This window comes from Proteus sp. HMSC14B05 (assembly GCF_001808035.1).
In the GTDB taxonomy this organism is placed as follows: domain Bacteria; phylum Pseudomonadota; class Gammaproteobacteria; order Enterobacterales; family Enterobacteriaceae; genus Proteus; species Proteus mirabilis.
This window is the reverse complement of record NZ_KV792000.1, coordinates 375,768-433,438: the sequence shown is the minus strand read 5'-3', so window position 1 is coordinate 433,438 and position 57,671 is coordinate 375,768. Positions and strand designations below refer to the sequence as shown.

Here is a 57,671-nt window from a genome sequence, read left to right as displayed (position 1 = left end):
AATTTTATGCGGCTTACTCTAGTAGTAATTCTGATAGTAATAATACCATTAACCAGAAATACCAATCTGCTAACGTGGGTTTTTATGTCAGTATGCCTTTATTTAATGGGGGTAAAACAACGGCATCAATGCGTCAGTCGACAGCAAAATATCAGATGAGTGCATTTGAAAGGGATGCTATTATTCAAAATATTATTCAGGAATTAAGATATCAATATCAAATTTGCTCAACGAGTCATATTAAATTAATGGCTTTTGAGCAAGCCGTTAGTTCCGCTAAGTTACAATTAAATGCAACACGAAAAAGCTATGTTGGTGGTCAGCGAACGATGGTTGATGTGCTTAATGCGGAAGAGCTTTTATATAGAGCGCAGCAAGATTTAATCAAAGCCAAATATGATTATATTCAAGCTTGGGCATTATTACATCAATATACCAATACACTAGACATTGAAAAAATAAAAATTATTGAAAACTATTTTCAGTAGCTGAAAATATATATTTAATTTAACTCAATACTATAATAAAAGCCCTATAATTAATCAGGTTATAGGGCTTTGCGTCTATGATAGTTAGTCTAATAGATTACTTAGCTTATTAGCATATCGTATTTTCATCACTTCTTTTTATTACCGTACAACATTAATACACGGTGAGTAAGAGCAATTGATGCCAGACCGATAATACATTCAGTTAAAAAAATCAGCATAAATTCCCCCTATTCATGAGTACATTTTGTCTGGGTGGGGGTTCTGATAAAGTTAAGTGACTTGTCATATAGTGCTTAGCTAACTCCGTTCTAATGGACACATTTTAAACCTACCATTAAAACGACAAAGAGCAAAATATATTTACCGACAAATTCTGTTTTTTAATCTAGATCACATATAAATCACACGAAAAGCAAAATCGTAATACATGATCAATACTCACTGAGAAAAAACATCACAGCAAAATAAATATTAAAGCAATTCAGCTAATTAAAGAACACCAGCGTTAAATCGCCCTCTTTTTCTACTATCGGCTTTTCCTTTAATGTAGTCAATTTAGTCAAAATCTGCTTTCTATCAGGTCTGACTAAAACAATCGCTACCCCTTTATATTGGTTTGCTTCAATTAATGCTAATAGCTGTTCAAGGCTATAGTATTTATTTTTTACATCTGGGTAATTTAAACCATAAGCCAACTCACCTTTCGTCTCTGTTAAACGAATATCAGTACGTTTTAGTCCCCAAGCAAGTGATGTACCAATACCAACTTCGTCCGTTAAAAGATACGATTTATTACTCAAAGGCTCATAATAACGTTGGATAATATTTTCTGGTGTACTCCTACTTTCTATCTTTTCTGGGATTGCATAGCCAATAACTAAACTTAGTCCGATAGAGCAAAACATCGTTAAAAACTGTGTTTGTCTAAACAGCGCCCCCGCACCAATCACACTCCAAAATAAAAACCCACTTATTGCTAACACTATTTTTAACGTTTCATTCGTATCATAAAGCGCAAATTTGGCACTGTATAAAGAATAGATAACGGCTGATATACCCATTAGCCCAAAAGCAATATTAATAGATGCATTCACTTTGCTAATTTTCTCATCAGGTCTATCTTTTAACTCTTCGATATAGTGTGCAATTAAAATAGATAATGGCACAAAGCACGGTAGCATATAGGTTAATAGTTTTCCTTTTGAGGCTGAGAAAAAAGCAAAAAAGAGAGCAAACCACAGCAGAAAATAGAGTGTACCTTTTTTTAAAGAGAAAGCTGATTTTAATGCACCAAATAAAAAACCTAGCCAAGGCAATACACCCAATATAACTATCGGGATATAGAACCACGTTGGTTGTGAGCGAGCAGACTCTTTAGCAATAAAACGCTGTACATGTTCAACCCAGAAAAAATAATTCCAATAATCCGGTGCTTGTAATGCAACAGTAATCACCCAAGGTCCAGCTGTAATAGCGAGAGCTAACAATGCAATAGAGGAATAGCAAACCACTTCTTTAAAGCGAGCTTGACTAATTGCCATGACTAAAAAAACTAATGCAGGTAAAACAACCGCAATAAAGCCTTTTGTTAAAAAACCAAGTGCGCAAAAAAAGCCAATACCCATATAAGCAATTATTTTGCCCTTTTTATTCGGGGTCGATAACGCAACTAAAAATGAGTACATTGCAGCGGTCACAAACAGCGTCACAATAGGATCTAATATATTATAAGTACCTATTGCTAATACCAGAAAAGAAGATAAAAAAACGGTCATAGCATTAAAAGCAAGAGCGCTATTGCGCCAAACTACCATTGCCGCTTTATAAATAAGCCATCCTGTTAATAAGGTTGATGTTACTACAACAATACGCACCGCAAAATGGCTTTCACCAAATAGCCACTGAGCAATACAATTGATCCAATATCCTAAAACAGGTTTTTCAAAATACCGAATATCAAGAAGATAAGGCACTGACCAATTGCCAGAAACTAACATTTCACGGCTAATTTCAGCATAACGAATTTCATCTGGTTGCCATAACAGGCGCGTTTCTAAAGGAATAAAATAAGTTAATAAGATAAATAGGAAAAACAATAACCATTTATATCTTTCTGTCATCGCTATATTCATAATTCCTCAAATAAACGCACTACATTATTTATCAACATCAATTAGTCATAATATTTTATAAAAAATTCAAATATATTTATTAAAGCTTTATTAATAAAAATAGAGAAATAAAAAAATATTATTAAAAATCAAATTGTTATCTTTTATTTTTTTACGTAAAAATACTCACAATTCCTTTATGTTTTTATAAAAAAAGGTTATCAATAATAATTTCCTTTTGGCATTTCACGAATATAACTAATACCATTAGTAATCATTAAGAAAAACTAAAATATAAGTGAGCCACTATAAGCTTTAAAACCCAAAAAGCCAGCAATATGCTGGCTATAATGATAACTAAATTTTATTAAATACTATTGACTAAATTCTTTAAAAGCACCCATGGTATTGGACGCATACATCACAGAAGGGCCCCCTCCCATATAAATCGCGACGCCCAATGCTTCTGCAAGCTCCTGCTCTGTCGTCCCTAATTCAACTAGGGTTTTAGTATGAAAACCTATACAACCATCGCAACGATTAGCAACAGCAATGGCAATAGCAATCAGCTCTTTGGTTTTAGCATCGAGCACACCATCTTTAGAGCTTGCTTTGGTGGTACTCATAAATGACTTCATAACTTCAGGAATATTTTTAGATAATGTCCCCATATTTCCCGAGATGTCTGTTACTATTTCTTGGTACTTGCTCATTTTACTCTCCCTACAACAATATATATTTTTATATAATATAAAAATATAATATCATTTTATGTGATTTGATCAAGTGAAATTAAGTTTGTTATTTTATTGATTACATTAGTCATTAATGTTGAGGCTGAATAATGTCAATTCTTGATGAATGGGCGGAGCGCCACATTGAAAAGGCGTTGAAAAATGGTGAACTCTCTTCTTTGCCAGGAGAAGGTAAACCCTTGGTATTAGATGATAACAGTCATGTTCCTGAGTCTTTGCGGGCTAGTTATCATTTGCTTAAGAATGCCGGCTTTTTGCCCCCAGAAATGCAAGATAGAAAAGATGCATTATCTTTAGCCGAAATATTAAGTTCACTTTCAGAAACTGGCATCAAAGATGAACAGTTACAAAAAAAACTCACTTTACTCGAATTAAAATTACAACAGGCAGGAATGGACACACAGTTTCTACATACGGACTATGCAACCCAATTAACAGAAAAGTTAGCAACACATAAACACAAATAAGCCTATACATCCTTGTATAAGCTTATCTAAAGAATAATATTATCCCGCATGCGGTGAATAATAAATTGGCGATCCAGGCCCTACAGGTAAGTGGAAAACAAATACCCAAAGGTAGAATAACAGTGACCAACCAATTAAGAAGATAATAGAATATGGCAACATCATCGAGATCATAGTTCCAATACCCGTATCTTTCTTATATTTTGTGGCAACCGCTAAGATTAAACCAAAGTAACTCATCATTGGCGTAATAATATTCGTCACCGAATCACCTATACGATAAGCTGCTTGAATAGTTTCTGGCGCATAACCTGCCAGCATTAACATAGGAACAAAAATAGGCGCCGTTACTGCCCATTGCGCGGAAGCTGAACCAATCATTAAATTGATAAAGGCGCAAATTAAAATAAAGCCCAAAAATAGCAACCCACTTGGCATATCAATACTATTAAGTAAAGCCGCACCTTTAACAGCGATCACTTGCCCTATATTTGTCCAGCCAAAAAAAGCCACAAATTGAGCAGCAAAGAAAATAATTACTAAATAAAGACCTAATGTGCTCATAGAGTTTGCCATGGCATCGACAATATCTTTATCTGAACGCATAGTCTTAGCTATCCAACCATAAACAATACCGGGGATAGCAAAAAATAAGAAAATGAATACAACAATGGATTTTAAGAATGGTGAGTTACCAATTAAACCTGTTTCTTGGTTTCTTAATATGCCATTTTCAGGTACGACAGTGAATGCCAGAATGATGGCCATCACAATAAATGTTCCTGTTGCTGCCCATAGTGCTTTTTTCTCAAGAGGGGTAACTTGCGCAGCATTTTTTAGATCAGTTTCTTCATCATCTAATTCATTACCATTATAAGGCCCTAACTGAGGCTCAACGATTTTTTCTGTGATGATGTAGCCTAAAAATGTAATTAAAAAGGTGCTGACAAACATAAAGTACCAGTTTGCTTCCGCACCAACAATATAGCTTGGGTCAATAATGCGTGCTGCTTGTTGTGTAATACCTGATAATAATGGATCGATAGTCCCTAACAGTAAGTTAGCTGAATATCCGCCAGATACTCCCGCAAACGCAGCAGCAATCCCCGCTAATGGATGACGACCTAGCGAATGGAAAATAATTGCCGATAGCGGGATCAAGACAACATATCCTAATTCAGCTGCAGTATTTGACATAATACCTGCAAATACAATGGCTAATGTAGTCATTTTGCGTGGGGCTTTCATAACCACTAAACGCATAACGGCTGATAATAATCCCGCTCGTTCAGCTATTCCGACACCGAGTAAAGCCACCAGTACGGTTCCTAAAGGAGCAAACCCTGTAAAATTGGTAACAATATTAGCAAGAATACGTCGTATACCATCAGCATCAAGTAAACTGATAATATGAATATAACCATCTTCAGCGCGCCCTTTAGCGCCTTCTGGTCGTGGATCTTGTACTGTAACGCCGAAGTATTCACCAACCGCTGAAGATACAAGTAAAATAGCAATTAAAATAATAAATAAAATAACGGGATGGGGGAGTGCATTTCCAAGCCATTCCACTGTGCGTAGAAAACGACTTCCTCCCTGTTTTTTTGTTTGCATGATTTATCCTTTTTATAAAAAAACAGAAAATGCACAGTACACAACCAAATTTGTTTTTACTATCCGTAAATACCTATCATATAAATGATATTATCTAAAATTAACACTCAAACAATGAAAAAAAATATAATTTAATTAATATTAAACAATAAGTTAAAAAACATACCATCAATTATAGATAACAAACATTAAAATCAATTTATAATATCTAAAATTAAAAAATGCGCGCAAGTTAACACTTTTTAACATTTTAAAGTCTATTTATTAACCTTTACAGAACTAAAAACTCCTTAAAAAGTACATAAAAAGCTTCGAATACTCTAATAAACCTGATAATAACGGCTGAAATTACTATTTATAGTCACATCATTACAAGAATTAACTAAGAGATGTTAAAAAAGAAGTCTATTTGTGACTAAGCGGTATGATAATAAAATAGGAGAAAAGCCTAATAATAACGCAGTAAATAATAGAAAAATAAAATCGAGCATATTACTAGACGTTTTAGAAAAGGGGATAAAATCAGTCTGCATGAAACATAAAAAAACGGCAAGGTTGCCCTTGCCCTACCAATAAGGTAATCAATCAAAGAAATGTAATATCTAGCAAAACATCAATATGTCATATCGACTTAATATCAATAATGAAAAGCATCAGGTGTTGCTTGAGCAATAACATAATTGCGCTTATCTATTCCTTTATTATTTAATGAAGGCTTTTTTACGTAGCAATCCTCAAAAAACCAATAAATGGGTGTATTTAAATAGAGAGCTAACAACACTAAATGTCTGAGATCTATTTTGTTCATACCTCGTTCATAGCGAGAAAACTGTTGCTGGCTGACACCAATTTTTTTAGCCAGCTGCATACCGGTATAACCCAGCTCTTTACGTTTTTTTTGGATCTTTTTACCTACAGAAGCATTTACATCTATATTCGCAAAATCAAAATTCATCATCATAATATTCACCCATTATCATGATTAAGGCATGGTTAAAATAATTGAACCGGAACCGGAGAAACGACCTGGAGCTACCCGTCCATTCGTGCGTAGCGTTGAACTCACAGAGACTGGCGCTGAACCGCCTGCTGGAACATTTACCGTAACGCCTTTTTCACCAGGATAATTGTTTAGATATAAATCAGCATATAAACTCTTATCTGCACGCAGAGGTACCCGCCCACTATCAGAGCCAGATGCGATAACCAACACTTTCATTGCTAAATTACAGGTTACATTGATTGTTTCAGAGCGCTTAGCACCACTTAAACTAGCTTCATCAATATCACCATAGTTAAGGTTCACCGCACCTTCAGATATTTTACAAGCACCCACTGGTGGTGGTGCGATACCGCATAGTGAACCTGGTAAGAGTTTTCCTCGTGGTGATATACCACTTGAATTCGGTTGATAAAATAATCCCACACACTCTTGATTAGAGTTTAATGAAGGCCCTCTGTGGGTGGTTTGCCCTTCAATAGGGAATGATCTATTTTTAAGTACTACATCACGAACTTCAGCTAAAGTACGTAGTTTTTCAATTCGAGCAATCTGAAATGCAGGATTTCCCCCAGTACCATTTACTGTATGTTTATGGTTCACTGTGACATAACACACAGGCCAACCATAACAAGGATTTAATATTCCTGAGGTTTCTGGATCCCAACGCTCAATAACATAAGTGTAAGTGGCGTTAGAAGGTGTCCCTGTTGATTCTGTTATATAAGAAAAAATAGAGGCCATCGCAGGTGCTGAGAAAAGCCCCGCTATTAAGATAAATATCGCCGGAAATCGTTTAAATATAAACATGTAAAACCTCAATCTTCATTATCAGTCATAATTCAAATAGAAGGTGGCTATTGCACTAAAAGGACCACGTTTAATCGACTTATTCGCAATCGCATCCGGCTCACCTTGAATAAAGGCATAAAAATTCAAAATAGTGTCACCCGCAGTTAATGACATCTTGTCTGTTTCTTTATTTATAGGTAGAGCATTACCATTTTCAGACTCTAATCCCACCGCAATACCAGAAGCTTGGCTGCCCGGACTTATTGCCAAAAATCCTTCTCCTGCCATTGCTTGATTTTCCTCTCCTTTAAAGGTTATTTTGACGCTTTTACCGATTGAGAGATCGCATTCTGACAGACGTAATTGAAATAACTTGCTTGGCGTTCTTTTATAGGCATAAAGGTTTTTATCAGGAATATTGCCAAAATCGAGTACCACGGTTTCATCACCCGGTTTTATGGTACAAGGCTCATCAACTAATATGCCGTGAAAATAGAGGTTGTCCGGTATTGCAAAAGCCGCTGAAGTTAACCCTATGGATACAGATAGACCCAATATGAACCGGATCGATAATGTTTTTATTTTCATCAAAACGCTCCTATTGGTATTCTGCTAATAAGGTGGCTGAGACTTCAAATGCCCCTTCAGGCAATGTACTTCCCGGTCTTTTTACTGGAACAGCTTGAATAACCGGAGGCGAATCTGGTGAAATCGCAATACGCTCATTTAGCTTAAAAGGCTTACCATCTTGAGTTAAATGAATACCTAAATCGGGAATATTGGTTTGCAATGCCGCCTCATCAAACTGGGTTTTAGGTCCGATAATTGATAATCCCAAATCCCAGCCTTTTAAATTAGCGTCGCATACCAAGGTATAATTCACCGATTCGGTATAGTTAATACCATCAACTTTATTAATACCGACGTTCTTACCAAAAAAAACCTCAATTCGTTCGTCATTGCTGATAACACAAGGAGGTGGCACTAATAATGTTCCGAATAATTTTAAATTAGGCGAGTCGGCCGCCATTACTGCTGTAGAATTTAGTAATATAATCAGACAAATAGATTGCAATTTATTCATCGTGTTGCCCCTTTACTGATAATCTACATGAAGTGTGGCATTGGCAACAAAATCTCCACCAACTAGTGTTTCTCTATTATCACGCACAGGGATCGCTTCTAGTTTAGGCAAATTGGGATAGGTAAATTTAACCGCTGAGCCTAATCCTAATAATTTACCTTGATAAAGAATGCGTACCCCTAATCCCGTAATATTAGTTTGTAGGGCATTACTATCGAACCCTGTTGCATTACCTGTTATATAGACTTTCATGGCGTTAGTCGGTCTTTTTTGGCAAGTCGCGGTATATTCGATAGGTTGCTTATAATTGCTATCATTAATACGCGTACTCATTACTTCGCCAAAATTCACCTCGATCATCTTGCCGTCATTGATTAAGCAAGGAGGTGGAGCGATGACGTTTCCAGTAATATTGATATAAACAATCCCGGGGGTCGCTCTTATTACTGCTCCTGCAGGTAAGTTAGCAACAGCAGTAGAACTCAGGCCTCCAGTAAATGTTGCCAGAATAAAAACCAACACTGCCTTGCTTGGGCTAAACCACTGTTCCATAACCATAAATCAGACCTATTTAGTTTCCAGCTGCCGTTTCTGTTACTTTGCATTGATTGCCACTACAGGTGAATTTCATCTGAGGGCGACCGCCATAATCATTGATGTAGCTCAATACCGGTGAAGCACCAAACATGGAAGCACTCAGATTTATCGTGCCGCTACTTTTAGGTGCGATCATTAATGGTTCAAAGCCATCCAAGCTTTTTCCTTTCAAACTGGTTAATCCATCGACTAATGTCACATAGTAAGGCGTTGGATTATTCACTTCGAAGCGATCACCTTTTTTAGTTAAAGTGATCTGCTCTTGCCAAGGATTGGTTAAATCCGTTTGCGAGGCATAGATTGATGCAGGACGATAAAATAATTTGATCCGCGTTTGTAATGCAATTTGCAGTACATTAGGCTTATTACTACGTGGTGGAATTTCACGTAGGTTAAAATAGAAAACACTTTCTCTATCTTGTGGTAATTTGGCTATATCAGGTAATGATTGCACCTTAATCTGACTTTTATCACCCGGTTCAATACGTTGGATCGGGGGTAAAACAATCAGTGGGCTTTCAATACGTTCGCCGTTTTCATTTTCCATCCAGCCTTGAGCAAGATAAGGCAAGTCCTTATTTTGATTGCTGACATTTAAACTAATCGATTTTTCGGCACCATTAAAAATGACACGAGTTCGATCTAGCGCAATGGCAGCAACAGCTTGATGAGTAAATGCCATTCCCATTAACAAAGTGGTTGCAACAATGCATGAGCGTTTTAATAACATCATCTTTAATTACTCTTTGTCTGAAGTTGTTTTTATCTTTATTTCCTGTTCCTTAACCTTAACGAGATAGAAACTTCGTTTTAGGTAAGGAGACTTCTCTTTGATTGAAAGTAGAGGTTGCTGTGCCATCATCACTACAGGTCAATAACAGTGATGAAATTTGCACATTCTCCACCAATGTTGGAATAAGTACTTTGCACTGCTCTTTACCACTCCAACGAACACTCAATACATCCCCGGTATTAATACCGGTTAGATAAACATTTCCACCATCATTAATGATGCCTAACTCACGCCCTTTTTCTGTTGTGACACTGGCGCCAAATGGTGGGAAGGTTCCATCTTTTAACCGAATAACCGCCATGGCTTTTTGCCCTTCGATAACATCAAATCGACGGTAACCAATCGCCCCTTCGGTTAGGGTTAATTGCTGAATTGAGCGTAATGCTTCGACATTTTCAGGTAATCGATTAAGATCGATACTCGCGCTACTACGGTAGTAATCATTAATATCTGGCAATACCGCTTTACCAAACATATTGGTATGGGAAATCGCACCAAAATTCTTCACGGGAATATTAGCGATACCGTCTGTATCAATAAGTAAGCGAGTACTACCTGTACGACTAACGCGGTGTAATGCTCCACCTTTCGGCGTAAGTGTGGCACCACCTTGTAGCGATAAAGTGGCAGAGGTATATTCACCATTGATATGACTTGCACTGGCGGTGACTAAGGCCGCATCAGCATAATGCATAAAATAAGCATCGGCTGAAGGTTTACCATTGCTACTTACCCCAGCGCCAACACGATAACTGCTATTGTCATCAATTCGATCGTAATAGCTGACATTATGAGAGTTACCGCTCTTATTAATGACAGTGTTGTAACTGATGGTCGCACGATCACCCCAAGGCATACTGACATTCATATAAACGCCATTATCATTGGTGCCATTAAATTTATTACGGAAAGCGGAGAGACTAAAATTGATATTTTTAAAACGACCAATATCCGCGCTTTTCGCTAACGATAAGTTGTAATTATCATTAGTTGGCTTATTCCAATATGTTTGGTGACTATAGTTTAAGTAAGTACTCAATCCCCAGTCAGGAAATTGCTTACTAAACATAATGGTATAAAGTTCTTTGTTATTATCAGCATTACCATCGCGATAGCGACGCTCTAAATACTGATCCATGGTCATAAAGTCGCGTTCTGAGAAGCGATAACCAGCAAAGGTGACTTGGCTATTAATAGCTTCAAAACGTTTTGAATAACTTAATCGATAAGAGCCACCGTTATAACGCTTATCATCACGAGGAATTTTTGCCCAAGAGTGAGTAGCATCAAAAGAGAGAGCACCAAAAGCCATTAAGTCACGGCCGATACCCGCAGACAAGGCGTTATAATCACCCGCAACAATTGATCCCCCATAAAGTGACCAACCGTTACTCACCCCCCATGAAAATTCCCCCATACCAAAAACGGGGCCTTCGGTATTATGGTCAATATTAGAAGGTTTACCTGCCGAGAATTTATATTGCACTCGTCCTGGTCGAGTTAAATAAGGAATACTTGCCGTATCCATTTGAAACTCTTGTACAGAGCCATCTTGCTCTTCGACACGTACATCTAATTTGCCACTAACCGCATCATTAATATCTTGAATACGAAATGGTCCTGGAGCAACTTGCGTTTCGTAGATCACTCGACCCTGTTGGCTAATTGTCACTTTGGCATTGGTTTTTGCTACACCTGTGACTTCTGGCGCATATCCACGTAAATTAGGTGGCAACATATTGTCGTCAGTTGCGAGATGAACCCCGGTAAAACGGAAACTATCAAAAATATCGGAGCGCGAGTAAGTCTCTCCCATGACAAAGCGCGCTTCCCATTGAGGGATAGCTCTATAGAGATAGTATTGATTCCATTTCCAGCTGTTTTCTGTACTTTGAGGGATCCCTGTCGTATGTTGGTAGCTCGCTTGCCAATCAGCGCGAAAACGCCAAGCACCTAAGTTCGCCCCTAACGTACCTAACCCCGTCACTTGCTGACGTTGTTTTCCTTTAGCAGGATCAGTCACATTTGCATTAACGTTATAATCAAAAAGTATCCCTGAAATACCGTCATCCCAACGAGAAGGCGGATCCCAGTTTGGTGCTGAATACTCCAAATAAGCTTGAGGTATCGTTAATAATAAATTACCACTACCTAAACTGGCATTTATTGTCATTCCGGGAATAGATGATGTATCAAGGCAAGTTTGATTATCGTTAAAACGAATTTTATCAAGCCACTCCGGTTTTAGCCCTAATTGACGAACTAATTCAGGAGGTAAGCAAGGTTCACTTCCTTTGGGATCATCTGCAGGTACAACGTAATTAATGTTGTAGATATCGGGAAGTTCATTATTATTTATACGAACAACAAATTCGTAGCGCCCTGGCATAATGTAGCCAGCTCGAGAGAAATCAGATAAATCGATATTTTGTTTATCTTTAAGATCTAAAATATCAGCATTAAACTCAATATCGCTATTCGCTAAAGCTGAATTTGAAAGACTGGATGCCCCAGTAACAATTAAATAGATCAATATAGCAACAGGCCGAATAGCATGCTTTTTTCTCTTTTCTCGCTTCTCTAAACAAACGGTTTTGAATGATCTAACCATAAATTATCCAACCCTGATCCATTTAATAGTATTCCAGCTTAAAGCGCAGCGTCGTACGGTAATTCCCCGCTTTTGGCGTATCGTTGTTTTTGACTATTCGAGCTTGGTACAGCAATGCCATTGACTGCGAATCAATGCCAACGGGCGGTAGGGGTTGTCCTGGAATAGCTTGTCGACCATAACGATCCGCTATCGCTAATGAAGCACCTTTGGCCTCACCGGATAACTCAAAGTTGCCATTTCCATTAGAAGGACCATCGAACGTTGCGATAAAACGTGGATTATCCGCTTCTTGCCCTTTCTGGCTAATTAGCGTACAGTCCGTTAATCTGATAGAAAAATATTCAATCGGTCCTTGACCTTCAGTGACTAACGTTGGGATAGATACCGTCGTTAGCGGGATCACTTGATCACTACTTCCCGCTGATATTGCACATGACGGCTCTAATATGGTTCCTTGTAGATTGAGCCACCCAAATCGCTGATGCATGTTTTTATCTTGTTTTACATCACTGGCTATCGTTGGCGCAGTCACTAAACTGGCAACAAGGCATAGCAATAGTGGTGCCATCTTGCGATTCATATTTTTCTCCGTTAGTAAGAAAAATCATTAAAAGTAAAGACAGGAATAAAGCTCTGTACTTCCTTGTACAGAACTTATTTTTTCTTACTGATAAGTCAGTGCGAAAGTTGCGATTGCAGTAAAGTCACCTGGAACAGCAGCTTCAGATGCAGAACCTTGTAAATAAGCAGCAAAGTTCAGATCATTGTTACCATCACGCAGGTTTTGAGCAGCACTTGGGGTGCCTAATTTGATTTGTTTACCACCCGCATCGGTGATAACAACAGCTGCATTTTTAGCGATACCTTCAATGCCTAAAGAACCTTCTAAAACTTCAGTTGCTTCAGAGCCAGTGAAAGTTGTTTGAACAGTTTTGTAAGTCTCTGTAGTACAATTTTCTAAAGAGATTTTAAAGTCACGAGAATTACTACGGCCACCATCTTTTAATGCAGCAGTAGAAATTTGACCTAGTGGAACTGTTTGATTTTCAGTATCAGGAGTAATTGAGCAAGGAGCATCAATGATTGAACCAACAAATTTAACAGTACCATGACCTTGATCTGCAGCTAAAGCAGAACCCGCAACAACAGATAAACCTAAACCAAGAACTAAAGCTAATTTATTTAATTTCATCTTTTTGTTTCCTGAAATATAAAGGATGAAGACATCTAAAATAATTAATTCATTTAGGATTGGATTATTCCTAATTGAATGGCTCATTTATTGAGCTCGGGAATTTTGGTATATTTAAGTCCACTTCAAACGCCACGAAATATCGTTAGAAACGAAACAAAATACACCAAATTGTTTAGTTAAAGATTTTCATCTTGCAAGTATGACTATTTAGATTTTTTCATCTTAAAATTTAGGAAAAATATGATATAATTCTAAGTGCAAATACTATAGTTTGTTAAAAAAGTAAAAAAATTTATTTCAGTGTTTTGCACAAAGTAATAAATTATTTTGATTTTTTAAAAAAATGTTTAATATCAATATGTTAAATAATTAAGAATATATACCCAATAATATATTTGACTTAAGTTAGAAGCCGGAGAATAATAGTAAACAATTTGGTGTATTTTGATTGTTTCTCTAAATAGGTGTAAATATCACCTGCTATTCTCCTTTCTCTTACCTATCAATGGTTTTCGTTTTCTAAAAATTGGCAAACTTTCAATAAACTTGTTTAAAATTAACGAGTAAAAAAGAAAGTATAAAAAAAACACAACCCTTTATTGATGCATATTACTTGCTATAGTGATGCTGCAACTGACTTTTGTTGTTTATTATCTAATTGAAAAGGTTACGAAAATGAAGCAACGTAAATTTCTTACACGTTTTGAAGTGAATGCTATTTTAAAGCAAGCTAAGGAAGGTAGGTATCCCGAAAGAGATTACTGTATGTTTTTAATGTGTTTTTTACATGGTTTTCGTGTTAGCGAACTATGTAATTTAACATTAAGCGATATTGATCTAGAAAGTAGAATACTCTATGTCAGGCGTTTAAAAGGTGGGCTTTCAACAACACAACCTATTATTGATGAGGAATATGAAGCCTTATGCAACTGGTTGAAAAGTAGAGAAAACTGGAGAGAATCAGATTCTGAATGGGTATTTTTATCACAAAAAACGGGACCAATTTCCCGTCAACAAGTTTATGGGTTATTACGCCGTTTAGGTAAAAAAGCCAATGTTTCTATTAGTCCACACCCTCATATGTTACGCCACGCCTGTGGCTACGCACTGGCGGATTTAGGCAGAGATACACGTTTAATTCAAGACTATTTAGGCCATCGCAATATTTCCCATACGGTTATTTATACAGCAAGTAACTCAAAACGATTTATCAATATGTGGGAAACGCGAAACTCACAATAGTTCTTTATTAATAGATTACTTAAAAAGTTAATATCAATAATTGAGTACGTTTTATTTTACAATAAGAATATAGATATTTTTTTCTTTTTAATTCAAATTAGGATTTATATTAAAAATTATATCATTTAATATAAATAATCACGATAGTAATCTTAATAAAGAATTAATTAATGATACTTGATTTTAATAAACCCGGTCATATTTGGTGTACTAATTTTTTTTGAAATATAATCATTTTTATTCCAATAGACTCTATCTTAGAAGGTATCCATTTACCCACAGAAAAACATTAAAAAGATTTATCATTAATAATTTAACTTAGTATAAGAGATATATTCAAAATACAATTAATTCTGATTTTTTCGTCTCTTTCTACACATTTATAATGCTCATAAAGCAATCACTACCCATCTAAGCTCGCTTAGGGATAGTGATTGCAAGCCTAATGAGTGCAACATAACTCGACAGTCAATATCGCTATAGCGATCATTAAGGGAAAACATCCCCTTAGCCTGACCTAAATAGGTTGCTTATTTAAGGACTTTTTCTTGTAAGAGGTAAAGGTTAATACAGAAATGCGTCTAGTGCTTTTTTGGCTAAAAGATTGCTTCGTCGACTTAGCGGTTTGCCACTTTTGACCGACGTTGAAGTAATACAGTCCTCAAAAAACCAGTAAATGGGTGTGTTTAAGAACTTAGCTAATAGCACTAGATAAGTAAGATCTATTTTGTTTAACCCTCGCTCATAGCGTGAGAATTGTTGTTGGCTAACCCCTAGTTTTGCCGCCAATTGGCTACCTGTGTAACCTAACTCTTTACGTCTTTTTTGTATGCGCTTACCTACCAGTGCATTGACATCAATATTTGCACGACGATATTTCACCATGATATTTCAACCTTTTATTATTATGGTAACGTTAGAATCAACGCGCCAGAGCCAGAAAAGTACCCTGGAGCAACATGTCCATTGGTTCTCAATTTAGAACTCACTTGTATAGAAACCATTTTGCCTTTTGCGACAAAGATAGCCTCTCCCTCTTCGCCAGATTTATCATTAATATATAAATCAGCATATAAGCTATTGTCATTACGTAGTGGGACTTGACGATTATTCATTCCTGTTGCAACAACCTGTAAAGAGACATCACGATTACACGTCACATTCACAGTTTGAGAACGAACCGCATTGTCTAACTCATTTTCCCCCACATTGCCGTAATCCAACTCAACAGAATGGGCTAACACATCACAATGTCCAACAGGTGGGGGAGCAATTGCACAAATAGAACCCGGTAATAAATAGCCATCTTCAGCAAAACCATAAGCATTTGGCTGATAAAATATACCAACGCACTCTTGTATGGTTGATGTATCAACATATCGATGAATGGCAACTCCTGGGCCATAAGGGAATCCTCCTAATTCTTTCATAACAGCAATACGTAGATCTTCCATTCTTCGATATTTATGCCCATCACTTAAAATAGTTCTGGTCGCTGAACCTCCAGACTGGTTAGGCTGATGACGATGATTTATGGTTATATAACAAGGTTTTTTTTTATAACAAGGATTTAAAGCCGTTGGTGGCTCGGGATCCCAACGCTGGATAATAAAAGTGTAATCAGCCCCTGTCCCCTCATTACCCACAGGTTTTGATTCTGTAATATAAGAAAAAATAGCGGCTATAGAGGAAGCTGGATATATCAACATGCTAGTAAATAAGTAAAAGATTAATTGGCGCTTAGGTATAAGCATATAAACCTCAAGTCAACATTAGTCATAATTTAAATGGAATGTAGCAATGGCGCTAAAGGGTCCCCGTTTTATTGATTGATTAGCAATTGCGGTAGGTTCTGCTTGTATAAAAGCACTAAACCTCAATGTGTTATTAGTTGAAAGTAAAGCCATATTTTTCGATGGCTGATTAATGGGTAAGAGGACTCCATCGCTATCTTCTAGACCAATAGCAATACCAGAGGCTCGACTTATTGGACTCAATGCTAGAAAACCTTTCCCTGCCATCGCCTTATTTTCATCACCTTTAAATGTGATGGAAACTTTGTTATTCATAGAGAGATCGCACTCCGATAGATGGATCTCAAATTGCTGGCTTTTGGTCCTTTCTACTCCATTATAAAAAGCACTATCAGTCACTTTATCCAGCGTGATGACAATAATTTCATCACCGGGTTTTATTACACATGGCTCATCAATTAACTCACCATGAAAACGCATATTAGGATCAGCATTAGCCATAGCTATCACAGCGGCAAAGATTGCAGTACTCAGAGATAATCTTTGTAATATCATCCCGATACTCCTATTGATATTCAGCAAGTAGCGTTGCTGTTGCCTCAAATGCACCTTTTGTTAAGGTACTTCCTGATTTTTTTACAGGCACAGCTAAAATAATCGGCGGTTTATCAGAGGTAATAACAAACCGTTTATTTAAAATAAATGGCTCACTATCTATCGTGAGATGTACGGCTAAATCCGTTATATTGGTTTGTAAAGCAGCCGCATCAAATTGGCTTGCAGAGCCGATAATGGATAAACCTAATGCCCAACCTTTTGCATTTTCTTCACACTGCAACGTGTAATTGACGGTCTTTGTATAATTAATGCCATCGATGCGACTCGTTCCCAGTTGGTGACCAAAATTAACATCAATCATGTCATTGTTTTGGATCACACAAGGAGGGGGAATAAATAGTGTGCCAAATAATCTCAAATTATTTTCGCTGTTAGTGATTGTCGCCTTATTTGCCGTCTCATCAGCCATTAATGAAAATGATGAAAGTAACGTTATGAAAAAGAATATCCTCTGTTTATTAAACATTCCCGTTATCTCCTCACTGATATTCCATGCGCAATGTCGCTGTGGTAGAAAAGTCTCCTCCCACAAGAAGAGTAGAAAAATCACGCACAGGCACCGCTTCCAATACAGGGAAATCGGGATAAGTAAAATTAATTGCCTGCCCTAACTTAAGTGGTTTATTTTGATACAAAATACGTATACCTAATCCGGTAATATTGGTCATTAATGCATTGGCATCAAAAAAAGTACCATTCCCCTCGACAGAAAGTTTTAGTGTATTAATGGGCATTTGTTCACAACTTGGATGATAATCAACTAGACGTTTGTAATTTAAGCCATCAACTCGTGTACTTAGCACATCACCGAAATTCACTTCTACCGTTTTGCCCTCATTGATCATGCAAGGAGGGTGAGCGATAACGTACCCTTTTATATTGATAGGGATCGGATAAATAGGTGTAATAGGCGAATTTTGTGATAGTCCCGTACTTGACAAAACTGGTGTCACAGCAGTTACATTTGTTGTGATAAAAAAGCTCAATAGTACCAATATTGATACAAGACTATTTTTATTAATCTGCTGTTTCATAAATATACCTATTAATTTCCTTGGTCTGTTTCTATCACCTTACATTCACGACTATCGCAGCTAAATTTCAATCTTGGACGACCACCGTAATCATTGATGTAACTTAATACCGGAGAAGCCCCCAGCGTAGAAACCGTTAAATTGAGTTTTTCCTGCCCTCGAGGCGCTACCATGATAGGGGTAAATCCTTCTAAGCTTTTCCCTTTCAGATCCGTTAGACCATCAACAATAGTGATATAATAGGGTGTGGGATTATGCACAACATAACTCTCCCCCTGCTTTGTTAAGGTAATTTTTTCCTGCCATGGATTACTTAAATCAGTTTGGGTGGCATAAATAGATTTTGGTCGATAGAACAATTTTATCCGCGTTTGTAGTGCAATTTGTAATACGTTGGGTTTATCACTACGTGGAGGGATCTCACGTAAATTAAAATAAAAAACACTCTCTCTATCTTGAGGTAGTTGTGCAATATCAGGTAATGATTGCACTTTCACTTGGCTCTTATTCCCAGGTTCAATACGCTGAATAGGAGGTAATACAATAAGAGGTGTTTCTATTTTTTCTCCTTGCTCGTTCTCTAGCCAACCTTGAGCTAAATAAGGTAATTCTTTGTTTTGATTACTTATACTCAGACTTACTGATTTATCAGCACCATTAAAAATAATACGTGTACGATCTAAAGCGATTGTCGCACCAACTTGCGACGTAAACACCATTCCAGTTAATAAGGTGGTAGTTACCATAAATAAATGTTTAGATGCCATCATCTTTAATTACTCTTCTCTCTATCAATCAATTATTGTTATTACTTAGCGTTATTTACTAAGGAATGAATGTTGAGGTAATGCTTGCGTTTTATCTGTTTCCAGGAATGATGTTGAAATAGTCGGCTGTCTTTGAAAGCAAGTTAAAAGCAGTGATGTGATCAGTTGTGTATCCGCCAATTTAGGAATGGATAATTGGCATTGGTTTTTACCATCCCAATGTACATACAAGACATCGCCTGAATTAATACCGCTTAAATAAACCTTTCCACCGTCGTTAAAAACACCTAATTCTCGACCATTAAGCGTTGTTACTGTCGCTGCAAATGGCGGAACGCCTCCTTCAGCCAACTGTACTGTTGCCATCGCTTTGTGTCCGGCAATCACATCAAATTGACGATAGCCAATAGCGCCTTCAGTCAAAGTTAATTGATGAATAGAACGTAGTGCTTCAACATTGTCTGGTAGCTGCTTAAGATCGATAGAAGCACTGCCTCGATAATAGTGATTAATATCGGGGATCACCGCCTTGCCAAAAATATTGGTATGAGATATGGCACTAAGACTTTTTACCGGGACATCGGAAACACCTTGAGTATCAATTAACAAACGGGTTGCCCCCGGCATATTGCTACGGTGAAAATCCCCGCCTTTAGTGGTTAATGTTGCCCCACCTTGGAAAGATAAAGATGCCGAAGTATAGTCGCCGTTAATATGACTGGCTGAAGCCGTTACTAAAGCAACATCACCATAATGTGTAAAGAAACCATCCGCCGATGGTTTACCTCGACTACTAACTCCTGCACTTAGACGATAATTATTGTTATCATCAATGCGATCGAAATAGCTGACATTATGTGAGTTACCTTCTTTATTTATGACCGAGTTATAACTTATCGTTGCTCTATCACGCCAAGGCAAATTAATGTTGAAATACACGCCGTTGTCATGATTGCCATTAAAACGATTACGATAAGCGGATAAGCTAATGTTAATGTTTTTAAACTTCCCGATAGCGAGATACTTTGATAAAGAGAAGTTGTAATAGTCGTTATTCGGTCTATCCCAATACCTTTGATGGTTATAATTTATATAGGTACTAAGTCCCCATTGAGGAAATTGTTTACTCAGTGTAAGGGTATAAAGCTCTTTATTATTTTCTTGTGCGCCATAGCGATAACGCCTATCTAAATATTGATCCATACTCATAAAATGACGATCAGAGAATCGATAGCCTGCAAAAGTGATTTGCCCATCAATAGATTCAAAACGCTTTGAATAGCTAATTCGATATGAACTGCCATGATAGTGTTTATTCTCATTAGCGAAGGTTGCCCATGAATGAGTCGTATCAAAAGAGATAGCACCTAACATCATTAGATCTCGTCCAAAACCTAGCGAGGCCGAGTTATAATCCTTAGAAACTAAAGTGCCACCAAAAAGAGACCAACCATTATTCACTCCCCAAGAAAACTCTCCCATTGCAAAAATAGGCCCTTCAGTTTTATGATCTAATCGAGAAGGCTTACCCGCAGATACTTTATATTGAAGGCGTCCCGGTCTTGTAAGATAAGGAATATTGGCTGTATCAATTTGGTATTCTTGTATTGTTCCGTCCTGCTCTTCAATACGAACATCCAAGCGTCCACTTACCGCATCATGCAGATCTTGAATACGAAATGGCCCAGGCGCGATTTGTGTCTCATAGATAATCCGTCCTTGTTGACTCACAGTGACTTTTGCATTCGTTTTTGCAACTCCCGTGATCTCTGGAGCATAACCTCGTAAATTAGGGGGCAACATTTGCTCATCCGTAAGTAAACTTATTCCCGTAAAACGGAAATTATCTAATAGGTTTGAACGTAAGTAAGTCTCCCCCATGACTAAACGGGCGCCCCATTTCGTTATCGCTCGATAAAGATAGAATTGATCCCAATTCCAGTGATTTTCTGTGCTATGCAATACACCTGTAGTGTGCTCATAACTTGCTTGCCAATCTGCCCGAAAACGCCAAACACCTAAATTTGCCCCCGCCGTACCATTTGCGGTGATCTGCTGTTTCTGCTTGCCATCACTAGGCGCTCTGACATTGGCATTAACGTTATAATCAAACAATAATCCAGCAATACCTTCGTCCCAAAAAGAAGGCGATTCCCAATTCGGTGATGAATACTCTAGATAAGCTTGAGGAAGAGTAATAAAAAAAACCCCACTACCTAAATCTGTCCTCAGGCTCATACCTGGTAACGATGCCTCATTAAGGCAATTACCCTTATCTTTCCAAGTTAACTTTTTTAACCATTCTGGTCTGAGTGCAAACTGCTTAACTAATATGGGTGAGATACAAGGTTCGCTTGCCTTGGGATCATCTTTGGGCACAATATAGTCAACACGATAAGTTCCACTTAATTCATTGTTATTAATATTAATAATTAACTCATACTTGCCAGGAGTAATATATCCCGCTCGGGAAAAGCTTGATAAATCAATATTTCCTCGATCTTTTAAGTCAAGAATATCTGAGTTAAATTCAATATCTTTGCTAACAGCAAATGACTCGCTGGCAATACTTGCCATCCCTATAATCACGAAATAGATCAGTGTAGTAGCAGAACGACCTCTGCACTGCTTACTTTTATGTTTAACATTTAAATCAATCGTCTTGAATAATTTAGCCATAAGTAAACCTAACTAATCCATTTAGTGATATTCGAGCCCAAAACAGTCAATTATCGGTAATGCCCCTACGGATGAAATATCACTATGTTTGATAATCCTTTTGTATTTATAAAAAGAGCGCGTTTTACTATTATTCACCATCGATATCTAGCGCGATGACAAAAGTGTCCTAACGATAAGAAAGCTCATCAGTTAACAAAGCCTTGTATATCCTTATACAAAGCTTTATTTGACGACTATTATTGATAAGATAAAGCAAAAGTGGCTATTGCTGTAAAATCACCAGGAATAGCAGCTTTTGAGGAAGAACCTTGTAAATAAGCGGCAAAATTTAAGTCATTGTTACCGTCATTCAATGTTTGGGCGGCACTTGCTTGACCTAATTTGATTTGTTCACCACCTGCATTGGTGATAACAACAGCTGCATTTTTGGCGATCCCTTCAATACCTAAAGCCCCCTCTAAAACATCAGGAGCTTCAGCACCGGTAAAGGTTGTTTTGACTGTTTTATATGTCTCAGTAGAACACTGTAATAATTTGATTTTAAACATTTTTGACGCACTACGGCCACCGTCCTTCAGTGCGCTAGATGACACTTGACCTAATGGAATACGTTGAGCACCTGAATCAGGATCGATAGAACAAGGAGCATCAATAATTGAACCATAGAATTCAACAGTACCATGCCCCTGATCTGCCGCTAATGCAGAGCCCGCAATGATAGATAAGCCTAACCCTAAAACTAAATGCAGTTTTTTTAATTTCATTTTGTTTTCCTAAAATATAAAAGTTAAATAAAGTATAAAAGCAACAACATTCAATTAAGAAAAATAATCCCATACAGGCGATACACTTCTCTTTTATGAATAAGATACGCAATGAATTTGGTATATCTTGATATATTGTAAAAATTAATCTCTATAATTAATCATCAATACATAAAATAAATAATAATTAACAACCGAAATTAGATAACGCTCATATCAAGTTGGGGTTATTATTCTCTGCCACTTTATTTAAGTCAAACCTGATAAATTTAATTAAATATATATTTATTAATACACTGATATTAATTGGATTTTTTTTCATCTTACGCAAATTATAATTACCCCCAAAATAAGTAATTAGATAAAAAAACCAAAAATAGCATCATAAAAAGAATATTTATAGACTTTTAAATACAAAATACTTAGATATAAAGTGTAAAAAATTGAAGGAAACATATTTTTATAAATAGAAATAAATTTTATTATTTTAATATTATAACAAAAAAACAAATAACCATAAATTTACATATAAGCACAAAAAAGATACAATATTATAACTTTTATTATTCAATAACGATGATTTTTCAGAATAAAAAACCAATAAATTATTTTTAATGGATTTTAAAACTAAAAGGTTATTTTGAAATATTGCGGTTAAATTTAACAGTATGAAAAACAAGAAATTAATTAGAAAATTGAAAGCATTAACTTACTAAGAAATAGACATAATAAAATTAAATAATGCTGTAACCAAATAATAAAAAAGAACTATATAGAAATTAAACCTTCATAATGGAATATTTTCTGATTAGACAGAATTAATATCATTACATTGTATTAACAAAACAACTTTTTAAGATAAAAATTAAAAACTAAAATTGTAAAAAAAACACAAAAAGTATTTCAATTTGTAAGATATGTTTATTTTTTATTTACTCAAAAAATCATAATTTAAATTTTACTTTTTTTATTTTTTCAATAAGAACTTTAAACTTTATTAAAAAAAATAAACAAATTAAGAATATGCCCCATTCATTCTGTTTGTATAAAAACAGATACATTTAAATCGTTAATCAGAGAAATTTAATTTTAGTAAATAAAGTATATTATCTTTTATTCACACTATTATTCATATCAACTTTAATGAGAATATTATCTTAATCACAGTTGCAGAATTTTATTTAGTTTAGATACCATTACGATTAAGATGAATGTTAAAAATTCACCATGGAGATCAGGATTTCATTATGGAACTTACCTTTTTAGGCACTAATGCAGGCGTACCTTCTAAAGATCGCAACGTCACCAGTATGGTGCTTGATTTACAAAATAAACAAAAAAGTCTGTGGATGTTCGATTGTGGAGAGGCGACCCAGCATCAGATCTTACATAGCCATGTAAAGCTATCACGCATTAATAAGATTTTTATTACCCATTTACATGGTGATCATATTTTTGGTTTACCCGGACTACTCTGTAGCCGTTCAATGGGGGGCACAGAAAACCCGTTAACCATTTATGGGCCTACAGGCATTAAGGCATTTATAGAAACAGCCCTTACATTAAGCCAATCTTATCTCACTTACCCTTTAGATATTATTGAAATAGAACAAGATGGTTTTCTTTTTGAAGAAGAAGGTATACGTGTAAGTTGTGGCGCATTATCACATCCTGTCCCCTGCTTTGGTTATCGTCTAGAAGAAGACAATAAACCAGGTAAACTCAATGCTGACAAGCTAGAGGCAGAGAATATCCCTAGAGGCCCTTGGTATAAATTATTAAAACAAGGGAAAACCGTTACACTACCTGATGGACGGATCATAGATGGAAAAGATTATCTAAGCACAGAGATCAAAGGCCGTTGTATTGTGATTTTTGGCGATACACAACCAACGCCTAATGCAGTTAAACTCGCTGAGAATGCCGATGTTATTGTCCATGAAGCAACCTTTAAACATGACATGGCTGATAAAGCCAATAGTCGTGGACATTCAAGTACCATACAGGCAGCTGAGTTAGCCAAAAAGGCGAATGCTAAGCGACTAATCATTACCCATATCAGTAGTCGCTATTCACCTAAAGAAACCCCCGAACTATTAGCGGAATGTCATACTATATTTGACAATACACAAATCGCCAGTGATTTTGAGACATTCAAACTTTAACTAATACTAAATCAAAATAGAGCAACGATAGCGACTCTTGAGATAGTATTAATCGTTGCTTTTATTCTTTCACAGGATATTGCTACTCAGCAGTCGGAATGAAATCGTGTTTGATCTTACCGTCTTGCAAAATGAAATTGACTTTACCATCCCAAAATTCGGCTAAAAAAACATCTTCTGGGTTATCTATATGCTGTTTTTTCATCTCTTCGTTTAACCAATTTTCATCTCGTTCTATCTGCTCAAGTTCAGAAGCTCTGATCACTCCATCTTTCATAATAATGATAGAGGGCATTTTAGCACCATCACACACCACCGTTATTTGTCCATCAGGTTCAATTTGAGCATAATTAACTTCTTGAAAAGAATGAATTCCTTGGGCATGTAACCTAGAGGTGATATTAAGAATATCAATCTTATTTTTCTTCTCAGTAATGTTTTCCATAATAAACCTTCCCTTCTTGATGATCGGGATAGGATTTCCTATCGCTACTGCTCGGAAAAAATTAAATTTTTTACTGATATAATTGAGAAAAGAAATAAAAAATACACCTATCAAAAAGACAATAACATATTGGTAAAGCGGGATTGCATCTGTGTAAATAACCCCTCCCATAATCCCCCCTAAAACAAAATTACCAATAAAATCAATGGGAGTTAGTTGAGAGAGTTGTGTCTTCCCTGAAATATTCATATGAGCCAAAATTATTGTAAAACCAATAATAAACTTGATAACCACAAGCAGATAATATTCCATTTCTTAAGCACCTTTGCAAAACGATTCACACTGTAATTATAAAGCATAAAACATACCATTGAGAGAAATCTGACAGATATTAACCTTACAAATCTAATATATTTGACTAGTGGTAATCACTTAATATACTTAACCTTGTTGATTTTCAGACTCTCACTATACTTATTTTATTGGGAGTTAAGATAATATATAAAATATCAACTCAATAACCTCTCGCTTTTAATACTAGTTATGCGAGATATCATCGATATGTTTTGGATACATTCTCTGGAGAGAAACATGAACAAAAAATTACTGGCATCTTTAATTCTAGCAGGTCTTGTTACCATTACAGCAGGTTGTGATGATTCATCGAAAAAAGTGGATGAAGGTATTGATAAAGCAAAAGAGACAGCAACCCAAGTAAATGAAACGGCTCAAGACAAAGCAAAAGAATTAACAGATCAAGCTAAAGAAAAAGCCGCTGATTTAAAAGAGAGTGCATCAGCGACAGCTGACGAATTAAAACAAGATGCGGCCAAGCTAAAAGAGCAAGCTGAAGATAAAGCTGCAGAGCTTAAAGCACAAGCCGATCAAAAAACCGATGCATTAAAAGAGAGCATTGCACAAAAAACAGATGAACTAAAAGATTCTGCAAGTGCAAAAGCAGATGAAATCAAACAAAGTTTGAATAATGAAAGTGACAAACTGGCTGGTAAAGCAGAAGAAGTGAAACAAAACGCTAATACCACTGCAGATAACTTAAAACAAAATGCTAGCGACAAAGCAGCGCAACTAAAAGAAGATGCGGCTAAAACCAGTGATGATGTAAAACAGCAAGCGCAAGATACTAAAGATAAAGCGCTTGATAAAGCCGATGAGCTCACCGATCAAGCAAAGCAAAAAATTGATTCTCTAAAGGCTGATAATAAATAATTTCATTTCAGAAATTTTGATGTTGAAAAAGCCAGTAATATTTTACTGGCTTTTTTTGTGCAAAAAACAAACAGGAGTTGATCGATTAAGCAAAAAATGTAACCATACTATCCTTTTTTCAACAGGAGAAACCTATTAAAGCGTCAAGACGCTGACTAAAAACATATGATAATAAATTGATTTAATTGTAATTTTCTTCACCTTACGGAAAAATATAATTTATTTCCGTTCTTTTATAAAGCTTCAAGATCATCTGATGTTTTATTCAAATTTTCTTACAAACTTTTCTTTCCTAGCGATACCACTAACATGCTAGATTGCAATATCGAAAAGTCTTGTCTAAGAAAAATAACAAAAATAGGTTAACTATGAGCCAACAAAATGAAATCACACCAAAAAAAATTAGGATGAAAATTAATCCTCCCGTATTTTACACCTCCGCAATACTTATTATGCTCGTCGTAGGGTTTTCAGCGCTATTTCCTGAACTCGCTAATGACAAGCTAGGGCACCTTCAGGAAAACCTTTTCACCAACGCGAGCTGGTTTTATATTTTAGCCGTAGCATTGGTTTTGCTGAGTGTGACTTATTTAGGGCTATCGCGCTTTGGCGAAATAAAATTAGGCCCTGATCATGCTCGTCCACATTTTAGCTATTTTGCTTGGTTCGCGATGCTGTTTTCAGCAGGTATGGGTATTGGGCTGATGTTCTTTGGTGTCGCAGAACCCGTTATGCACTATTTAATGCCACCCACAGGGGATGCGCAGACGATTGAAGCCGCCAAAGAAGCTATGCGTTTAACTTTCTTCCACTGGGGATTACATGCTTGGGCTATTTACGCCATCGTGGCATTAATTCTGGCGTTTTTTAGCTACCGCCATGGTTTGCCATTAACGTTACGTTCCGCCCTTTATCCTATCATTGGCGACCGTATTTATGGCCCTATTGGGCATGCGGTAGATATTTTTGCTGTGATGGGCACCGTATTTGGTGTCGCAACTTCACTGGGTTTTGGTGTTCTACAAGTTAATGCCGGTTTAAACCATCTATTCGATATTCCAATTAATCCAACCGTGCAAGTGGTTTTAATTGTTGTTATCACCGGGCTTGCTACTATTTCGGTTGTCTCTGGATTAGAAAAAGGTATCCGTTTTTTATCCGAGCTTAACCTTGGTTTAGCCGTTATTCTTCTTTTATTAGTCATTATTCTTGGCCCTACTGTATTGATTTTAAAATCGTTTGTTGAAAATACAGGGGGCTATTTATCAGAAATAGTGAGTAAAACGTTTAATCTTTATGCCTACGAGCCAAAATCAAGTGATTGGTTAGGTGGATGGACACTGCTTTATTGGGGATGGTGGTTATCGTGGTCGCCTTTTGTCGGTATGTTTATTGCACGGATCTCCCGTGGTCGTACTATTCGTGAGTTTGTTGTCGGCGTACTCTTTGTTCCAGCTGGCTTTACCTTACTTTGGATGACTGTCTTTGGTAATACCGCTATCTATTTAATTAAAGATAAAGGTGCTGAAGTTCTTGCGAATATAGTACAACAAGATGTGTCATTAGCACTGTTTGAATTCTTAAATTATTTTCCATTCTCATCAGTGCTTTCCTTTGTCGCAATGCTGATGGTCATTGTCTTTTTTGTCACCTCAGCAGACTCCGGTGCAATGGTGGTTGATACCCTAGCATCAGGAGGAGATTCAGAAACCCCTGTATGGCAACGTATCTTCTGGGCTGCATTAATGGGTATTTCAGCCATTACCTTGTTATTGGCAGGAGGTTTATCAGCATTACAAACTGTCACCATTGCCAGTGCGTTACCATTTGCCATCGTGCTATTGGCATCAATTTATGGATTAATTAAGGCATTGCGAGTGGATGTTTATAAGCGAGATAGCCAACAGATGACGACTATCGCCCCACCGGCTAGCCGTAATCCTATTCCTTGGCAACGTCGATTAAGAAATATTGCTTATTTTCCTAAACGTTCACATGTAAAACGTTTTATGGAAGAAGTCGTTAATCCTTCCATGGAAATGGTGTCGGCTGAATTAAGCAAACAAGGTATTCAATGCTATATCCATGACGAAGAAGAAGATCGCATCGGCTTTGAAGTGGACTTAGGTGAGGATATGAACTTCTTTTATGAAGTACGATTACGATTCTATACTCAACCCGCTTTCGCGCTAGCAGGCTTAACGGATGAAGAAAAAGATGAAGAGCATAAATACTATCGTGCTGAAATTCATCTCAAAGAAGGTGGGCAAGATTACGATGTCATGGGCTGGACAAAAGAACAAATTATTCATGACATACTCGATCAGTATGAAAAACATATTCACTTCTTACACGTATTAGGTAAAAGGTAATTTCACCTATTACATAAAAACAAAAGAGATGATGGTATAACATCATCTCTTTTTTCTTGGTGCACACATGTTATTTTTCAGTTGAATGACTATTTTCTGGATTTAACGCTATCAGTTCTTTCAGTAAGATAGATAAATGTTGCAGTTTTTCTGTAGAAAACTTTTGTTCGAGTAATTGGTACCCTTCTTCTATCTTAGGCTGGATTTTATCATATAAATTTTGCCCATTGGTTGATAGAGAAACGAATAATTTACGTTGATCACTCACTGGTTTTAATCGACAAATTAGCTCATCTCTTTCCATTCTAATCAAAATACCTGTCAAACTTGGACGCAGGATACAGGTTTTTTGTGCTAATTCGTGAAAATCGATAGAGCGCTTATCAGCAAGAACTCGGATGATCCGCCACTGCTGCTCTGTCAGATTATGCTCTTTAAGAACGGGGCGAAAAAATCCCATCGCAGATTCCCGTGCTTGCAATAGCGCGATTGTTAATGACTCATGCATAATCAGAAGCTCTTTATTGATAGATAAATTGATGAAAAATCACTCAATCTAGCCGGTGAAAATTATAACTCGTTATAGTTATAAATGAATAATATTCTAAGAATAGACTTTTTATTACAATTAATCATATTAACAAATAAATAAACTTGACTCAATTTCTAACATTTTAGGCTATTTTAGCAATTGATGACCTTAGTGCTTTTCTCAGACAAAACGCGTAATATCCCCAAAAAATAACAGGATAATATGTGTCATTTCGTGTTATTTATCAGCAAACTAGGCTAAACCCCCTGATTTACCTATCGCTTTACTTGACTTATTAGGAATAATAACAACCAGCGATAAGGTTGTCTCACGACTTTTTGAGATAAAGTTAACAGGTTGTAACAAAGAAAGATTGATCTCTTGGCTAATGCGAGGTAGCGTTACGGCTTTAAATTCACACAGCAAAGAAATCAGCAAGATCATTACAACTTTGTGAAGCGGCACTAGTTAGATAAATTCTGATTTTCTAACTAATGGTTATTTTAAGTGAAGACGCCCACAGATGAGAAGTCTGGCAGTAGGAGTAAAAAATGTCTGATGAAAAACAGGCTAACCCACTTTTTCGGGATGCAATGGCAAGCTTAGGTGCTGCCGTTAATATTGTCGCAACTAATGGTGATGCAGGATGCTGTGGTTTAACAGCAACAGCAGTATGTTCAGTTACCGATACTCCACCGACAGTGATGATTTGCATCAATAGTAAAAGCCAAATGAATAGTACGTTTCAAGAAAATGGCAAATTAAGTATCAATATTTTAAATCATGAACAAGAAGAGATGGCTTGCCATTTTGCCGGTATGACAGGTCTGGCAATGGCTGATCGCTTTACCCAACCAGGATGGCAATATGGCGCATTACAGCAACCGATATTAACCAATGCACTCGCTAGCCTAGAAGGTGATATTTACGATGTACGCCAAGTAGGTACTCACTTTGTTTATATGGCAGAGATAAAAAATATTGCGGTTCGAGAAGATGGCGATGGCTTAATTTATTTTAAGCGTCGCTTCCATCCTGTTAAACATAAATTAGTCCCAACCACCGCTTAATTAGCTAATATTAAAAACAAAAACGCACTTTATTATTTTGAAAAGGGTATCAATTTAAATCCTTCATTATTAATAAAGGCGTTTTTATTACCTTTGTTAAATTTTAAATAATTACCCGCACTTCATGCATATTTATTTCATTTTATCCTAAAATAGAGCTATCAGCGTTTTATTAAACTATTTTTAACATCTGTTTGTTATAAAAGAAATTATTAAAATTATAAGAAAACTTTTTCTTTAGAAAATCAATTAGTCACGATATAAATAACCCTTCCACTCTATTTTTATGCTTATATTTTATCAGCTTTATTAAGCTTAAAATATAAACAAAACAGGCTCTTTTTGGTGATTATTTATACCAAAGATCAATTAAATCGCTTTAATTGAAAATAAATTAATGACTATTTTTTTCAATCTGGTATTAATCTTACTAACAGTGTGATCAACCTTTGAGAAGTCATTCTATCAATATATTAGTCTACCGGACTTACTGATCACCATCTTAAATTTGCAAACATCACTCTAAATACAACAGATAATGTTATCAGGGTGTAACATTCATCGTGAATTTGAGTAAATAGCATCGTTGTTGAAAATAAATAATAATTAGGGGCATTAAAGATATGGATAAACCCGCTAAAGTCGGTTTATTACAACAGCCTAAACCATTCTTTATGATTTTCTTTGTGGAATTATGGGAACGTTTTGGTTACTACGGCGTACAAGGTATTCTTGCCGTTTATTTTGTTAGTAAACTCGGATTCTCTCAAGAACAAGCTTTTATTACTTTTGGTGCATTCTCCGCATTAGTTTATGGGCTTATTTCTATTGGTGGTTATGTTGGTGACCATCTATTAGGTACTAAACGAACCATTGTTTTAGGGGCTATCGTATTGGCTATCGGTTATTTTATGACCGGCATGTCAATTATGTATCCTAATTTAATCTTTTATGCTTTAGCCACTATCGCAGTAGGTAACGGTTTATTTAAAGCAAACCCAGCAAGCCTATTAGCTAAATGCTATAAACCTAAAGATCCCCGTCTTGATGGTGCATTTACACTATTTTATATGTCGATTAATGTTGGTTCATTAATCTCCTTATCTATTGCCCCCGTTCTTGCCGATCGCTACGGCTATGCACTGACTTATAATATTTGTGGTATCGGCTTAATAATGGCCATATTGGTCTATTTTTTCTGCCGTAAAATGGTCGTGAATATTGGTTCTGAGCCAGATCACCTGCCAATGAATTTCAACAAACTACTATTAGTTATTGCAGGCTCTGTCGCTATGGTCTTTATTTGTGCATGGTTGTTGCACAATGTGATGATTGCTAACATCGTTTTGATCAGCTTGTCTATTGTTGTGGTTATCATTTATTTTCGTGAAGCCTTTAAACAAAAAGACAGAGTAGCACGCAATAAAATGTATGTTGCATTTGTTCTGATGTTAGAAGCTGTTATTTTCTATATTCTCTACGCTCAGATGCCAACCTCACTTAACTTCTTTGCTATCCATAATGTTCACCATACCTTGTTAGGCTTTGATATTAACCCGGTGAGTTTCCAAGCATTAAATCCATTTTGGATCATTATTGCCAGCCCTATCTTAGCAATGGCTTATAGCCATTTTGGCGCGAAAGGCAAAGATTTATCCATGCCGGCAAAATTTACCACAGGTATGCTTTTATGCTCATTAGGCTTCCTAACCGCTGCCGCTTCAGGTATGTGGTTTGCTGATGCTCAAGGCTTAACATCACCTTGGTTTGTTGTACTGATTTATCTCTTCCAAAGTCTAGGGGAATTGATGATCAGTGCATTAGGCTTAGCGATGATTGCCGCTTTCGTACCGCAATATATGATGGGCTTTATTTTAGGTATGTGGTTCTTAACACAAGCGACGGCTTACCTGTTAGGAGGCCATGTAGCAACCTTTACCGCCCCACCTGAAGGTATTACCGATCCACTACAAACACTGCCTATTTATACTGATGTGTTTGGCAAAATCGGTATCGTTACCTTAGTGGTTGGCTTGATTATGTGGGCAACAGTACCTTTACTAAACCGCATGATGAAAGAAGAGAGTAAAATGATTAAGTAAATAAGCAAACACCTTTGCTTATCACAGACAAAGCGCCTAGAAAGGCGCTTTTTTTATCTCTTATAAAAACGCTTAGCGATTAAATCTTCTACAACCTTAATCTTTTATTATTTATGATTAGTGATCTTCTCTTTTTTTCTTTTTTCTGGTTTTAATCTATCTTATAAATAGTACCTTTAATTGAAACTGACAATATTTAGCATTGTCTAATAATCAATATTCATGATTAAAAACCAATGATTGGTAATAGGAGCAGATATTAATGAATGATAAAAATAAGCTAGCAGCCGCATTATTAGCTATTTTTCTTGGTGGGCTAGGAATACATAAATTCTATCTTCGTAAAGTAGGAATGGGGATTTTATATCTCATTTTTTGCTGGACGGGGATACCCGCTATTATCGGTTTTATTGAAGGAATTTATTATCTGTGTATTTCAGACCAAACCTTTAATGACAAATATAACCGAAACTAAATAGCCCAATACCATCGTATCTAGTGCTAACAACCAACAAAAAACCCGCATACTAAGCGGGTTTTTTTAGGTGTATTACAATAAAATTGTATTACAGAACATCAATCGCATTTAGCTCTTTAAATGCTTGCTCTAAACGAACAACCATTGATGTTTGACCATGACGTAACCAGTTACGTGGATCATAGTATTTCTTGTTAGGTTTATCAGCGCCTTCTGGATTACCTAATTGGCTTTGTAAATAGCCTTCGTTCTTTTTGTAGAACTGTAAGATACCGTCCCAAGTTGCCCATTGAGTATCGGTATCGATATTCATTTTAACAACACCGTAGCTTACAGCTTCTTTGATTTCTTCTGCAGATGAACCAGAACCACCGTGGAAAACAAAGTTTAAGCTATTGTGTGGCAGATTGTATTTCTCTGACACATAGTCTTGTGAGTTACGAAGAATTTTTGGTGTTAATTGAACGTTACCTGGTTTATAAACGCCGTGAACATTACCAAATGATGCAGCGATAGTGAAACGTGGGCTGATAGCATTTAGTTTTTCATAAGCGTAAGCAACGTCTTCAGGTTGGGTATATAGCGCAGAGCTATCCATACCTGTGTTATCAACGCCATCTTCTTCACCACCAGTACAGCCTAATTCGATTTCTAAAGTCATATCGATTTTAGCCATACGCGCTAAATATTTAGAACAGATTTCAATATTTTCTTCTAATGACTCTTCTGATAAGTCAATCATATGAGAAGAGAATAGTGGTTTACCTGTTTTCGCATAGTGTTTTTCACCTGCATCTAACAGACCATCAATCCAAGGTAACAGTTTTTTCGCACAGTGGTCAGTGTGCAAAATAACAGGAACACCATAGTATTCTGCCATTTGGTGTACATGGTGAGCACCAGAAATAGCACCTAGGATAGCTGCTTGTTGTGGCGCTTCAGCTTTAAGACCTTTACCTGCGATAAATGCAGCACCACCATTAGAGAATTGAACAATAACAGGAGAACGCACTTTCGCAGCTGCTTCTAATACAGCATTAATTGAGTCTGTACCTACGCAGTTAACTGCAGGCAGAGCAAAATTATTTTCTTTTGCTACTGCAAATACTTTTTGTACATCATCACCAGTGATGACACCCGGTTTTACGAAATCAAAAACTTTAGACATGTAATAAGATCCTATATTTGGAACAGGCAGAGTTTTACACTCTACCTGTATGAGCGTGACTTAATTACTGTTTAGCGCGTTCTTCCAGCATAGCAACCGCAGGAAGTTTTTTACCTTCTACGAATTCTAAGAAAGCACCACCACCGGTTGAAATGTAAGAGATTTTATCTGCGATATCAAATAAATCGATAGCCGCTAATGTATCACCACCGCCAGCGATAGAGAAAGCATCACTATCAGCAATCGCTTTAGCAATCACTTCAGTACCTTTACGGAAGTTAGGGAATTCAAAGACACCCACAGGGCCATTCCACAGAATGGTTTTGGCGTTTTTCAGGATTTCAGCTAAACGTTCAGCCGTCACATCACCGATATCTAATACTTGTTCATCATCTTTGATGTCATTTGCTGATTTCAGTACAGCTGGCGCTGTTTCTGAGAATTCTGTCGAGACACGGACATCTGTTGGTACTGGAATATCGCATTTTTCCATTAATTTTTTCGCATCGTCAACAAGGTCTGCTTCATATAATGAACGACCTACAGAATGACCTTCTGCTGCGATAAAGGTGTTAGCAATACCACCACCAACGATTAATTGGTCAGCAATTTTTGATAATGAATCTAAAACTGTTAATTTAGTAGATACTTTAGAGCCACCAACGATAGCCACCATTGGACGCTCTGGTTTATCTAATGCTTTGCCTAATGCTTCAAGCTCTGCTGATAACAGAGGACCCGCGCAAGCGATATCCGCAAACTTAGCAACACCGTGTGTTGACGCTTGAGCACGGTGAGCCGTACCGAATGCATCCATGACAAAGACATCACATAATGCAGCATATTGTTTAGACAGCGTTTCGTCGTCTTTCTTTTCGCCTTTATTAAAACGAACGTTTTCAAGTACAACTAATTCACCTGCATTAACATCAACACCGTTTAAATAGTCTTTTGCTAGGCTAACGGGTGCAGATAATTTCTCTTTCAGATAGTCAACAACTGGTTTTAAAGAGAACTCTTCGTTGTACTCACCTTCAGTAGGACGGCCTAAGTGTGAAGTTACCATAACTTTAGCGCCTTGTTTTAAAGCCGCTTCAATAGTCGGTAATGAAGCACGAATACGTGCATCTGAAGTTACTTTTCCATCTTTCACTGGAACGTTCAGGTCAGCACGAATTAGTACTCGTTTACCGGCCAGGTCTAAATCGGTCATCTTAATTACAGACATGATGAATCCTCTCATTGATTCTCTAAAATTTAGTAATCTTCTGTTCAGTACCGCGCATTATCACATAATGTGCTATTGCTGAGTACCGTCATTAATACATGATTATTTAAAACCAGTTGCAGCCATAGCTAACGTCGTATCAAGCATTCGGTTAGCAAAGCCCCATTCATTATCACACCAGACTAACGTTTTAATCAGATGCTGCCCACTGACTCTTGTTTGTGTACCATCAACAATGGCACTATGAGGGTCGTGGTTAAAATCTGTTGAGACTAATGGCAATTCTGTGTAATCCACTATACCACGAAATGCGCCAGTTGCTGATTTTTGAATTAACTTATTGACATCTAACACATTTACAGCATTTTTTACCGTGACACTTAAATCAATTGCTGTCACATTAATTGTAGGAACTCGTACAGAAATTGCCTCGAAATGATCTTTAAATTTCGGGAAAATCCGTGTAATACCGGCAGCTAATTTGGTATCAACCGGAATAATCGATTGTCCTGCGGCTCGTGTACGACGTAAATCTTTATGATATGCATCAATAACAGGTTGATCATTCATCGCAGCATGGATTGTCGTCACTGTACCTGACTCTATACCAAAAGCATCATCCATCATTTTAATAATCGGGATAATACAATTTGTGGTACAAGAGGCATTAGAGACGATGCGGTGCTGTTTTTTCAGTTCATGTTGATTAACACCGAATACCACCGTAGCATCAAGATCTATCGTTCCCGGATGAGAAAAGAGCACTTTCTTTGCCCCTTGAGCAATATGCGCCTCACCATCGGCACGAGATCCATAAACGCCACTACAATCAAGTACCACATCAATACCTAACTCACCCCAAGGTAAGTCTGCAATATCGGCATGATGGAAAAGACGGATTGCATCATCACCCACTTGCAATAAGTCATTATTAACACGAATATCCCAAGCAAAGCGACCATGGCTTGAGTCATATTTAAGCAAATGAGCAATACCTGTTGCATCAGCCAATTCATTTATTGCAACAACGCTTATTTCAGCCCGCTTTCCAGATTCATAAAGCGCTCTTAACACATTACGCCCTATTCGACCAAAACCGTTAATAGCAACTCTAATTGTCATGTAACTTCCTTGATAACTCGTAATTACGCAACCGCCTAGAATAATCGAGCAATTGACTAATCAACAACGATAAATCAAGTAAAACTAAAAAATGTGCGGTCACCGACATTTTTAGCACAACTGAAACGGTTCAGCTTATTGGTATTCAGATTACGAGAAATGAGAGAAAATCGCAATAGCAAAAAAAGGGGGAAGCATAAAAAAAGAGCACATCTGAGAAATTATTCCCAAAAATGTGCTCTTGTTAACATTTATTGATTATTTAAGTAGAGTTTTTGCCTGTGTAACCACATTTTCAACAGTAAAACCAAACTCAGCAAACAGTTCGTTTGCAGGAGCAGATTCACCGAAGCTATGCATACCGACAATCACACCATCAAGACCAACATATTTAAACCAGTAATCCGCGATACCCGCTTCAATAGCAACACGAGCTTTAACCGCTGCAGGTAATACTGCTTCACGATAATCAGCATCTTGTTTATCAAATGCATCTGTTGCTGGCATTGAAACCACACGGACTTTACGGCCTTCTGCTGTTAATTGATCGTAAGCATTAACAGCTAATTCAACTTCAGAACCCGTAGCAATAAAGATAAGTTCAGGTGTACCGTCACAATCTTTCAGGATATAACCACCCTTCTCGATATTAGCCAGTTGCTCTGGAGTACGTGGCTGTTGAGCAAGGTTTTGACGAGAGAAGATGAGCGCAGTTGGACCATCTTTACGCTCAACAGCGTATTTCCATGCTACTGCTGACTCAACTTGGTCACATGGGCGCCATGTACTCATATTTGGTGTTACACGCAGACTTGCCATTTGCTCAACAGGTTGGTGAGTAGGACCATCTTCACCTAAACCGATAGAGTCATGGGTATGAACAAAGATACTGCGGATTTTCATCAGTGCAGCCATACGTACCGCATTACGTGCATATTCCATAAACATCAGGAAGGTAGCGCCGTAAGGAACAAAACCACCGTGTAATGCAATACCATTCATAATGGCAGACATACCGAATTCGCGAACACCATAATGGATGTAGTTACCGGCTTTATCTTCATTTAATGCTTTAGAGCCAGACCACATAGTTAAGTTACTTGGTGCAAGGTCAGCAGAGCCACCCATAAACTCAGGTAAAACTTTACCAAACGCTTCTAATGTATTTTGTGATGCTTTACGGCTAGCAATACTCGCTGGGTTATGTTGCAACTGCTCAATAAAGGCTGTTGACTCTTTTTCCCAATTTGCAGGTAATTCGCCAGACATACGACGTTTAAATTCAGCTGCTAATTCAGGGAATTGTGCTGCATACTCAGCAAATTTAGCGTCCCACGCAGCTTCTTTTGCTTTACCAGCTTCTTTAGCATCCCACTCTTTGTAGATCTCTTGTGGAATTTCAAAAGGACCATACTCCCAGCCCAGAGCTTTACGAGTTTCTGCAATTTCTGCATCACCTAATGGTGAACCGTGAGAATCGGCAGTGCCTGCTTTATGAGGAGAACCAAAACCAATAGTGGTTTTGCAAATTAACAGTGAAGGCTTATCAGTAATTTGTTGTGCGGTTTCAATCGCAGCTTTAATACTCGCTGCATCATGACCATCAATACCACTAATCACATGCCAGCCATACGCTTCGAAACGTTCAGCAGTATTATCAGTAAACCAACCATGTACTTTACCATCAATAGAAATGCCATTGTCATCGTAAAATGCAATCAGTTTACCTAACTGTAAAGTACCTGCTAAAGAGCATACTTCGTGAGAGATACCTTCCATCATACAACCATCACCCATAAAGGCGTAGGTGTAGTGATCTACGATATCGTGACCAGGACGGTTAAATTGAGCCGCTAATGTGCGTTCTGCGATCGCAAAACCTACTGCGTTAGCAATCCCTTGACCTAAAGGACCCGTGGTAGTTTCAACACCTGGGGTATAACCATATTCTGGGTGACCCGGTGTTTTAGAATGCAGCTGACGGAAATTTTTTAGATCATCTAAAGAAACTTGATAACCAGACAGATGTAATAAGCTATAAATCAGCATTGAAGCATGGCCGTTAGATAAAACAAAACGGTCACGATCTGCCCAGTGAGGATTAGTTGGATTATGATTTAAAAAATCACGCCATAATACTTCTGCAATATCAGCCATGCCCATAGGTGCACCAGGGTGCCCTGATTTGGCTTTTTGCACTGCATCCATGCTTAAAAAACGGATCGCATTTGCAAGGGTTTTACGAGTGGTCATTTTCTACTCCAAGTCGGATAAAAAGCATCTAGATAGCTGATTCTCTCAATGCGGGCAAAAAACCGCAATATAAAAAATCCACAAAGGTGGCTATCGTAATCAGTGAAAATCAATAATTCTTTGATTTAAACAGCATTTATTACGATAAACGCGGAAAATAACATTACACCACCACATTGTTGCGCAACAAAAATGAAAAATGACTTTTATTTGCGCAATTAAGAAGTATCTTATTAAACCTTAGCTTGATACGACTAATCAAGCTAAAATTACGTTGCTGTTTTATCCATCAAATCAAATAAATACTAAGCTATTTAATTTTCCCACTGTTAATGGTCACCTACCAACACCTAACTTGAAAACATTCAGATGATTACTAGCTATTTTTTCAACTAACTGTTCAAGCGGAAAATTAACGGCCGGAAGGCTTGGAGAAAATAGATGTCGAGTAGTTTTATAAGGGAAAATATTACCTTGCTTTAATATCTGCTCCCTTATTCTTAATGGGCTAAACGCTCGTCCATTCTGCCAATCATACACAGTTATGCGTGTATCAGTGTAATCAAGCAACACACAAGGAATATAAGTGAGAGCAAGATGATGAGCGACTTGATACCTATGATTACCGTCCATAATAATTCCGGTCTCTTTTTCAATGGGTATAGGTGTTGTCCATCTTTGGCAACGGACTATTTCCTTAGTTAAAGCTTCAACATGAGCCATGTTGACTTCTTCTGAAGGACGGAGCAAGGCAATGGGATATAACACGACATCATACTCCATATTTACCTCCCCTCTTTTTCCAAATCAATCATATATCCCGGCTGATATGAGATGGGTAGAAATTCTTGATGTAAACGACGGAATGTGTCATCAGGATCAAGATCAGCAAATAATTGGGGATGTATCCACTTAGCTAGCTGCTGGATAGCAATAACATCATAGGGACTATTATAGAACTGATGCCAAATAGCAAAAAATGCGCCACGACGGCGAGCATTACTATCAACATAAGCAGGGCGAGTCGTAAACCATGCGAGTCGGTGTTTTGATTGTTGAATATTAATCCCCGGCCCAAGTGGGATCCACTTTCCACCCGGCACAAATGCCTGAAAATTGCCGCTGGTAATAATCACAATATCGGGATTTGCAACAACCACTTTTTCTGGATTTAGCGTAAAAAAGGTTCCCGGAGCAAGATTGTCGGCAATATTATCCCCCCCCGCTATTTTAACAAAACGGCCAAAACTCCCTTTACCAAAGGTCATACAGCACTCTTCTGAATAACCCCCAAGACGCTCTAAAAATACTTTTGGCAATGCCCCCTGTAATTGTTCAACTCGAGATGTCACTCGTTGTAACTCTTTATCACGGAATGTTAAATAAGCTTCTGCGCGATCTGGTTGGCCAAATAATTTACCAAATAACGTCACTGTTGGAGGAATGTGTGCAATAGGATCATAGCGAAAGTCGACATAAACAATGGGAATACCCGCTCGGGCTAGTGTAGCTTCGTGTCCAGCATCAACAATAGTATTGCGTGCGTCCATATTCATGATGATGACATCAGGTTGCAGATTAATCGCCTGCTCTATATCAAACGTTCCTTGTTCGCTGCCACCAAAGGTAGGGATTTTTGCCAACTGTGGAAATTGTTGTCGGTACTGCTGCCATGTGGCCGGATCGGACTGTATTAAATCTTTTCGCCAAGCGACTATCCTTTGTGCTGGATTTTCTTTATCAAACATAGCCACTAAATAAAGCTGTCGTCCTTCCCCCAAAATGACGCGCTGTACCGGTAATTTGACATTCACGGTTCTGCCAAGTAGATCAGTAACAGGTGTTACAACTTGCTGTGAGTAAGCCATTGATGAATACAACAATACAATAGAAAATATAAATCGTAATATCATGATTAATAACCTATTTTTGGTTAGTGTTTTTTGAAGAGTAACTCATTTTCAGCGTAATAATTAAAGTAATGCAATACATCACCGCCACACACAAAAACAACGTGGTCAACCCAGGCCAAACAAGTATTCCGCCCCCCAGCGCAATACCAACCATAGAGGCAAACTGGCTAATACTTTGCACCAGTCCCAAAATATAACCCTGTTTACTTTCAGCGGTTGAGCGAGATATTAATGCGGTTAATACTGGCGTTGTTGCCCCAAGAAGAATGCCCCACAAAAAATAAAGTCCGATAAACCAGCTTATTTCTCTTACTGCTGCTAGCAGTAAGGTCACAATAAAACATCCCGCAATGATCCCCACCATTCGATAGAGTGCGTGAGATATGTTGTGTGCTTCAAACCATCTTGCCCAGAGGGAGGCTGAGACAATCACACCTGTAGCCTGCAATCCGTAAGCGACCCCTGTTAACCAGTTAGGGGCATTAAATACGCTACTGACATAAAGAGAAAAAGGGGTTTGTGTGATCATGCGGCTCATTAATAACAAACCCAGTACGGTAAGTAAGCCAACAATGACGCTGTGGTTAATTGATGATATCGCTTTTGCTTTATTTGTTGAGGAAGTGACGCAATTGGATGAAGCGTGGCGCGGTAAATCATTCGGTAATATGAAAAAAACCAGTAGTGCACATAACGTACAAATGATAAATGCCCCGAAGTTTATCCAAAAGAAACTCAGTAAATCGAGGATGGCCCCACCAGCAATGGCTCCAGCTAACGATCCTGCATTGGTAGATACTTGTAACCATGCCAAAAGCCGAGTACGTTGTGCTATGGGGATCATGGCAATACCATAAGCTTGAGCAGGTGCAATATACCCCGCACAAGTTCCCTGTAAAAAGCGTAGTAGCAGTATTACCCAGACATCATTGGCAAAAGCGAGCCCCAATTGCGTTAATGCAAGCCCCATCAGTGCACGGATCATCATCACTTTATTGCCAGTTTTATCGCCTATTCGTCCCCAAAAGGTACTGGTTAGCATAACGCCCAACATAGGTGCGATATACACGCCGGTTCCCACGATACTCAGTAGCTCTGTCGACGCCATACTTTCGAGATGAAGCGGCCAAAAAGGGCCACTCATTTCCATGGCTCCCATTGAGAGTAGCTGTACGATAAATAAAAACTGGACAATAAAAATGACACTGCCGGTAACACGCATACTATTTCACCCTTATTATTGGCCAATCCATTGGGAGCTGAGGGTGAGGCAAACTTCCTCCCATATAACCACAACACCAATCATATATTTCTCTTATATAGGGTGTTGGCACTCGAAGACGTTCTCCAAGAGCAACAAGAAGCGCTAGTCCATAGGCAATGTCTTCCTGAAAAACCCGATGTTGTTTGTCAAAAATATAACCATGGGATCGTGCTGTAGAAATAAGAGGTAAAGGAATACCCTGATAGGCCTTATTCGTTCGTAACACACTGAGTAATGTTCGCGGATCAGCAATTGAGTCCGCATATGCGGCTACTATTTCCTGCTGTAATGGTTGCACGGAACTGAGATTAATCCCCAATACAATTTCTGCTTTATTACATAACGCTTGATTCTCCCTATCACAGCGGGCAAGAAAATAGGCACCCAACTCAGGGCAATCGTTCCACCAACATGGAATGCTCTCAAAAGGCCTATTGTGCCACTGTCCCCATGGACCGATAAGGCCATAGATAACAGAGCTGTGCATAATAGGATTTCCTGGCGTTAGGGTAATTTCTAGATAATCGGTCAGTAGCGTAATAGGTGAGTCATAAAGTTGTTTGAGGTAATTGAGAAGAAGATTGGCATATTGCGGTTTTTCTCTTCCATGCACAGCTACATAGAGTTGTGATTTTCCGCCCCCCATTCTGACACTTTTTCCCGGTTGCAGATCAAATGCAATATGGGGAACATCTTTCATTCCCCATATAACAATATTGGGTGCATCGCCTAACGTTTTTTCAGCCAGCCAGTCAAAGCCAGCAAAACCGGGAATGGCGCCCACAAAGATGTTTTTATGTTTCGGCAGTATTGGCGCCATACGTTGAAGTAAACTTTCACGTACATGACTTGGTGTCGTAATAATGATGATATCTGCCTTAGAGCACGCCTCATCAATGGCTTCTGTCATCCTAACCGAACGGGTTTTAATAACTTGACCATCAGGCATCACCGCCTGAAGTTGATGATCATTTTCTTTATATGCTGTCACAGTTTCTGAGCGACTGCTGTAAAGAGTGACGTCAATCGCAGGATTTAAGCTAAATAAAATTGCCGCAAGATGCCCTGTACGACCGGCTCCACATAGTGTTACTCTCAATTTCTCATTTGGGATCATCTGCTATCCCCCAAACAAGTTGGCAAAGAAAACCAATTATCAAGTTGTTCCCAGACTGACTCCGATATTAGATTTCGCTCTTTAAGCCATGTGTCATTAAAAATCGTCTGCAGATATTTTTCACCACCATCGGCCATAGCAAGTGCAACATTTCCGCAAATTGTACTGTTATTAATCAACTCCAGCGCTTTATATACCACTCCTCCTGTAGAGCCACCAACCAGTAAACCAAAACGACGAGCAAGGTAACGAGCCGTTTCAAAAGCACACACATCAGAGACTTGTTCGCCATAATCAATACAACTGTAATCCAACACTAACCCCACTGTATCGCCTTGTGGGGTGCCTGTACCTGATTGATAGTATGGTTTACCGGGTTTTCCGAATACGATGGAGCCTTCCGGCTCTACGGCAATGGTTACAAGTTCTGGATTATGAACCCTTAATCCATGGGCTATCCCTGTCATAGAGCCCCCCGTACCTACACATCCAACCCACGCATCAATTTTGCCTATCTGACTAATAAGTTCACGTACCAGATCTGCATATCCTCCCGCATTGGCTGCATTATCTGATTGATTCATAAAGATAGCGCCGGGAATTTCATTGGCGATTTCAGCCGCCATACGTTGGCGTTCCACAACAGCAACTTCATTTTCACCATAGTCGCCTTTAACGTAGCGGATCTCAGCACCCAAAGCGCGCATGATAGCAATTTTATCTTGGGCAGCATGGTGATCGACCACCGCGATAAATCGAAGCCCAAATTCGATAGCAGCGATTGCCAACCCAATGCCAGTATTTCCTGATGACGACTCCACAATTGTACTACCAGGCTTGATCTTTCCAGATTTCAGTGCCGCAACAACCATATTTCTCGCCATGCGATCTTTCATACTGCCTCCGGGATTATTTTTCTCCACTTTGATATAAAGACGCGTATCCGATTGCAGCAGCGGTAATTGAATGATAGGAGTATTACCAATTAAATCAGTTACTTTGCTAAAAACCATATTAAAAGTCCTTAATTATCAATGGTAAATATAGGTTTTTGATGTGAGTTTATGACCGCAGTTAATCTTGTGGGCAACGGATGCCGATGAAATTGATTTTCCAGTAAATCCATTTGGTAACCTGCGGTATTAGCAAATATCAGTAAATCACCTGGCTTTGGTAGGTGTGCAAAAGCGATCAAACGATTGGTGATAACATCGTCGTCCAAACAGCTATGGCCTGCAATCCAAGCATTTCCAGCAGAAGAAAGTGGCTGATGGTTATTTTGATAAATATGGAGAGGATCACTTAAGAATTCAGAATTAAACCACGTTTCACATGCGCTAAAACTAGTTCCTTCGACAAAAATAACATGTCCGACATGATCATATGGACGAACTCGACAGACACGAAATACACTGATCGCACTTTGATTAACCAAGCTCCTTCCGGGTTCAAGGCAAAGTGTTAATCCTTCCTCAATTAATGCATCACAAACTCTTTTACCTGTGGGATCGACTCCGGTTAGAAACTCAGTGAGCCAGCCTTGGGCATTTATCTCTCCACCATATGGATAGAAAGAATCAGGAATTCGTCGAGTACGATAGTCTTTATGTGTTTGCGTAGAGAGCCATTTCTTATAACAATGACTGTCTACATACTGAACAGGTAACCCTCCCCCAATATCGATAATATAAGGGGAGTAACCCAAAGCACGTGCGTAGCTAATCAAGGGTAAGGTATCAAAAAAAGCCTTGATCCTAGATACCGAAGAGTAACCACTAAGATGGAAATGGAATCCATCAACCTTTACTTGGTCACTATAATTAAGTTTCTCAAACGCTGTCATGATCTCAGCGGATGACATACCAAAACGACTGATATGATTAGACTCAGGACGAAAACGCAACAGTATACTTATACGTCCTGATGGACTTATCCACCTTGTAGCAAGGTGAATAAGCTCGTCCATCTCCTCAAGTGAATCAATAACAATCCGTGCCCCTTGCACTATTAACGCCTGTAAAAATGCCGTTGTTTTGGCAGGGCCTGTAGCACACAACTCTGTACCTTTACATCCCGCACGAATAGCATCGTTGAGTTCATATAGGCTAGATACATCCGCCCCAGTTCCCGCAGCAACAGCGGCTTGTAATAATGACTGTGATTTATTGACTTTAACCCCATAATACAAATTGGTTTGTATACCAAATGTTTTGGCGACTTCGACCATGGCATTCACGTTCTGCTCCACAGTATGAGGCCAGACAATATTAAGGGGTGAACCATATATCTGTGTTAAATGAACAAGGGTATCAGGGGATGTCTCCAACCAACGGATAATAACCGGATCGATATAAGGGGGTAATATTTGGGTTATAGCGATCTGCCAAGATTCATTTGCTCGGTAATAAGTATTTAACAACGAAGACATATGGAACCCTCTTAGAAGTCAACACTTACCGAGGCAAGGAAAGTACGTGGTGCTCCCTGTGCAATAGTGGTATATGACGCGACACCAGACCAGTAATGGTGATTAAATAGATTCTGTACATCAAAACGGAAAGTGGTAGGCGCACCATACACACGTGTTTTATAGGAGGCTCCCATATCTACCGTTGTCCAAGAATTGATAGACTGTGTATTTTCCTGATTGACATATTGCTTTGCGCTATAATTGACATAACTGTTTAATGACAATCCATGCAAAATAGGAAGATCATATTCCACCCCTACATTTGCTTGTAGAGGAGAAACACCAACGGGTTTGTTACCACGGATATCAGATGTAGGCGATTTGATAAGTTCGGCATCAATAAGAGAAAGATTGCCTGAGATTTGTAAATTATCCAGAACCTGCGCAGAAAGGTTAACTTCAACGCCACGATTTCGCTGCTCACTATTAGCATTAAATATATTATCAGTGCTATCGATAGCACCACTAGGCTTGGTTATCTGGAAAAGAGCCAAACTGCTTTGTATTCCCGCGTTATCATACTTAACCCCAACTTCGTACTGTCGCGAGCGGTAAGGACGCATCACTTGGCCGGCATTTTTTGCAAAACTCGGCGCTATATCGCCTTTGCTTAACCCTTCAATATAGTTGGCATAGAGCGAAACAGACTCTAAAGGATGGTAAACCAGCCCCAACATTGGCGTCACCGCTGATTCATCATAAGTGGCCGAACGCTGTCCATTAGCCATAAAGTTATCGGCTTGCACTCTTTGCAAACGTATCCCGGGGATAATATCCACACTGCCATTCAATATGGTCATGATGTCCGAAACGGCAAAGCTAGTTAATTGACTAGAAGATACTTTGGGAACGCTTGCTGGAGACGATGGTAGGGTAACATCGACTTCTGATGGTGAATAAATATTAGAAATCACCTTTTGTTTTCCTACATTACCCGCAACAGCAAGACGGTCATGATAATAGCTGGCCTGTAATGTCATCTGATGATCAATAGCGCTCGTTGAAAAGTAACTTCTGACACCGGTTTCAAAAATATAACGATGTACATTAAAGCGATAATTAGTGATTGCCGATTCAACATCTCCATTGTCGTTAATAATCTTTGGGGTTTGCTCAGAGATACGTGAAACGATTGAACGACCACCACCGGCATTCATGAAGAGTGTTAGATTATCGTTAAGCTCGTATGAACTGTGCAGTAATACGCCCTGATCGCGGGTGTTCCACCACATCCCTTTTTGGGCAATATTCCGTCGACCATTAGGGGCCTTAGGAACATCGATACCCGCTAAGACAATAAAAGGACGATTAGGTGATTTGACATATTGATATTGATCGAATAAATCAACTGAAACGGTGAATCCATCTTTTCCATAGTCAAGAGCGAGTGCACCTAATGCCGTTTTTTTATGAGTATTATCAAGCGCCAGATCTCCACCACTACCACCACCATTAAATCGGACGCCCCACATTTCACCGTCTGGGGTTACCCACAATTTACCTACATCTATATAGGCACCAAGTTGATTATCAGATCCCCAAGTGGTGGTAATCTGTTTAGTTCCCTGACGAGTAGGTCTTTTCGTCACAGCGTTAACAACACCGCCAACACCGCCATTGGGGGAGATACCATAAAGCCCCGCACCAGGCCCTTTTAGTAATTCTATTCGCTCTAAATATTGAGGTAATAACTGATAATTTGGCGCTACACCATAAACACCATTGAGGGCAACTTCACCAATATTACCTTCCCCAATAGGGAATCCTCGGATCATAAAGGAATCAAGAATACCACCTGACGGAGATGTCACTTGAACGGATGGATCATCTTTTATTACATCGCCAAGAGTTTTAGCCTGTCGTTGCTCAATATATTTCGAGGTATATCCTTTAATACTAAATGGAATATCTTGGATATCTTTATTTCCCAATAAACCTATGTTGGCTTGTTGTGATAACCTACCTTTAGTTTGGGGGTTAACGCGCTCTGCGTTAACAATAATTCTCTCTTCCGCGCTGACGAAATCAGGAATTAAACTTGCTGCAATAGTCAATGCTAAAAAATGTTTGTTTGTGATCATTATTATTCTCTCAGATCTTAGAGTTATTTACTTGTTCACCAGCTAACGGATTGTTAAGCCCATGCTGAAGACGGTAATCAGTATATTGCTGTAAATGCATGCTCATTAATGAGCGGGTATACCAAGGGTGGTGGAGAAAATGTTCACGCTCTTTGTGCCAAAAATCCGCCTCTACTCTGGGTTGAAGTGCTTTAAACACAAGTTCAAGCTCTTCGCCGATCACAGTCCATATGCGGGTATCAGGGATGTCATAAAGTTGAGTTAAACAAAGCGCAATTTCATGTAAATGGCTGACAAGACAAGCATCTACAACGAAGGTTCTGACAGGTTCAATATCATCTTCAAACACCGTGGGTAAAATGCCGGGCCAGATATAAGGTTGAAGCTCATAACCTTGCTGGCGCAGTGCTGGAGCCCAACTGCGTCCATCACCAAAATCACGAATAAGCATGGTGACCGCACGACCGGAATCATCAAACAAAACTTGCGTATTTTGTTGGTGTGCCTCAAGGGCAATGCCATAAATTAAATACATCGCTAAAACGGGTTTTAGTATGACTTTGGTATAATTACGAAACCATGTTTCAGGTAAGTCGCCTGATAATGCGATCAGCTCGCTGATAAGGGGTTGGGGTTTATGTGGGAGTTCAGTAAATAATGATGCAACTGTGATAGCGATTAAATTATCGTTTCTTTCCCATGCTTGCGTATCACGAAATACGACTGAGAGAAACTTACCTTCAGCGTCATCCATACGCACGTTATGACGGAAATGCCACGCCACTTCTTCTCGGAAAAAGTCCAGCTTGCCATCAAAATCCTTATCCACCCGCAAAATATCCTCAATAATCGTACTAATACGTGGCCCCATATGAATAGATTTGGCTTGAAGGCTGCGCATTTCGCTAGTCATCCAGATAGCAACAGGTAATTTGATAAAGGGTGATCTAGATGCGGTAGGAAGCATGGTTCTAAACGACATGGATACCGCGGTCTCAAGTTGAGGGCCTAATGGTAGAAGAATGCCTTCATCTATTTCTTTTGAGAAATGCGCAATGATCCAGTGTTCAAGATGCCAAGGATGCAGAGGAATAGGTAACCATTTTTGTGGGTTTTGGTGTTGACTTGTAAGCCACTCACACCATTTATTCCAAACGGTTGGAAAAGCCGATGAAAACCATTGATGGATATCCTGAATATGGGGCATCTTCTCACAATAAACCATATCGGTTTGTATGGCTGCGATACGCAGATTAACTCGTGCACCAAATTCAGCTGATAGTGCGACAATATCATCATCGCTTAAACCGGGTCTAGACTTCCAAGTTGGGTAATAAGAATGACCTTCAAGAGCGCCCCACTGATCGAGAAAAGTTGCACCATCACGCCGACTGTAATGACGAGTTATCCATTCAATAAAACAAGATGTTCCCTCTTGTGCCATCTCATTAGAAATCATATCCCGCCACTTTGACCGATGTGCTCTAGCTAATCGATCATTATGGATACTGTTTGCTACATCTTTATTGAATTTTGTTATTCCCTCCGTTGTAGGGGTGAAACTAAGCTCGTTTTTCAGTATCCCCATAAGTTCTTCATGGGATTGCACCATTCGGTGGTGACCATCCATTGATTTAAGGATAATATCACCGCGATTAATAACGGTATTTGCAGGAAAAACGGTCGTTTGATTAAATTGAAGGATATGTATCCCATCAGAAAGCGGGTACTTAACGTTATTTTCATCATTGAAAACTTGCAGTTTATTATCATCCAATAATTTTTCTGCAAAAAGACAGCGAATGATACGAGCAAGGGCATTACGTGTTGAAAAATCTGTTTGTATAGCAGTTTGTTGCCCTGCAATACTCTTTTTCTCTACCGTCTCCATCATTTTTCTCCCAAAGAAATAAGGCTTAAACAATTAATTTAAATTTATCTATCTTGGGGGGTTACTTAACCTTTTTTTACTTTTTCGAGCGTCTTGAAAAAGGTTGATGAGTAAGCTACCATCAGAAAATGATGATGTAAATAATAATCAATCTCATTCTCATAATTATTCGTTTTTATGGAAGATACATTATATTTATTACTAAGGTAGGTAAATATGAACGAAGAGATTAGCTATCTGTTTGTCCCTGCTAATAAAGAAGTTATGATTTCCAAAGCGTTAACTTATGGTGCAAATGCGATCATTCTTGATCTTGAAGATGCGGTTCATCCTGATGAAAAACCGCTCGGACGTGACAACATTCAAAATTGGCTAACGACAATAAATAACACCATCATTAACACCAGTATATATATCAGAATAAATCATCCTAAAGAGAAAGAATTTAAAAACGATGTTGATCTATTAAATTCATTAAATGAAACGCTAATGACAGGAGTAATGATCCCAAAACTGGAAGATGCGGAAATACTTTCCTATATAAAATCAAAACTTCATCTGGCTATATCAAAGCGACCATTTATAGGCATTATAGAAACAGCGCGTGGAGTGCACCATTGTGAAGAGATTGCCAATAGTGGTGTAACGAGATTAGCATTCGGCTCATTAGATTACTCACTAGATATTGATTGCCAACAAACAGCAGAAGCGTTGCTATACGCAAGAAGCCGAATCGTTATCGCTTCACGCATTGCCAACCTTATCTCCCCTATTGACTGTGTCACCCCTGAATTTTGCACACCTAATACATTATTAATGGATGCCAACCATGCTCGCGCTCTTGGATTTGGCGCTAAACTCTGTATTCATCCGGATCAAATAGATACTGTTAATAAGGCATTTAAACTTACTGAGGAAAAAATTAAATGGGCGCAAGAAGTGGTTAAGCAATCAACAGCCAGTTATGCTTTTCAGATTAATGGGGAGATGATTGATTTACCTTTAATAAAACAAGCCACGCGTATTATCAATGGTAAATATAAACCTAATTGAATCTATCAAAGACCACCCAAATAAGTATAGTCATCATATCAAATACAATTATTTGAGTGGTTTAAAAATGCTATATATCATTTATCCTCCCATCAATTAATACCTGTGGATGGCCTCTAGAGCATCGTTCAATACGGGCGCTAACGCGATAAACATCAGCGAGTATTTCTGGTGTGATCACCTCAGTTGGTAAACCATTGGCAACTAGCTCCCCATTTTTAAGCATTAATACATACTCTCCATGGCGTAATGCAATATTAATATCGTGAACAACAACCACAGTAATCATATTACGTTTCTTGGTTTCTCTCGCGATTAATTCCATCACATGAAACTGATAATTAAGATCGAGTGCGCTGAGTGGTTCATCTAGCAATAATAAACTTGGTCGTCGAATTAGTGATTGAGCAAGCCCCACCAATTGTTTTTGCCCACCGGATAACTCATCAAGATATCGCATAGCTAAATGTGAAATTCCCAGTTGTTCTAATAGATCTATAACTTCATCATTCGCTGAATGAGAACGATGTTCACCTAAAGCTCGTCTTGCAACCAGAATTGACTCCAAGACACTCAAATGAACACCCGCAGGTAGAGTTTGTGGCAAATAAACCACCTGCTCTGCTCGTTTAGAAAAAGAGAGGGAGAGTAATTCATCATCACCAAGAAAAAGCTTTCCTTGTGCGCTATTAAGCCCAGCAAGCGCCCTTAACAACGTCGATTTACCACTGCCATTAGGCCCTAAAAGAACAGTAATTTTCCCTCGTGGAAGCAGTGAGACCGTTAATTCTTTAATGATTTCTCGCTTCGAATATCCCGTAGAAAGCTTTTCAATACGCAACCCAACATTCAATCCCGTGTTCATTATATTCTCCCGCGATGACGCAAAATGATACTAACAAAGAAAGGGATACCCACAAGAGAAGTCACAATTCCCACCGGAATAATCACACCAGACAAAAGGTTTTTGGAGACTAAAGAAGCTATCGATAATACCAATGCGCCAATAAGAGCACTTGCGGGCAAATAAAAACGATGATCTTCGCCAAAAGTCATCCGAGCAATATGGGGTGCGACTAATCCAATAAAACCTATTGGGCCAACAAATGCCACCGCCAAGGCAGAAATGATGCTAATACGAAGTAATGTTGTTAGGCGTAAGCGTCTGACGTTGATCCCAAAGCTCATCGCACGATCTTCCCCTAGACGAAGTGCCGTCAGTTTCCAAGCATTCATCAATGACAAGGGGAAGATTATCACTAATACAACCAATAAAATGTATAACTTATCCCACGATGCCCGATTAAGGCTACCCATTGTCCAGAACACTAATCCCTGAAGCGTATCTTCGTTAGCGATAAATTGCATAATGGAAACGGCAGCATTAAAAGTAAACACTAACGCTATGCCAAAGAGAATAATTCCAGAGGTAGAAACTCGCATCCAACGTGAGATAAAGTCCAGTAACAACGTTGCCAGTAATGCGAAAATAAACGCATTAACTGAAATAAACCACTGAGCAGGAACCCCCGGAATACCAATTCCTAAAACAATCGCTAAAGCAGCACCAAAAGCAGCGGCAGAAGAGACGCCAAGCGTAAAGGGACTTGCCAGCGGGTTATTGAGTATAGTTTGCATTTCAGCACCCGCTAACCCGAGTGACATTCCAACGACAACCGCCATAAGGGAGTAAGGTAGCCTGATATCCCACACAATAACCCGAGTGCCAGCATCGGCAGTTTCTGGCGATATTAGTGTATTCCACAGTTCAGTCAGCGATAATCCTGAAGGCCCTAAAGTAAAATCAAGGATCAAAACGCTACATAACACGCCCCCTAATATCATTAAGTAAAAAAAACGACGAAGTATCTGTCGCTGATATTCCTTCACTACCCTTGCTTTTGTTGTTTTACTTGAGTGTTGTTTAGACGCTCTATTTTCGCTCATTGAATGTTAGCCTGTTAGTTACCCCACGCTAGGTATAAGCGATATTATAGCAAGCTAATGCTAATTAAAACTATAACGATAATAGTTACTATTATCAATAGCAAGATGTAATAGGTAAAATAAAGCTACCAGTTGATATGAATTGCTCTTATTTAATAGCAAATAAAACTTAAACATTTCAACAGATACTTTATTCATCACTAAAGCTCAATTACCCATGATGATCCTATAGCTAATGACTAGCCCAAAAAACAACTAAAATGAGTAATGTGTCACATACCATTGCATCATATGAATTAATATTTCAATTATAATATAATAACTAGAGTTATAATTTCTTTGCGTATCTTTATATGCTATAAAAAACTATTTTAAAATCATAAAGTAAAATATTAAAAGGCAAAAAAATATTGATATAAACGATCGATAAAACACACAATGATAGTTAAAAGCTATCAAAAAAGACAAAACAGATCGTTTTAAACTATTTCCACTGCTGGCTAATTTACCCTACCCTTTCCTTCCAACAACCCAGATGCTTACCCTAATAATTTAGGTATACCCTTTATTTTATTTCAAAAAAAACAGGTGAAAGGTGTTAATGAAATATAATACAGTAAACATAAATGTTCGTGTTGGTTCATTTATTCGAAGACATAGGACACTACTAGGTATCTCAGGGAAAAGCCTAGGAAAAAAATTAAATCTTTCCCAACAACATATTTCTCGATTAGAACGAGGACAAACAAATTTTACAATCGAAATTATTTTATATTTATTAAATGAATTGGATAAGACAATATTTGATTTAGTTACTGAGGTATTTTATGAAGATCCCGGTGAAATTTTAACTGAATACCAGCGTCAACAACAATTCAATACTGAATTAACACTAATAAACTAGACTGCATTTAACATCAATCTATTTTACTGGAATTAATTTAAGTCTTAATATGATTTAAATTTACTATTTATATTATTTTGAATTATTATTTAATTACATAAAGATTGGATTATATATGCTTAAACGTCTTAACTTTATTTTAATTTATTCTGTATTATCATTAATAAGTATAACAACATCAGTCTATGCTTCACCTTCTATTGGCATTGGTAGTATGTATGATGTTTTTACACCAGAAACCCAAAGCCTCACCAAGCGCGTATATAACACAGGAACATCTACTGCGTTTGTTCGTGTTGAGATATTGGAAATTGATGCTGATCCAAAAATGAATCAGCGTGAATCAGCACAAAAAGAAATTAAAGAAGGTTCATTAACGCAAGAACGGCTGATTGTCTCCCCATTGAGATTAATTATTCCACCATCAAGTTTTCAGTCAGTCCGCATACTATGGCCAGGGGATAGAGAAAAAGAACGTTATTTTAGAATTCGTTTTACTCCCGTTCTTCCTGAAGAAAATGATGGTTTTGGAATGAGCAAAGATGAAATAACACAATACAAAAAAAACGCATTGGATGTGGGAGTTAATGTGTTAACTGGCTACGGCAGTGTGGTTGTGATGCAAGCTAAAAATCCCTTATTTAATACCGTTATTGATGACACAAATAAACAAATTTCAATAAAAAATAAAGGAAACGCCACCATTATATTGGATAATATCCGTTATTGTGAAAATATAAAGTCACACTGTGAGAATAAAGCGCGAGAAATTATCTTACCAGGAAGAGAATTTGTTCTACAAAAAAAAATAAATAATAAAATTGACTTTGTATTAATCGAAGGTGATAAATCTAACACGTTTAATTATTAATATTAATCTAAACAACTAATTTAAACTTCAGTAATCGCAAATAAATAGAGTTTATTTGTTTTATTTTTTATCAATCATAATATATGAGGTATTTCTAAATGTTAAAAAGATCATTATCCATTATATTTCTATCTTGTGGCGCCTTAGGTTCAATGGTAGCTCACGCAGCAGATGAACAACGCTATGCTATCGATTTAACGGCAACTATTCCTACAGAATCTTTTCAGGTTATCCCTGTTGAGAGTGGTTGGATAAACCAAACACAAGAAATGGCTTTCGATTTAGGCACCCGTAAATTACAAGATTTCACCAAGCAATTTCAATATAAAAACACCTCTGGGGGGATTCAAGCAACTTTAACAAATACTGACTCAAAGGGTACCGCAATCTTATCAAATGGTAATGATACCATTCCATTAGCAGTCATTTTTAACGGCGTAACACTCAGTAAAACGCCTAGCACTGTAGTTAATGCTGATGATGCCAAAACAGGCGGTCGTACCAACCTTCGTATTACACAACAAACTGATACCCCTCTAACAGTAACAGGCTCTTTTACAGGCCAAGTAGCCATGGTTTTTGAGCCTGTAGTTGAGACTCCAGTTGAGCCTGAAAGCTAATAAATTATTCAACTAAGGGGGCTCTTTAGAGCCTTCCTTCTTGTTACCTAGGCTAACCACATTTCGTTCTGATAAGAATATTTTTGTGCTTATTAAGCATCGGAACGCTTTTGTTACATAAGTATACAGTGATTTAGTGAGTATATGTGATATGAAAGTATTATTTGCATTAATGTTAATACCAGAAATCGCCTTAGGATCAAGTGTATTCCTGGCAAATAATACAATAAAAATACCGAGTGAATTTAAGCAATATTTTTATAACTCAGAAATTGTTTCTCAAGTGTATCTTAATGATTCTCCCCTTTTTGAAGCTGTCTTTTCACTTCATGAAAATGGACAAATTAATCTCTTGAGAATTTTAGATGAAGAACCTGATATTAAACCGCAAGTTAAAAATGAATGGGCTGAGATTTTACAAAAAGGCATCTCATTAGGTGCTTGTGATACTTCCTGCCCCGCAGGACTCGTCTCTGCTGAATATCGACTAGATAATTCTTCATTAAAATTATTTACTTCGCACTATGAAACTGAACAAGTGAAAAGTGATTATATCTATTTGCCTAGCGCTTTGCCAAATGGTGTCATTATGCACAATAATTTGTCAGCCGTTTCAGTGCATTCAGCAAAGACCTGGAATTTTAGTTCATCCGTAATTTCATCTCTTTTCGGCTGGACGCAAAATATATCACTACAGTCCTATGGCTCTAATCAGGCCAACCAATCATAAGAAACCAATATTTATGCGCTATACACCCAAAAAGAATTAGCCGGTAGCTTTATCCGCTTGGGCATTTTTTCTCCAGATACGGATAAAGGAAATGTCGAAACCAACGGATTTAATACAGGCTCTGTCGCCGGAGTGATGTGGGGAACATCAAATGCATTATTGATAAATAACGAAAGTGTCAGTGCCTCCCCTATTTATATCACGGCCGCCAATCAAGGGATCGCAGAAGTATGGCTAGATAATCGGCTCATCTATTCACAACAACTGCAACCTGGCATGCAAGCCATTGACACACGGCGTTTACCTAGTGGTATTTATAACATAACAATTAATACCCTTGAAAATGGTAAAGTTGTGGATACTCAAACGGCTCAAGTATACAAACCGCTAGGGTGGCAAAACCCTAATCAAAAATGGCGTTTGAATTTATGGGGAGGACAAAAAAAGGATTTAGTTCTTAGTAGTAAGAATACAACTGAAAATGATAGCGCATTTATTGGTGGCGGAGCCATAGATTACTTATTCACCCCCCGTGTCATTTTAGGAAGTAGCCTCTTGATATCGGCTGATAACTATCAACTCAGTGCAAGATCAAATATAACATTATCTTCTGATGATAGTTTTTTTGCTCAATACACCCTGACTAATGAAGATACCCGAAAAAATTCAGGCGTGGATTTACGCTATTACCGAACACTTTCACCGGGGAATTCAATGAATGTATTTTGGCGTCGAACTTCCAATCAAAATTATCGTTTAACAGAGTCGTCTCAACAAGTAGGAAATACTTGGGGAGCTTCACTATTCACCCAATTACCTTGGTCTAGCTCACTGACATTGAATGGACAATATATGAAAACCCCATCAAGAGAAGGAGTTGAGATTGATACCGCATTGACAACAAAAGCGATTTTGGCTAATCGAGATGTTAATTTTCGGTTAAGTGCGTATGACCGCCCCGGGTTTAATCAAAAAAATCGGGAACAGGGTGTGGCACTAGGCGTCAGCCTGTCAGTAATGCCGAGTGCAAAACATACTTTATCAGTAGATGCAGGTATTAACGATAGCAATAGTTATTCTAGCCTAAATTACCAATGGCAACCCCAAGATGAAGGGGCTGTTCGTTGGTTAGGTGCAGGAATATCACAAAGTAGTGAAAATACACTCATTAGCGGTAACGGCGCCTTGGAAAGTCGAACACTAAGTGGTGATGCATATGTCCAGCATTACGTGCAAGACAAAAGCACAACAGCGGGGATCAACATAAGTCAAACACTGGTGTTGGGTGAAGGAAATTTTGCGGTGAGTAGTGGCGAACGCAGTTTAGGGATGGAATCGGCATTTATCGTTGACTTAGAGTCAGATGATCCCGATATGCAAATTGTCGCCTCAGACAGTATCAAAGAAACAAAATTATTTCAGGGACGAAATATCATTCCTACTGATATCTGGAAAAATGAGCCTATTCATTTTTACAGCATGGGTACAAATAACGGCAAAGTTTTTCCTGAGTATGAATCGATAAATATGAACCGGGGTAGTGTGAAATATTTAAAATTAAAAGCCGTCAAAACAACAGTGCTGGTGGCAATGCTACAAGATAACTTTGGTCAAATATTAAAGCATCGTCAGGTTACTAGTGATATCAGCAGTGGGATTATTAATGCAGAAGGCGTTTTGACATTAGATTCAGGTATTAATAACCAAAAATTAACGGTCTTAGGCAATAGTCAATCACCGGCGTTATCGTGTCAATTACCTGATGTCCTATCACCAGGAAAAGACGTACAGTTTTTCCCAGTTATTCATTGTTCACCAATAGGAGATATGTAATGCGCTATTATCATTACATTCTTGGCACTGTTATGCTCGCAATGAGTGCGGTTGTTAATAGTGCAACGATTAATTTAACCGCAAAATTCACCCCCGCAATAAATAACAGTAATAGTGATGGTATTTTTACAAATACAACCCCCAGAAGCGGATATTGTTCTCGATGGCCAAAATATTGCGATGCTAATGATGTCAGTGTTTATTTGCCGTTAACAACAACAATTTCATATCCTATTGTTGCTAAAAATAAACCTCGTGAAGGTGCTTACTTTAATTTTCCTAAAACCCCTAGAATACTTACAGTAAGAAATCAGAATACTGGTGAAACATTTGACGTTATATTTAGGGTTACTAGTTATTCTTCACAACTTACAACAAATAGCAGTTCATCTAGTTGGGATGAAGGCAAAGATTTTAGCGCACCTCGGGGAGGGGGCTGTA

The 57,671-nt window shown here is 38.0% G+C and carries 53 protein-coding genes (2 of these 53 cut by a window edge); 16 read left to right on the top strand and 37 right to left on the bottom strand.

Features of this window, described 5'->3' with window-relative positions; genetic code table 11:
• Positions 1-488: the 3' portion of a TolC family outer membrane protein gene (locus tag HMPREF3129_RS15950; protein WP_223302912.1), read on the top strand. The gene continues 814 nt to the left of window position 1, outside the view; 488 of the gene's 1,302 nt are visible here — the last part of the coding sequence; the start codon falls outside the window, past its left edge; the stop codon is at positions 486-488.
• A gap of 488 nt (positions 489-976) precedes the next feature.
• Here the strand turns inward: HMPREF3129_RS15950 and arnT are convergent, their stop codons facing one another.
• Together arnT and HMPREF3129_RS15940 are read right to left on the bottom strand one after the other, a co-directional pair.
• Positions 977-2,611 carry a lipid IV(A) 4-amino-4-deoxy-L-arabinosyltransferase gene (arnT, locus tag HMPREF3129_RS15945; RefSeq protein WP_223302911.1) on the bottom strand — a complete coding sequence of 545 codons (1,635 nt, stop codon included), beginning with the start codon at positions 2,609-2,611 and terminating at the stop codon, positions 977-979.
• Between the two features lie 365 nt (positions 2,612-2,976).
• Entirely contained in the window at positions 2,977-3,315 is a 339-nt protein-coding gene (locus tag HMPREF3129_RS15940; protein ID WP_004252444.1) for a carboxymuconolactone decarboxylase family protein, read from the bottom strand.
• A 131-nt stretch (positions 3,316-3,446) separates the two neighbouring features.
• On the opposite strand from HMPREF3129_RS15940, the gene HMPREF3129_RS15935 reads away from it, so the two are divergent.
• On the top strand, positions 3,447-3,824 hold the full coding sequence (locus HMPREF3129_RS15935) for a DnaJ family domain-containing protein (protein ID WP_004244915.1): 378 nt from the start codon (positions 3,447-3,449) through the stop codon (positions 3,822-3,824).
• Between the two features lie 39 nt (positions 3,825-3,863).
• Here the strand turns inward: HMPREF3129_RS15935 and HMPREF3129_RS15930 are convergent, their stop codons facing one another.
• From HMPREF3129_RS15930 to mrpA, 10 genes are all read right to left on the bottom strand, one after another.
• On the bottom strand, positions 3,864-5,438 hold the full coding sequence (locus HMPREF3129_RS15930) for an AbgT family transporter (protein WP_004244916.1): 1,575 nt from the start codon (positions 5,436-5,438) through the stop codon (positions 3,864-3,866).
• 637 nt (positions 5,439-6,075) lie between these two features.
• The gene (gene mrpJ, locus HMPREF3129_RS15925; protein WP_004244917.1) at positions 6,076-6,399 is read right to left on the bottom strand and encodes a transcriptional regulator MrpJ; all 324 of its coding nucleotides are present in this window, start codon (positions 6,397-6,399) and stop codon (positions 6,076-6,078) included.
• Between the two features lie 21 nt (positions 6,400-6,420).
• A complete protein-coding gene (gene mrpH, locus HMPREF3129_RS15920; RefSeq protein ID WP_004244918.1) occupies positions 6,421-7,248 on the bottom strand; it encodes an MR/P fimbria adhesin subunit MrpH in 828 nt (275 codons plus the stop codon).
• 21 nt (positions 7,249-7,269) lie between these two features.
• A complete protein-coding gene (locus HMPREF3129_RS15915) occupies positions 7,270-7,818 on the bottom strand; it encodes a fimbrial protein (protein ID WP_004244920.1) in 549 nt (182 codons plus the stop codon).
• A 10-nt stretch (positions 7,819-7,828) separates the two neighbouring features.
• Positions 7,829-8,314 carry a fimbrial protein gene (locus HMPREF3129_RS15910; RefSeq protein ID WP_004244922.1) on the bottom strand — a complete coding sequence of 162 codons (486 nt, stop codon included), beginning with the start codon at positions 8,312-8,314 and terminating at the stop codon, positions 7,829-7,831.
• Between the two features lie 12 nt (positions 8,315-8,326).
• Positions 8,327-8,872: a fimbrial protein gene (locus tag HMPREF3129_RS15905; protein WP_004244923.1), complete on the bottom strand. Its 546-nt coding sequence runs from the start codon at positions 8,870-8,872 to the stop codon at positions 8,327-8,329.
• A gap of 13 nt (positions 8,873-8,885) precedes the next feature.
• The gene (mrpD, locus tag HMPREF3129_RS15900; protein ID WP_004244924.1) at positions 8,886-9,644 is read right to left on the bottom strand and encodes an MR/P fimbria assembly chaperone MrpD; all 759 of its coding nucleotides are present in this window, start codon (positions 9,642-9,644) and stop codon (positions 8,886-8,888) included.
• Between the two features lie 55 nt (positions 9,645-9,699).
• Positions 9,700-12,315, bottom strand: coding sequence for an MR/P fimbria usher protein MrpC (gene mrpC, locus HMPREF3129_RS15895; RefSeq protein ID WP_004247328.1), 2,616 nt, complete (start codon positions 12,313-12,315; stop codon positions 9,700-9,702).
• A 22-nt stretch (positions 12,316-12,337) separates the two neighbouring features.
• Positions 12,338-12,886 carry an MR/P fimbria assembly terminator MrpB gene (gene mrpB, locus HMPREF3129_RS15890; RefSeq protein ID WP_023843516.1) on the bottom strand — a complete coding sequence of 183 codons (549 nt, stop codon included), beginning with the start codon at positions 12,884-12,886 and terminating at the stop codon, positions 12,338-12,340.
• A gap of 96 nt (positions 12,887-12,982) precedes the next feature.
• Positions 12,983-13,510, bottom strand: a complete 528-nt coding sequence (mrpA, locus tag HMPREF3129_RS15885; protein ID WP_004247325.1) for an MR/P fimbria major subunit MrpA — start codon at positions 13,508-13,510, stop codon at positions 12,983-12,985.
• Positions 13,511-14,188: 678 nt separating this feature from the next.
• Between mrpA and mrpI the strand changes: the two genes are divergently transcribed.
• Positions 14,189-14,755 (top strand): phase variation DNA invertase MrpI, encoded by a 567-nt coding sequence (mrpI, locus tag HMPREF3129_RS15880; RefSeq protein WP_004247323.1) that lies wholly within the window; start codon positions 14,189-14,191, stop codon positions 14,753-14,755.
• A 564-nt stretch (positions 14,756-15,319) separates the two neighbouring features.
• Here the strand turns inward: mrpI and HMPREF3129_RS15875 are convergent.
• The 8 genes from HMPREF3129_RS15875 to HMPREF3129_RS15840 all read right to left on the bottom strand — a co-directional run bounded on the left by HMPREF3129_RS15875 (position 15,320) and on the right by HMPREF3129_RS15840 (position 22,374).
• Positions 15,320-15,640 carry a helix-turn-helix domain-containing protein gene (locus tag HMPREF3129_RS15875; RefSeq protein ID WP_004244929.1) on the bottom strand — a complete coding sequence of 107 codons (321 nt, stop codon included), beginning with the start codon at positions 15,638-15,640 and terminating at the stop codon, positions 15,320-15,322.
• 20 nt (positions 15,641-15,660) lie between these two features.
• Positions 15,661-16,509 carry an MrpH family fimbial adhesin gene (locus HMPREF3129_RS15870; RefSeq protein WP_004247322.1) on the bottom strand — a complete coding sequence of 283 codons (849 nt, stop codon included), beginning with the start codon at positions 16,507-16,509 and terminating at the stop codon, positions 15,661-15,663.
• A gap of 18 nt (positions 16,510-16,527) precedes the next feature.
• On the bottom strand, positions 16,528-17,064 hold the full coding sequence (locus HMPREF3129_RS15865) for a fimbrial protein (protein ID WP_004247321.1): 537 nt from the start codon (positions 17,062-17,064) through the stop codon (positions 16,528-16,530).
• A 10-nt stretch (positions 17,065-17,074) separates the two neighbouring features.
• Positions 17,075-17,593 carry a fimbrial protein gene (locus tag HMPREF3129_RS15860; protein WP_004244936.1) on the bottom strand — a complete coding sequence of 173 codons (519 nt, stop codon included), beginning with the start codon at positions 17,591-17,593 and terminating at the stop codon, positions 17,075-17,077.
• A gap of 13 nt (positions 17,594-17,606) precedes the next feature.
• Positions 17,607-18,161, bottom strand: coding sequence for a fimbrial protein (locus HMPREF3129_RS15855; protein ID WP_004244937.1), 555 nt, complete (start codon positions 18,159-18,161; stop codon positions 17,607-17,609).
• Positions 18,162-18,172: 11 nt separating this feature from the next.
• On the bottom strand, positions 18,173-18,931 hold the full coding sequence (locus HMPREF3129_RS15850; RefSeq protein ID WP_004244938.1) for a fimbria/pilus periplasmic chaperone: 759 nt from the start codon (positions 18,929-18,931) through the stop codon (positions 18,173-18,175).
• A gap of 48 nt (positions 18,932-18,979) precedes the next feature.
• Positions 18,980-21,607: an outer membrane usher protein gene (locus HMPREF3129_RS15845; RefSeq protein WP_004244939.1), complete on the bottom strand. Its 2,628-nt coding sequence runs from the start codon at positions 21,605-21,607 to the stop codon at positions 18,980-18,982.
• A gap of 239 nt (positions 21,608-21,846) precedes the next feature.
• The gene (locus HMPREF3129_RS15840) at positions 21,847-22,374 is read right to left on the bottom strand and encodes a fimbrial protein (RefSeq protein ID WP_004244940.1); all 528 of its coding nucleotides are present in this window, start codon (positions 22,372-22,374) and stop codon (positions 21,847-21,849) included.
• Between the two features lie 1,247 nt (positions 22,375-23,621).
• Here HMPREF3129_RS15840 and rnz point away from each other — a divergent pair.
• Positions 23,622-24,539 carry a ribonuclease Z gene (gene rnz / locus HMPREF3129_RS15835; protein WP_004252451.1) on the top strand — a complete coding sequence of 306 codons (918 nt, stop codon included), beginning with the start codon at positions 23,622-23,624 and terminating at the stop codon, positions 24,537-24,539.
• Positions 24,540-24,621: 82 nt separating this feature from the next.
• On the opposite strand, the gene HMPREF3129_RS15830 is transcribed toward rnz, so the two are convergent.
• Entirely contained in the window at positions 24,622-25,296 is a 675-nt protein-coding gene (locus tag HMPREF3129_RS15830) for a DUF421 domain-containing protein (protein WP_017628305.1), read from the bottom strand.
• Positions 25,297-25,575: 279 nt separating this feature from the next.
• On the opposite strand from HMPREF3129_RS15830, the gene HMPREF3129_RS15825 reads away from it, so the two are divergent.
• The gene (locus HMPREF3129_RS15825) at positions 25,576-26,211 is read left to right on the top strand and encodes a hypothetical protein (RefSeq protein ID WP_004247317.1); all 636 of its coding nucleotides are present in this window, start codon (positions 25,576-25,578) and stop codon (positions 26,209-26,211) included.
• A gap of 368 nt (positions 26,212-26,579) precedes the next feature.
• Positions 26,580-28,583 (top strand): choline BCCT transporter BetT, encoded by a 2,004-nt coding sequence (betT, locus tag HMPREF3129_RS15820; RefSeq protein ID WP_004244946.1) that lies wholly within the window; start codon positions 26,580-26,582, stop codon positions 28,581-28,583.
• Positions 28,584-28,653: 70 nt separating this feature from the next.
• On the opposite strand, the gene hpaR is transcribed toward betT, so the two are convergent.
• Positions 28,654-29,091: a homoprotocatechuate degradation operon regulator HpaR gene (gene hpaR / locus HMPREF3129_RS15815; RefSeq protein WP_004244947.1), complete on the bottom strand. Its 438-nt coding sequence runs from the start codon at positions 29,089-29,091 to the stop codon at positions 28,654-28,656.
• Positions 29,092-29,367: 276 nt separating this feature from the next.
• A complete protein-coding gene (locus tag HMPREF3129_RS15810) occupies positions 29,368-29,559 on the bottom strand; it encodes a hypothetical protein (RefSeq protein WP_036919861.1) in 192 nt (63 codons plus the stop codon).
• Between the two features lie 107 nt (positions 29,560-29,666).
• Here HMPREF3129_RS15810 and hpaC point away from each other — a divergent pair, with 107 nt between their 5' ends.
• From hpaC to HMPREF3129_RS15795, 3 genes are all read left to right on the top strand, one after another.
• On the top strand, positions 29,667-30,185 hold the full coding sequence (hpaC, locus tag HMPREF3129_RS15805; protein ID WP_004244949.1) for a 4-hydroxyphenylacetate 3-monooxygenase, reductase component: 519 nt from the start codon (positions 29,667-29,669) through the stop codon (positions 30,183-30,185).
• A gap of 623 nt (positions 30,186-30,808) precedes the next feature.
• Positions 30,809-32,287 (top strand): dipeptide/tripeptide permease DtpB, encoded by a 1,479-nt coding sequence (gene dtpB, locus HMPREF3129_RS15800; protein ID WP_004244950.1) that lies wholly within the window; start codon positions 30,809-30,811, stop codon positions 32,285-32,287.
• 262 nt (positions 32,288-32,549) lie between these two features.
• Complete coding sequence (locus tag HMPREF3129_RS15795) at positions 32,550-32,762, top strand: TM2 domain-containing protein (RefSeq protein ID WP_004244951.1); 213 nt, start codon at positions 32,550-32,552, stop codon at positions 32,760-32,762.
• 91 nt (positions 32,763-32,853) lie between these two features.
• Here the strand turns inward: HMPREF3129_RS15795 and fbaA are convergent, their stop codons facing one another.
• The 12 genes from fbaA to HMPREF3129_RS15735 all read right to left on the bottom strand — a co-directional run bounded on the left by fbaA (position 32,854) and on the right by HMPREF3129_RS15735 (position 49,275).
• Positions 32,854-33,933 (bottom strand): class II fructose-bisphosphate aldolase, encoded by a 1,080-nt coding sequence (gene fbaA / locus HMPREF3129_RS15790; protein WP_004244952.1) that lies wholly within the window; start codon positions 33,931-33,933, stop codon positions 32,854-32,856.
• A 64-nt stretch (positions 33,934-33,997) separates the two neighbouring features.
• Positions 33,998-35,161 carry a phosphoglycerate kinase gene (pgk, locus tag HMPREF3129_RS15785; protein ID WP_036919860.1) on the bottom strand — a complete coding sequence of 388 codons (1,164 nt, stop codon included), beginning with the start codon at positions 35,159-35,161 and terminating at the stop codon, positions 33,998-34,000.
• Between the two features lie 102 nt (positions 35,162-35,263).
• Positions 35,264-36,283, bottom strand: a complete 1,020-nt coding sequence (gene epd / locus HMPREF3129_RS15780) for an erythrose-4-phosphate dehydrogenase (protein ID WP_004244954.1) — start codon at positions 36,281-36,283, stop codon at positions 35,264-35,266.
• A gap of 258 nt (positions 36,284-36,541) precedes the next feature.
• Positions 36,542-38,536, bottom strand: coding sequence for a transketolase (gene tkt / locus HMPREF3129_RS15775; RefSeq protein WP_070487125.1), 1,995 nt, complete (start codon positions 38,534-38,536; stop codon positions 36,542-36,544).
• A gap of 336 nt (positions 38,537-38,872) precedes the next feature.
• Positions 38,873-39,319, bottom strand: coding sequence for a ParB N-terminal domain-containing protein (locus HMPREF3129_RS15770; RefSeq protein WP_004244957.1), 447 nt, complete (start codon positions 39,317-39,319; stop codon positions 38,873-38,875).
• 2 nt (positions 39,320-39,321) lie between these two features.
• Positions 39,322-40,449, bottom strand: coding sequence for an ABC transporter substrate-binding protein (locus HMPREF3129_RS15765; protein ID WP_070487123.1), 1,128 nt, complete (start codon positions 40,447-40,449; stop codon positions 39,322-39,324).
• 10 nt (positions 40,450-40,459) lie between these two features.
• Positions 40,460-41,671, bottom strand: a complete 1,212-nt coding sequence (locus HMPREF3129_RS15760; protein WP_004252461.1) for an MFS transporter — start codon at positions 41,669-41,671, stop codon at positions 40,460-40,462.
• A 1-nt stretch (position 41,672) separates the two neighbouring features.
• Positions 41,673-42,830 (bottom strand): NAD/NADP-dependent octopine/nopaline dehydrogenase family protein, encoded by a 1,158-nt coding sequence (locus HMPREF3129_RS15755; protein ID WP_036919859.1) that lies wholly within the window; start codon positions 42,828-42,830, stop codon positions 41,673-41,675.
• Positions 42,827-43,843, bottom strand: a complete 1,017-nt coding sequence (locus HMPREF3129_RS15750) for a PLP-dependent cysteine synthase family protein (RefSeq protein WP_004244961.1) — start codon at positions 43,841-43,843, stop codon at positions 42,827-42,829. The genes HMPREF3129_RS15755 and HMPREF3129_RS15750 overlap by 4 nt, the downstream gene beginning before the upstream one ends.
• 11 nt (positions 43,844-43,854) lie before the next feature.
• The gene (locus tag HMPREF3129_RS15745; protein WP_036919857.1) at positions 43,855-45,258 is read right to left on the bottom strand and encodes a Y4yA family PLP-dependent enzyme; all 1,404 of its coding nucleotides are present in this window, start codon (positions 45,256-45,258) and stop codon (positions 43,855-43,857) included.
• Between the two features lie 11 nt (positions 45,259-45,269).
• Positions 45,270-47,381: a TonB-dependent receptor gene (locus HMPREF3129_RS15740; RefSeq protein ID WP_036919855.1), complete on the bottom strand. Its 2,112-nt coding sequence runs from the start codon at positions 47,379-47,381 to the stop codon at positions 45,270-45,272.
• A 10-nt stretch (positions 47,382-47,391) separates the two neighbouring features.
• Positions 47,392-49,275, bottom strand: coding sequence for an IucA/IucC family protein (locus HMPREF3129_RS15735; protein WP_036919854.1), 1,884 nt, complete (start codon positions 49,273-49,275; stop codon positions 47,392-47,394).
• A 213-nt stretch (positions 49,276-49,488) separates the two neighbouring features.
• Between HMPREF3129_RS15735 and HMPREF3129_RS15730 the strand changes: the two genes are divergently transcribed.
• On the top strand, positions 49,489-50,325 hold the full coding sequence (locus tag HMPREF3129_RS15730) for an HpcH/HpaI aldolase/citrate lyase family protein (RefSeq protein WP_036919852.1): 837 nt from the start codon (positions 49,489-49,491) through the stop codon (positions 50,323-50,325).
• 70 nt (positions 50,326-50,395) lie between these two features.
• Here the strand turns inward: HMPREF3129_RS15730 and HMPREF3129_RS15725 are convergent, their stop codons facing one another.
• Both HMPREF3129_RS15725 and HMPREF3129_RS15720 read right to left on the bottom strand, forming a co-directional pair.
• Positions 50,396-51,190 carry an ABC transporter ATP-binding protein gene (locus HMPREF3129_RS15725; protein WP_036919849.1) on the bottom strand — a complete coding sequence of 265 codons (795 nt, stop codon included), beginning with the start codon at positions 51,188-51,190 and terminating at the stop codon, positions 50,396-50,398.
• Positions 51,190-52,170 carry a FecCD family ABC transporter permease gene (locus HMPREF3129_RS15720; protein ID WP_223232014.1) on the bottom strand — a complete coding sequence of 327 codons (981 nt, stop codon included), beginning with the start codon at positions 52,168-52,170 and terminating at the stop codon, positions 51,190-51,192. The genes HMPREF3129_RS15725 and HMPREF3129_RS15720 overlap by 1 nt, the downstream gene beginning before the upstream one ends.
• Positions 52,171-52,873: 703 nt before the next feature.
• Here HMPREF3129_RS15720 and HMPREF3129_RS15715 point away from each other — a divergent pair.
• From HMPREF3129_RS15715 to HMPREF3129_RS15695, 6 genes are all read left to right on the top strand, one after another.
• Complete coding sequence (locus HMPREF3129_RS15715; RefSeq protein WP_036919846.1) at positions 52,874-53,176, top strand: helix-turn-helix domain-containing protein; 303 nt, start codon at positions 52,874-52,876, stop codon at positions 53,174-53,176.
• 115 nt (positions 53,177-53,291) lie between these two features.
• Complete coding sequence (locus tag HMPREF3129_RS15710) at positions 53,292-54,047, top strand: hypothetical protein (protein ID WP_004247303.1); 756 nt, start codon at positions 53,292-53,294, stop codon at positions 54,045-54,047.
• Positions 54,048-54,145: 98 nt separating this feature from the next.
• Positions 54,146-54,667: a CS1 type fimbrial major subunit gene (locus tag HMPREF3129_RS15705; protein ID WP_004247302.1), complete on the top strand. Its 522-nt coding sequence runs from the start codon at positions 54,146-54,148 to the stop codon at positions 54,665-54,667.
• Positions 54,668-54,818: 151 nt separating this feature from the next.
• A complete protein-coding gene (locus HMPREF3129_RS19045) occupies positions 54,819-55,397 on the top strand; it encodes a hypothetical protein (RefSeq protein WP_254668261.1) in 579 nt (192 codons plus the stop codon).
• A gap of 57 nt (positions 55,398-55,454) precedes the next feature.
• Positions 55,455-57,230, top strand: coding sequence for a TcfC E-set like domain-containing protein (locus HMPREF3129_RS15700; protein WP_254668260.1), 1,776 nt, complete (start codon positions 55,455-55,457; stop codon positions 57,228-57,230).
• Positions 57,230-57,671, top strand: partial view of a hypothetical protein gene (locus tag HMPREF3129_RS15695; RefSeq protein ID WP_004247300.1) — the 5' end (the start) only. Its footprint extends 815 nt past the window's final position; the window shows 442 of its 1,257 coding nt (coding positions 1-442); it begins with the start codon at positions 57,230-57,232; its stop codon lies beyond the right edge, outside the window. Before HMPREF3129_RS15700 ends, HMPREF3129_RS15695 begins: the two co-directional genes overlap by 1 nt.

Excerpts from the sequence above, each read along its gene's own strand:
- HMPREF3129_RS15765 (WP_070487123.1), bottom strand. The coding sequence starts at position 40,449 with ATGATATTACGATTTATATTTTCTATTGTATTGTTGTATTCATCAATG.
- HMPREF3129_RS15845 (WP_004244939.1), bottom strand. The coding sequence starts at position 21,607 with ATGGCTAAATTATTCAAGACGATTGATTTAAATGTTAAACATAAAAGT.
- mrpA (WP_004247325.1), bottom strand. The coding sequence starts at position 13,510 with ATGAAATTAAATAAATTAGCTTTAGTTCTTGGTTTAGGTTTATCTGTT.
- HMPREF3129_RS15720 (WP_223232014.1), bottom strand. The coding sequence starts at position 52,170 with ATGATATTAGGGGGCGTGTTATGTAGCGTTTTGATCCTTGATTTTACT.
- HMPREF3129_RS15745 (WP_036919857.1), bottom strand. The coding sequence starts at position 45,258 with ATGTCTTCGTTGTTAAATACTTATTACCGAGCAAATGAATCTTGGCAG.
- mrpC (WP_004247328.1), bottom strand. The coding sequence starts at position 12,315 with ATGGTTAGATCATTCAAAACCGTTTGTTTAGAGAAGCGAGAAAAGAGA.
- arnT (WP_223302911.1), bottom strand. The coding sequence starts at position 2,611 with ATGACAGAAAGATATAAATGGTTATTGTTTTTCCTATTTATCTTATTA.
- tkt (WP_070487125.1), bottom strand. The coding sequence starts at position 38,536 with ATGACCACTCGTAAAACCCTTGCAAATGCGATCCGTTTTTTAAGCATG.
- HMPREF3129_RS15730 (WP_036919852.1), top strand. The coding sequence starts at position 49,489 with ATGAACGAAGAGATTAGCTATCTGTTTGTCCCTGCTAATAAAGAAGTT.
- dtpB (WP_004244950.1), top strand. The coding sequence starts at position 30,809 with ATGGATAAACCCGCTAAAGTCGGTTTATTACAACAGCCTAAACCATTC.
- HMPREF3129_RS15810 (WP_036919861.1), bottom strand. The coding sequence starts at position 29,559 with ATGATCTTGCTGATTTCTTTGCTGTGTGAATTTAAAGCCGTAACGCTA.
- hpaC (WP_004244949.1), top strand. The coding sequence starts at position 29,667 with ATGTCTGATGAAAAACAGGCTAACCCACTTTTTCGGGATGCAATGGCA.
- HMPREF3129_RS15940 (WP_004252444.1), bottom strand. The coding sequence starts at position 3,315 with ATGAGCAAGTACCAAGAAATAGTAACAGACATCTCGGGAAATATGGGG.
- HMPREF3129_RS15930 (WP_004244916.1), bottom strand. The coding sequence starts at position 5,438 with ATGCAAACAAAAAAACAGGGAGGAAGTCGTTTTCTACGCACAGTGGAA.
- HMPREF3129_RS15725 (WP_036919849.1), bottom strand. The coding sequence starts at position 51,190 with ATGAACACGGGATTGAATGTTGGGTTGCGTATTGAAAAGCTTTCTACG.
- HMPREF3129_RS15935 (WP_004244915.1), top strand. The coding sequence starts at position 3,447 with ATGTCAATTCTTGATGAATGGGCGGAGCGCCACATTGAAAAGGCGTTG.
- HMPREF3129_RS15710 (WP_004247303.1), top strand. The coding sequence starts at position 53,292 with ATGCTTAAACGTCTTAACTTTATTTTAATTTATTCTGTATTATCATTA.
- epd (WP_004244954.1), bottom strand. The coding sequence starts at position 36,283 with ATGACAATTAGAGTTGCTATTAACGGTTTTGGTCGAATAGGGCGTAAT.
- fbaA (WP_004244952.1), bottom strand. The coding sequence starts at position 33,933 with ATGTCTAAAGTTTTTGATTTCGTAAAACCGGGTGTCATCACTGGTGAT.
- HMPREF3129_RS15855 (WP_004244937.1), bottom strand. The coding sequence starts at position 18,161 with ATGAAACAGCAGATTAATAAAAATAGTCTTGTATCAATATTGGTACTA.
- HMPREF3129_RS15830 (WP_017628305.1), bottom strand. The coding sequence starts at position 25,296 with ATGGAATATTATCTGCTTGTGGTTATCAAGTTTATTATTGGTTTTACA.
- mrpD (WP_004244924.1), bottom strand. The coding sequence starts at position 9,644 with ATGATGTTATTAAAACGCTCATGCATTGTTGCAACCACTTTGTTAATG.
- hpaR (WP_004244947.1), bottom strand. The coding sequence starts at position 29,091 with ATGCATGAGTCATTAACAATCGCGCTATTGCAAGCACGGGAATCTGCG.
- HMPREF3129_RS15705 (WP_004247302.1), top strand. The coding sequence starts at position 54,146 with ATGTTAAAAAGATCATTATCCATTATATTTCTATCTTGTGGCGCCTTA.
- HMPREF3129_RS15850 (WP_004244938.1), bottom strand. The coding sequence starts at position 18,931 with ATGATGGCATCTAAACATTTATTTATGGTAACTACCACCTTATTAACT.
- HMPREF3129_RS15860 (WP_004244936.1), bottom strand. The coding sequence starts at position 17,593 with ATGTTTAATAAACAGAGGATATTCTTTTTCATAACGTTACTTTCATCA.
- HMPREF3129_RS15910 (WP_004244922.1), bottom strand. The coding sequence starts at position 8,314 with ATGAATAAATTGCAATCTATTTGTCTGATTATATTACTAAATTCTACA.
- betT (WP_004244946.1), top strand. The coding sequence starts at position 26,580 with ATGAGCCAACAAAATGAAATCACACCAAAAAAAATTAGGATGAAAATT.
- HMPREF3129_RS15865 (WP_004247321.1), bottom strand. The coding sequence starts at position 17,064 with ATGATATTACAAAGATTATCTCTGAGTACTGCAATCTTTGCCGCTGTG.
- HMPREF3129_RS15760 (WP_004252461.1), bottom strand. The coding sequence starts at position 41,671 with ATGCGTGTTACCGGCAGTGTCATTTTTATTGTCCAGTTTTTATTTATC.
- HMPREF3129_RS15825 (WP_004247317.1), top strand. The coding sequence starts at position 25,576 with ATGAACAAAAAATTACTGGCATCTTTAATTCTAGCAGGTCTTGTTACC.
- HMPREF3129_RS15875 (WP_004244929.1), bottom strand. The coding sequence starts at position 15,640 with ATGGTGAAATATCGTCGTGCAAATATTGATGTCAATGCACTGGTAGGT.
- mrpJ (WP_004244917.1), bottom strand. The coding sequence starts at position 6,399 with ATGATGATGAATTTTGATTTTGCGAATATAGATGTAAATGCTTCTGTA.
- HMPREF3129_RS15750 (WP_004244961.1), bottom strand. The coding sequence starts at position 43,843 with ATGGTTTTTAGCAAAGTAACTGATTTAATTGGTAATACTCCTATCATT.
- mrpH (WP_004244918.1), bottom strand. The coding sequence starts at position 7,248 with ATGTTTATATTTAAACGATTTCCGGCGATATTTATCTTAATAGCGGGG.
- HMPREF3129_RS15915 (WP_004244920.1), bottom strand. The coding sequence starts at position 7,818 with ATGAAAATAAAAACATTATCGATCCGGTTCATATTGGGTCTATCTGTA.
- rnz (WP_004252451.1), top strand. The coding sequence starts at position 23,622 with ATGGAACTTACCTTTTTAGGCACTAATGCAGGCGTACCTTCTAAAGAT.
- HMPREF3129_RS15755 (WP_036919859.1), bottom strand. The coding sequence starts at position 42,830 with ATGATCCCAAATGAGAAATTGAGAGTAACACTATGTGGAGCCGGTCGT.
- HMPREF3129_RS15735 (WP_036919854.1), bottom strand. The coding sequence starts at position 49,275 with ATGATGGAGACGGTAGAGAAAAAGAGTATTGCAGGGCAACAAACTGCT.
- HMPREF3129_RS15840 (WP_004244940.1), bottom strand. The coding sequence starts at position 22,374 with ATGAAATTAAAAAAACTGCATTTAGTTTTAGGGTTAGGCTTATCTATC.
- HMPREF3129_RS15740 (WP_036919855.1), bottom strand. The coding sequence starts at position 47,381 with ATGATCACAAACAAACATTTTTTAGCATTGACTATTGCAGCAAGTTTA.
- HMPREF3129_RS15905 (WP_004244923.1), bottom strand. The coding sequence starts at position 8,872 with ATGGTTATGGAACAGTGGTTTAGCCCAAGCAAGGCAGTGTTGGTTTTT.
- mrpB (WP_023843516.1), bottom strand. The coding sequence starts at position 12,886 with ATGGCACCACTATTGCTATGCCTTGTTGCCAGTTTAGTGACTGCGCCA.
- HMPREF3129_RS15770 (WP_004244957.1), bottom strand. The coding sequence starts at position 39,319 with ATGGAGTATGATGTCGTGTTATATCCCATTGCCTTGCTCCGTCCTTCA.
- mrpI (WP_004247323.1), top strand. The coding sequence starts at position 14,189 with ATGAAGCAACGTAAATTTCTTACACGTTTTGAAGTGAATGCTATTTTA.
- HMPREF3129_RS15795 (WP_004244951.1), top strand. The coding sequence starts at position 32,550 with ATGAATGATAAAAATAAGCTAGCAGCCGCATTATTAGCTATTTTTCTT.
- HMPREF3129_RS15715 (WP_036919846.1), top strand. The coding sequence starts at position 52,874 with ATGAAATATAATACAGTAAACATAAATGTTCGTGTTGGTTCATTTATT.
- pgk (WP_036919860.1), bottom strand. The coding sequence starts at position 35,161 with ATGTCTGTAATTAAGATGACCGATTTAGACCTGGCCGGTAAACGAGTA.
- HMPREF3129_RS15870 (WP_004247322.1), bottom strand. The coding sequence starts at position 16,509 with ATGCTTATACCTAAGCGCCAATTAATCTTTTACTTATTTACTAGCATG.
- HMPREF3129_RS19045 (WP_254668261.1), top strand. The coding sequence starts at position 54,819 with ATGAAAGTATTATTTGCATTAATGTTAATACCAGAAATCGCCTTAGGA.